Raw genomic sequence first — 53,326 nt, 5'->3', positions numbered from 1 at the left:
TAAGGGGAGGGCTAGGGTGGGGTTCTATATTCTGATCGCAAATCATTTAAGATTGCTATATCAACGAAGATGTTATTATTCAAAGATATTGTTGCTTTAACAGAAGACATAGAAGCAACCCATTTTGAAACCAAAGAAATCATTAAACTATCTAAAGGACAAGTAGGAACAGTCGTAATGGAATTTGACGGCAGTGCCTTTGAGGTAGAATTTTCTCATCAAGATGGCACAACTTATGCAATGGAGACAATTCCCGCCACAATGTTAATGCTTTTACATTATGATTAAAGTGTTGGTGTCGCCTTGCCACAATTTTAATGTCTGCTTATGCCCAAAAAGATTCGAGAACTCAAAAGCCTACTGCTAAAAGCAGGGTTCACTTATCGTTCGGCAAAAGGCAGTCATACCAGATGGGTTCATCATGAGCTACCTAATGAACCAATTACCATTGCTGGAAATGATGGCGATGATGCGAAACTGTATTTAGAGAGAGAAGTTAACCGAAAACTCGGAATATTGAAAGCCATTAAAGAAGAGGACTCGGAATTATGAAATTACCTTATATAATTGTTATTCAATGGTCTGATGAAGATAACTGCTACCTAGTGCATTTACCTGATTTTCCATCCCAGCAGTTCCACACTCACGGAGATACCTACGAGGAAGCTTTGAAGAATGCAGTAGAGGTATTAGAGCTTTTAGTTGAAGAATATCAGATAGATGGTAAATCTCTCCCCAAACCTAAAAATATAGCAGAAAACCTTCTGTTTGCTTGAACATAGGTTGGAAGCGATCGCGCCTCATTAAATTATCTAAAGGACAAGTAGGAACGTGGATACGAATATTTTGCTGCGGTTTGCCGATCGATCCAAATACTATCTCTGAACAATAAAAGTCGATCGGACATTTCTCTCAAATCCGATCACCCTTAAACCAACTCTACATAACACGCACTCCTTAATGCAAAATCTACGAGGGCGATCGCTCTTTTTTAATAAGTAACCCAAGGTAAATAATACGATATTTTCTAATTGTATCAGTAATTCTGGATTAATTTCACCAATTTTACTTCGCAATCTTGTTTTATCTAAGACTCGCATTTGATGACACAATGCAACGGAATCTTGAGCTAATCCTCCCTCACTGCCGGGAATAAAAACACAGGAAGGAAGAGAGGCACGGCGCAGATTATTTGTGAGAGGAATACTGATAACAGTAGTCGTGTACCTCGAAATAGTATCGTTCTGAAAAATAATTGTGGGACGTACACCAGCCTGTTCGGAACCTTGTGTGGGATCGAAGTTGGCAATCCAGATTTCACCTCGTCTGATTGTCATACTAAATCTTCATGTTTTAGGAGTTCTGCATATTCACTAATGCCGAGTTCTGCAAGTTGTTGGTCTTCTTCGGCAAATTCGCTGTAAAGTGCTGCTAAGTTAGTTTCATCAATGGCTGTAATAGTAACTAATCTGGCACGGAATTTTAGAAAGGCAATAAATTCAAATACTTGTTTGAGTTGTTCTTGATCGAGCTTTTCTAACTCTTTTTGGATTAAATGTTTCATAGCAGTTATTCTTATTGTCAAGCTTTCTAAATTATAGAATATATGTGATGTGAAGCATACCTTACCATAATACTCACCTCATCAGAGGCGATCGCCTACCTCTTTGAATATAGCTGAATCCAAGAGGGCGATCGCGGAGGATTGTCCCTACCAATGCGATCGCACCCAATGACTGTAGGGGCGGGTTCGCCTGAATATTTGACACCCCTCAACAAATTATAAAAACCCGCCCCAACCCCACCAACAAATTAACAATTAATTCAATTTAATGGTTATTCAGTGATAGTTATTCGGGATTATTCGTTGGATGGGGGCGGGTTTATTAAGGTTATCGGTAGGTGACATAATTGATCGGTGGGGGCGGGTTTATTAAGGTTATCGGTAGGTGACATAATTGATCGGTGAACCCGCCCCTACAAATTTTATTCAATATCGCCCTTAAACCAACTCTACATCACAGTAACTGGAAATGGGGCCATCACGTGATCCACCATCCAGACCAAAATTTGTGAAATTTGCAATAGAATTTAAGTCGCGACTGCCACTTCTAGCTGAAACGTCTACAAATGAACCTGATGTCCTACAGTCCCCAAAAGCATTTGGCTTGTTTCGTATCCCAAAACTTATTGTGCCACTTGAAGATGAAACGGGAATGATTTTGGTTTGTGTTCCACTACTTGTATCAAGTTCTACGAGAAAATTGTCTATGTCATTTTGTGGATCGCAGTATGTTAGTGTGTATTGTGCCGTTTGTCCGTAGGGGATGCGATCAGGTATCAAATCTACTTTAATGTTTGAACCTCCTCCTGGCAAACAAGTTGGTGGTGGTTCAGGCGTTACAGGAGTAGTCGCAGGTTTATCGCAAAAGTCAAATGGAAAATTATACTTTTTAGTAAGAAACTTTCGGATCTGAGGCAACAAGTCTTCTTTAGAAACTGTCGGCTCCTTCGGCTCCTTTTCCCGAACTGAATCAAGGAGCATAGCACCAGAATAGTTGATCTGGTTTATTGTTGTAGAACTCTTAACTACCCGTCCAAACAAATCACTAATCGCACTCAAACCTAAATCCATATCACTACCCGTAAGCAATATACAACTGTACTTAACGACTTTAAGTGAAATAGCCACTACCTCCAGTCCTGCGGCAGCAATTTCAAGGGGAGGCAATACTAAACCACCAACTGCTGACGCAAGAGCAGCTGTATCAATCACTTGACCCAGTTTGTTAACTTTTTTACAGAAATCATCAAGCGACTGACAATCTTTCGCAAAATCTGGTTGACCAACAGTCGGAGGAGTAACTGGTGGAGGAGTAACTGGTGGCTCAGGAGTTGGCTCAATTGGCAGGGGAAAAGTTACAGTGTCAATAATCTGACCATCTTTGATCCCCGATATAACACCTTCCTCTTGGTTTCCATTTTCAGCGTTCTGGCGAGACTCAACTCGTACAGTTTCATTAGATCCTTCAAGAGTAATATCCGCACTTGTACCATCTCGATTGAAAAGCGTTGTACTACCACGAACACCAGTTGTAGGATTGGGTACAAATATAACTGATTCTACGAAACGTCCGTCAGCATCATCTTGAAAAACAATTGTATATTTGCTACCATCACTCGCCGGAAATTCCATCTGAAATCTATTTTCAGATAGCTTTGTTACTTCTGGTAAATCAATTGTTGCTACATCTTCAGGACGCTCTCCTTCCACATCATAAGGTCTGAAACGACCTTTTAAATCCTCTGGTGTCACTCCTAAAACAGTACCTAACAAAGTCCCTGTTGCAGCTACTTTAATATCTACAGCCGAACCACCAGAAGGCTGCACTTTCGACTCCAAAATAACATCAGATTCCCGAAGATTTGTACTAAGTCCGATGAAATCAATTGTTCTTTGAAAGTCAGTAATTAAATCAAAAGTCGGAGAGCCTAAAGCCGCCTCATAGCGCAGAAAAAACACATCTTGACCCGCACCACCAGTCAAAGTATCATTGCCAAAATCGCCGATTACTAAGTCATCCCCATCTTCCCCATTGACAATATCGTTACCGCGACCACCTCGCAAAAAGTCGTTACCGCCTCCACCGAAAATTACGTCATCACCCCTATTTCCGTTGACACCATCAGCACTTTCACCACCCTGCAAAGTGTCTGCACCATCACCGCCAAGAAGACCGTTTTGGCCCGCACCGCCACTCAGAAAGTCGTTTCCCGGGCCGCCGTAGAACAAATCAGCACCACCGAGGCCCTCAATTCTGTCATCCCCTTCATCGCCATAGACGATATCCGCAGATTCCGAACCCGTAATCGAATCCGCACCGCCTAAACCCCGCAAACCGCCTACAAGAGTATCAAGCAAGCCGAGGGGAATCGTGAATGTGTCGCTTCCCTCGGTTAAAATGTAAGCACTACCATCGCTCGAAAGTGAGCCCCCGCCGACTTGAGAACTTGATCGCCTGATATTCGCAGTAGAACTGGGGAGAAATTCGTTTCCTGTGTTAGCATTTAAGAGGTCTTGCGTGACAGAGCTTTCTAGCGTATCGTTGCCCCCAGGGTTGAGGATACTCTGGACATTCTGAGCATTCGATACCGTTTCTTGAGTCGGGGCTTTTTTGAAGGAACAGCCGCAATCCTCTTGACTTTCTGCACTGCTACCATTCAGTAAGTCATTGTTCTTTTCTAACAAAGCTACATTGTCAGGCATTGTGTCTCACTTTCACTCAGATAAATTTGTGACTACTATACCTGACCTTGATTGCATTTGTCTTGACCAAAAAAGCCCGAAAAAGCCTAAAAAAGCCCGAAGTTTTACACAATTTTATTTTTCCTTGACTCAACATAAGCTCCCCAAGGAGGATCGCCCGTTGCAAGCCGTCCCTGACGAAAACGAACTGCTGAAATTGGTCGATTGCCTGATCTTCGAGAAAACGGGCAAACATCTCAACACGCTACAACAGCTAGTGTTTCAGGGAATGTATGATGGCAAAACCTACGAAGCGATCGCCCAGGACACCCGCTACACTACCAAATACGTCCGAGAAGTCGGCTACAAGCTACTCAAAACTCTCTCGGTAGTTATGGATGAAGATATGCAAAAAGGCAATCTCAAAGCTGCTTGCGATCGCAGAAATATTAGCAATAACTCAAACTTCGGTAGAGATTATATTCAATATATTCAATCCGTTGAATACGTCCACACTCTCAACCTCAACCCCAGTCTTTCATCGCCTAGCAACTCTGACAACAATCAACCCACTGAATCCAGATTCAAAACTCAGATCGAACGCCTCGAAATTGATGTTGCTGATGTCGTTTGCAAATTGCACAATCAAGGTATCCAACCATGCCAAATTGCTCAATTGCTTGGTCTTCCCGATGGGGTGATCGAAACAATATTGCGTGAATTATCTTGACACTCTCGCCGTTAACCTTTCAGGTTTAACGGGAGTCCTCTTTTTGCATTACAGATAGATAAAATACTTCTTTTCACAGATTTAAGCGGATTACGCAGATTAACACAGATTAAAATCCGTGAAATCCGTGAAATCCTCTTAAATCCGTGATCATTATTTACCGTAGACGTTTTTCATCTTCTCTACGTCTGCGATCGCGCCATTCAGCCACCGTTAAATAAATGACACCTCCGGTAAAAATTATCAACATTGAGAAAGCCAATAATACCAAAATCTCAACCAGGGTTAACTCTTGTAAAACTTCCATAGGTTAATTGAAACAGTGCAGTTTTTATCTATTTTAATTCAATTTGTAGAGGGAATCATGATTTGATTCACCCTACAACAATCTAGCAAAAGTATTAATCTGTGAAACTGGGTAACAGTAGTTTACACCGCAGGTAACTCATCTAAAATGGTAAACCGAACATGATTAATTGCTAAGCTTCCCAGAGAGACTTTTTCGCGGTCAACATCAACCCCTTGACTGGTCAATCGTTGAAAACGAATACCCTTGCCAATTTCAATATGATACCAAGCTAATCCCATAAAAAATCGCAGAGGATAGGGCCCGCCTTCTTGAATATCATCGGGGTTAGATTCCATCGGAACCCAACCAAAACCAGGGATATAAAATTCTAACCAAACATGATTATATTCCGGTTGTAAAGGCACTCCTCGACGGTCAGGAAATTGCGGGCATTTATAACGTCCAATAGTTCGACAAGCGATGCCATTTAATCGGGCTAAAGCTAATAAAACCCCCACATATTCCCCACAGGAACCAATTCCTCGCTGCAAAACTACATCGGGATTTTCAATTTTAGAAGTCAGACTATAGGATAACTGATCATAGACATAATTACGAATACCTAAAAGTTTTCGGAGAAAATTAGTTTCATTGCGAATTGCTGTTTTTGCCGCTGCTTGGACAACTGCCGTATTCATAGCCAAATGATCATCATCTATAAAATACTTTTCGGGAAAATCCGAGGAAAGTTTAGGTAAATTTTCTACTTGACGGGGATGGATTTGATATTTAATACTCCGAACTTCTAACAATGCTTTCCAACCAAAAATCAAACGTTCCGTCGAAGTCAAAGGATTAAATTGAAATACCGCGACTCTTTCCCCATCTTCAAATTCCTCTCGAAAAGGAATTCCAATCGCCGAAACCTCTAAAACTTTCTGGCGATTTGTATTAGAAGGTAGGGCAATTCGCCATTCTAAATTTTCGATATGAACCGCATCTAAGGGTTCTAATTCCTCCACATAGGACATTTCAATCAAATAGCCATTAGATGTGGCGTAGTTTTCCTGTTGATTAAAATGAAAAGAGAGGGGATGGATAAAAGTACGATTGCGTTTTGCTAATTCAAATTGCTCATAGGAACTGGGATTATCTCGGATATAAAGTTCACTGCCAGCATAGGCTACATAGAGAACTTCTTCTTGGGTTTCTGGGTCAGTATAAAAGGTTAAACCAGTAGGAGATTCAAAGGGAGTTAACACACTAAATCGAGTTTCTCCTGTGGCTTTTTCCAAACAATAAACCGTCTGTTCTTCTCGATCGCAAACCCATAATTCTTCATTTCTAATCGTGAGGTTTTCTAGTCCAATCCCTGGGGCGGAAAAGCGGGTAATTTCTCGTTTGGTATTTTGACTATAAACTAGAATAGAAGCAATGCGATCGCAAGCAAAATAAAGAGTCGATTCATAAACCGCAATTCCAGTAGCTACATCTGGTAACAGCATAAACAATTGAGGTTCAAGATTAATAATAGAATTACCTTGAACAACCTGGGGACAAAAATAGACTTCATTGCCGCGAGTAAACCAAAGATTATCCTGCCAAATTGCCAAACCCGTCACATCTCTAAAAGCTAAAGTTAAATCAGGATTAACAACCGTGGCATTATCTGTTTTGGGGTCAATTTGCAGTAAAAATCCCCGGGAGGTATCAATCGCCAATAGGGTATTTCCTAACCACGTTAAGCCATATAAAGCTGAAACCCCAATGGGCCGAATTGTCCGAGGTTTAAAACCGCTATTTTTTCCAAAAGTCAATGAGTTAAGATTCATAGAAATTGTCATTATAGTTGAAACCAGGATATTTATTGATCGAATCAGGTCAAAGTTCAGACTTAAGATAGGCAACAACACCTAAATTTTCCTAAAATCTGATTCAGACTCAAACATTTAAGATTAAGCACAGATTTTGACAAATTTTGCAGGAACATTAGATACAATAGTGATGTCGATAAATGCTACTATCTCTGCCCATCGGTAAGCGTGATTAATTATGGCTATGCCAATGTTTTTCCTCCACCGTGCAACCCTTGGACTAACGTTATTGTTGCAAATCGTGGTTGCTAATAGTTTGATTGTGACTGCCGCCCATTCAGCCTCCTTACCTCAGAATCTGGGGGATGAACAGAATCAGGTTAATTTTGGGGATCGGGAACGGGTTCAGCAACCTGAACAATCGGGCCAAAGCAGTGATTCACCGTTTACCAACTGGAATGCCTTTACACCACCCGAACGGGGAGTACCCGGGCGTCGAGAAGGGGGCGGAACTCGGGGCATAGGTTGTCCTAGTTCGATGACTGCTTTAATTCCAGAGTCTACAATGGGTCGCACCGCATCAGGTCAACCCGCATTTTTTCTTTATATTTCAGGGACAGTCGATCAAAAGATATTAGAATTTGAGATTGCAGATGAAGGGGATAAAACCCTTTACAAAACCACATTTCCCATCAGCACCGATCGCCCTGGAATAGTAGGAATTCAGTGGTCTGAGAATGCTAAATCCGTAACTTTACAAGACAATAAAAATTATCGTTGGTATATAGCACTTAAATGTAACAGTAGTGATGCTTCTAATGATCTTCTCGTGAGTGGCTGGATTAATTCCGTTGCTTTAAGTCCCAATCAAAAACTTGAATTAGGACAAACAACCGATCCCTTAGAACGTTTAAAAATCTATGCCAACCAAGGACTTTGGCATGAAACAATATCAACTTTAGCAACCTTAAAATTGAATGATTCTGAAAATTCATCTCTTAACAATCAGTGGAACGATCTATTAAAATCTATTGGCTTTGATCCGGATCAAAAACAAACTCAGATTGATAAAGAAAAAGCTCAATCTATCCTCGATGCTCCTATTCTGAAAATTCAAACCAATTAGTAATCCCCGTAAATGGAAGTAGACAGTCATTGTAACCGAAAAAAGTTTGATTTTATTGTTTTAATGATTGACGGTTGACTGATTACTGATTACTGTTAACTGATAACTGATAAAAAAATAGGCATTCTATGGGTAGGAGTGAAAATTTTACAAAATTTTGTCACGGTGGTCTGATAGTTACCAGTACCCTATTGCTGGTTGTTTCCCTATTTTCTCGTCAAGGCCTTTCTCAAGAATCTCCAACCCTAATCTCCTCTGTCATAGAAACCCCCGAATCCCTGACCCCCGAGCACGAGATTCCAGTTGTAAAATCAATCCCATTCCTTTCTCCTTCACCTGTAACACCCTCAGAACTTGCTGATATTCCTCCAATTCCTCCTCTACAAACCCTGAACTTTGCGGATTTCTCAGGAAAAGGGGTTTCAGGAGAATCTTGTGATTTTGGGAATTGTCCCACTTTGGCCCAAGCCACACCAATTAATATTCCCCCCCAGGTTCCCCAGCCCGATCCTAACAGAGATCGCTTTTTACCCCGACCTCCTATCCCCCCGAAACCCGAACCCCCGCCAAATCCTGAATTAACCCCCACTCCTACCCCCGCCCCTACCCCGCCAACGGATGAAACCCCGATTCCGGTTCAACAGATTAACGTTACTGGTAGCACTATTCTTACCTCAGAGGAAATAAAAACCTTAGTTAACCCTCTGGAAAATACTTCTGTCACCCTAACTAAACTGCGAGAAATCGCCGATAAAATCACAGCCATTTATTTGGAACGGGGTTATATTACCTCCAGAGCAATTGTTCCCGAACAAACCATTAATAATGGCATTGTCGAGATTCAGGTAATTGAAGGAACCCTAGAAAATATCGAAGTGGAAGGAATCAAACGCCTCCATCCCTCCTATATCACCAGTCGGATTAATTTAGGTGCGGCTAAACCCCTGAGTACCGCCGCCTTAGAAGACCAATTGCGACTATTAAGAATTAACCCCTTATTTGAAACCGTAGAAGCCAGTTTAAGGGCTGGAACCCAAGAAGGTCAGAGTATTTTAATTGTGCGGGTCGTAGAAGCACCGCCCTTTGGGGTTAGTTTGAATGTGGATAACTATTCTCCACCGAGTATTGGTTCTGAACGCATGGGGATAAGTGTCCGTCATCTCAATCTTACAGGTCGCGGGGACTTCCTGGGACTGTCTTATAATACCACTCGCCTGATTGCGAATGGGGATTCAGATATTATTGATGCTTTGTATAGTATTCCGATTAACCCCATGAACGGAACCATACAACTGAGAGTTCAACCTTACCAAAATCGGATTACTCAAAAGCCCTTCGACGCCCTGAATATTGAAGGGAAATCTCAACGTTACGAAATTAGCTATCGTCAGCCACTGATCCGTAACCCAATCTCGGAATTTGCCCTCTCTTTTGGCTTTGCTTACCAAGATAGTCAAACCTTTTTAGACAATAACGGAGAACCCTTTGCCTCCGGGCCAGATAGTAAGGGATATACTCGCACCAGTGTGCTGAAATTTGGACAGGACTATCTGATTCGAGACACAGAAGGGGCTTGGGCTTTGCGATCGCAATTTAACCTCGGTTTAGATATCCTCGGCGCCACCGATGTCAGTACCCCCAATGCGGCGTTTTTCAGTTGGTTAGGTCAAGTCCAACGGGTACAACGTTTAGGGGAAAATAATCTTCTAATTGCCCAAGGGGATATTCAATTATCGGCCGATCCGTTATTTCCCTCACAACAATTTGTTATCGGAGGTGCTTTATCCCTGAGAGGTTATCGTCAAAATGTCCGGGCTGGGGATAATGGCTTTCGGATTTCCTTTGAAGATCGAATTACCTTAGATCGAAATCAAGACTCCGAACCCGTATTTCAACTGGCTCCATTTCTCGATTTTGGTGGGGTTTGGAACCATGATCGCAACCCCAACCAAATTATCGGTAAAACCTTTTTAGCGGGTGCAGGACTAGGATTAATTTGGCAACCTGTTAACGGCTTAAATCTTCGCCTAGACTATGGAATTCCCTTAATTAGTATTAGCGATCGGGGTAATAATATTCAAGACGATGGGATTTATTTTAGTGTGACTTATACACCTTAAGCTACTTTCTCAATTGATTAAATTCTGCGACCGTATTTCCCTTGTCTTGATATTCTTCCTGAATCATTTCAAAAACATAAATTAATTCAGATAAAGCTGCTTCTGAACTTTTTCCCCAAGCATGACAACCAGAAATGGCTGGGACGTAAGCGACAAATGTTCCATTATCATCAGGACGGGTAACAATCGTATAGTCTCGTAAAATTTTCATGGCTATCTAATCACGCACATAATATCCAGAATTAGTTAATTCAATCCTATCTAAATCTAGGTATTTTGGCTACTGCAATTAATCCCAATCTCCTCGTTTCTAGGTTCTACCTAGAAATGATATTAATGGAGGCTCCGCCTCCTTTTATTTGAGGCAGAGCCTCAAAGTTGGCATTCCAATGCAGAGCATTGGAACGAGATCATTATTACTCTTATTGATTAATTTGAGAGGCAAATTGAGGACAAAAATGTTTAGTAGCTAAGACCAAACGAAAACTGACAAGGCGAAGATTAGCTCTGTATGTTGCTGAACCTTCATCTTGTTGAGACAGTTTTTCAGATTCAGATTTAATAATATCTTGGTAAGATTGACCTGATTGAAAAGCAGCACAAAACTTTTTGGCTTCATTAACTTCTCCATCTGGTGAATTTTTAATTGTGCTTAATAGAAGACTTTTTAACAAAGGTTCTTCCTGGGAATTAGCTAACTTTTTATAGTTTTGAATAAAAGATTGTTCTACTGATAAGTTATTCAAAATTTGAGCAGGATTTTGAATAGTAGAATTTAATCTTCCACACATATAAGTTGGAATTCGCATATTTTGATCGAGAGAATTGATCCAAAAGCAACCCTCAACTTCTTGAGCTTTAATGTCTAAAATTGAAAAAAAGAAAGTATTAAATAATGTCAATGGTAGAATAAACTTTGACATTATTTCATTGATTTTCATGTTTATATATCCTTAAAATATCAATACCAAATTATTATCTCCAGTCTACAAAAACGGGTGGTATTTTTATATCGCTTTCTCTGCGACCTCCTAAATCTGTGTCTTTCAAAACAGGTTTTCTAAATTCACGTCTTTGGTTGGGAGCCAAATAAGCTTCTACATCTAATGTTTCAGTTGTAATCACATCTCCTGTTGATTTATCCTCAAATTGTAAGGTTATCTGACTAACCTGAATAGTTTCATTTGTTGTATTAGTAATTGTACCTATTATAAAAGGAAATTCTGATCTTTCCCTAATTATTTTTGTATTAGTTAAAGCAATGCCTTTAATAATAGCCGGAGGCTCTAACTCTGCTTTTAATTCAGGGATACAGATTCCATCTAAATTAATAACTCGGTCTGCATGATCAACAATAAAACAACCAGGATTTTCCTGTGCTATAGCAACATTTTGCTGATCAGAAGTTACTAAAATAGTAATCGTTGATACACCCAAAAGTGAAATCAAGCTAATTCCTACAACTTGATTGAAACCGTTAAATTGATTAAGCATACGTTCTCCTTCTGTTTGAAATTTAGCTAGATAGAAACCCGAACATTTTCAATGCCTATAGTTTCTATCTAGCTAAGTTCAAACTTGTGTTAAAATTAGCTAGTTTGAATTAAAACTATTCAGATATTGGATAGCGGGGTTAAATCAAAACTTAAAACTATTTATTTGGGCTAATTAGCTCAGATGAATAATTACTACACATCATTTTAACTAGGTATTATTATAGGATAATTTGTGATTCTGTACAGTCGGAAAAAGTCGGATTAAGTCGGGAATTTTATATTTTTTTCAGATTTGAGAAAGTCGGAAAAAATCGGAAAAGGTCGGAGAAAGTGGTTGAGGTCGGAAAAAGTCGGGTACAATAGAGACAAAACTAACATCTAACACAGGGTATGGACGTGCAAGAAGTCCTCAGACTAGCGGATCACTTGGTTTTTACCAAGACGGGAAAGCGCCTGGATGATCTTCAAGAAGCGATATTAAGGGGGAGTTTAGAGAACGAAAAATACTCAAAAGTGGCGGATGCGTTTCACTGTTCTGAGGGTCATGTCAAGGATATTGCTTCTGATTTATGGAAAATTCTCTCCGATGCTTTAGGCGAAGAAGTGAGAAAATATAATTTACGTTCGACTCTGAATCGGCAAAAATCTTCTAATTTCCTAAATTTTGCTAAAGATTCTGTACAAATTAATCATATTAATGTTTGTCATAAACCTCCTTTATCCTCAGATGATTCTGCTACACCTAAAAACAATAAAAATGAACCTTTATTAAGAGTTAATTTAGATGATGCACCGGATGTTTATGAATTTTTTGGACGAACAGAAGAACTGGAAACTTTAACAGATTGGATACTCGAACAACGCTGTCGAGTGGTGATGCTTTTGGGGATGAGTGGAATCGGAAAAACAGCATTAGCGGTTAAATTAGTTCAAGAGATTCAAGAAAATTTTGATGCGGTAATTTGGCAAAGTTTGGAGGCTCAACCCGCTTTAAATGAATTATTAATAAATTTACTGCAATTTTTATTAGACCAACCAGCAAATCAACTTCCAGTAACTTTGAATGAACAATTGAGTGAATTAATGAAGGTATTGCGATCGCAACGTTGCTTAATTATTTTAGATGATTTTCAAACTTTATTTAATTCAGGTCAATTAGCTGGAAATTATCGACCCAATTTTGAGAATTATCGGTTATTTATTAAAAAAATCAGTCAATTAAATCACCAAAGCTGCGTAATACTCAATAGTTGGGAATTACCAAAAGATTTAATTGAATCAAGAGGGAAAAATACAGCGATACATTATTTATTGCTTTCTGGTTTAGGAGAATCAGCAAAAGATTTGTTAAAAGCTCAGGGATTATCAAATATTGAAAACTGGAATACTTTACTTGATTATTATGGAGGAAACCCATATTTTTTAAATAGTATTTCTACGGTTATTAAAAATTTATTTGGAGGTAAAGTTTCTGATTTTTTAGACTATGAAACTTTATTTCTAGGAGAGGATTTAACGGAAAGTTTGACCCAACAATTTAATCGTTTATCGGAATTAGAACAAAAAATTATTATTCATTTAGGACAAAACCCTAACAGGATTATGCTATCAGAGTTTCAATCTAATCTGAAAATATCTCATTCAGATGTATTAAAAGCCTTAGCTTCTTTAGGACAAAGGTGTTGGATTGAAAGATTACAATTAGAAAGTCGCATCTATTTTACCCTTCAACCGATGCTGAAATATTATATAGCGAGTCTAAATGAATTGTAAAAAATAGGGGTCAATATTTTGAAATATTATCAGGGGAAAATATCCTACCCCAATTCACCCTAAACTTAGAACAAATTTGATCAACCCCGTTGTTGCGCTTAAGCGCAATCAGAAACCTATAATCAAAACAATTAACCTCAATAATTTTCTCGTTTCTAGGTTCTACCTAGAAATGCCGTTGATGGAGGCTCCGCCTCCTGTTATTATTTGAGGCAGAGCCTCAAAATTGGCATTCCAATGCAGAGCATTGGAACGAGGGGAAATTATTCTGAAATATGGAGGTACGCCCAAAAAACCCGGTTTCTTCAAAAAACTAGGTTTTTAATCCTCTGCGGAAAAATTTGCAAAAATTAACATTTAACGGGGTTAGTTTTGATCAAGGAATTTTTAGGGTAAATAATCAGTAAAATTGCTTAGTCCTTTAGGCCAAAAATTCCTGAATTACGATGGGATACCAGAGTCAATGATCACTGTTTAACTGATGACTGATTAGGGTAAAGGGTTTTATGGGGGTAACTTTTGGACATTTCAACCCAACCTAGTTTTGATTTTTTTGCTTATTGTAACTATTTTTATAAAAAAGTAATATAAAAATTAAAAATATTACTTTGAGGCTTAAAATTGATTCTGATTTGATATAGTTAAAATTAATCTTTAATCCGCGATAAATCTTGAATTTATAGCCATATCCATTAAAATCACCCCTTTCCTTTCTGGGGTAGTTAGACAATAATGGCTGTATCAAACCAAGAAAACCACTGCCAACAGTCAACAGTTTTTAATCAAAACCGATAAGGAGAAACAATCGTGAAATTAGCAGTCTACGGTAAAGGCGGAATCGGTAAATCAACCACAAGCTGTAACATTTCTGCCGCTTTAGCCAAACGGGGTAAAAAAGTCCTGCAAATTGGATGCGATCCCAAACACGACAGCACCTTTACCCTCACGGGATTTTTAATTCCCACGATTATTGATACCTTGCAGGAAAAAGACTTTCATTACGAAGATATTTGGCCAGAAGATGTGATTTACAAAGGTTATGCCGGGGTAGATTGCGTTGAAGCGGGTGGCCCTCCGGCGGGTGCAGGATGTGGCGGTTACGTCGTGGGAGAAACCGTTAAACTTCTGAAAGAACTCAACGCCTTTGACGAATACGATATCATCCTGTTTGATGTCTTAGGGGACGTGGTTTGTGGTGGTTTTGCTGCCCCCCTCAACTATGCCGACTATTGCGTAATTGTCACCGATAACGGTTTTGATGCCCTATTTGCAGCTAACCGCATCGCCGCTTCGGTACGCGAAAAAGCCCGGACTCACCCCCTACGGTTAGCGGGTTTAATTGGCAACCGCACCTCCAAACGGGATTTGATTGAAAAATATATTGAAACCGTCCCCATGCCCGTTTTAGAAGTGTTGCCCTTAATCGAAGATATTCGGGTTTCTCGCGTTAAGGGAAAAACCCTATTTGAGATGGCCGAAACCGATCCGTCCCTCAACTATGTCTGTGATTATTACCTAAATATTGCCGATCAACTATTATCCCAACCCGAAGGAGTCGTCCCTCAAGACACCCCAGATCGGGAATTATTCTCGTTGTTATCAGATTTTTATCTAAATCCAACTCAACCCCTTGTTCAAAGTCACGATCCTGAGCTAGACCTGATGATGGTTTAATATGTCTAGCTATCTCAGGATGAGGATATAGAGGTTATGGCTTTCTTCAAAGACTTTTCCACCGCACTTAAAGATAAGTGGTTGCAATATTACCAGGCCAATCGGGAATGGCTGGTGCTGCAAATGGATTTGAATTCAATCCCGACCCCAGATGGCGGTCGAAGACCTGCCTCATCCCTCATTTTAGGAACGATCAACGCCCTTGACCCCGAGGCAGCCCAATTGATGTTGCCCTTTTCCAAGCTCAATCCCGATCCCGAAAAACTGATTGAGGTGTTAGGGCTGAATTTTGACCCGGATTTGGCGTTGGGGGGTAGGTCTACATCGGAACAGCCTACAAAGGTTGTGGTTCAAGCCCCGACTTCTGTTCCCGTTGCCCCGGGTTACTCTCCCTCACCAGAAATACCTACTTCCGTAGCTCAGGCTGTCCCTGGATATCATCCTCCGGCACCTCCAGAAACATTGAGTTTAGAGGCGGAGATCACCCCGGCACAAAAACTCAATGTTGCGGGTGCTGTGGCGGCTGTAGCGGGCGCTACTGCGGTTGTGGGTGTGGCTGCGGTGATGGAGAAAACCCAGGATGACTTCAATCTCGAAGATGATGACTTGGGCATGGGGGATCTGGGTTTAGATATCGACACAGAGACCGCTAACATAGCCGAGGAAGACTTTGAGCTTGGGTTGGAGGATGAATCAGAATCTCTGGGGACTGATGACCTAGACATGGATTTGGAGTCCGATGATTTGGATATGAGTTTGGAGTCCGATGAACTTGAGTCCGATGATTTGGATATGAGTTTGGAGTCCGATGAACTTGAGTCCGATGATTTGGATATGAGTTTGGAGTCCGATGAACTTGAGTCCGATGATTTGGATATGAGTTTGGAGTCCGATGAACTTGAGTCCGATGATTTGGATATGAGTTTAGAATCCGATGAACTTGAGTCCGATGATTTGGATATGAGTTTAGAATCCGATGAACTTGAGTCCGATGATTTGGATATGAGTTTAGAATCCGATGAACTTGAGTCCGATGATTTGGATATGAGTTTGGAGTCCGATGAACTTGAGTCCGATGATTTGGATTTTGGGCTAGAGTCGGAAACAACATCGGCGGAATTGGACATCAATACCGACTCTGATGTCTGGGGAGATGATGTTCAGACCGAACTGGGCGAAGAAAATGGTTTAACCGATGAACTCGATCTCAGTTTAGATGCCTCCGATGATCTGGGTTTAGATGGGATGGACGATTTTGGGTTAGAAGCGGACGAACTCGGTTCAGAAGGTTTAGGAGGGTTGGAATTAGGAGATACGGATTCCGGTCTGGATGATGATCTCGGTGATTTCGGGTTAGAAGATAGTTCCTCCGATGGCTTAGGTCTTGATGCTGGTGGAGATTTAGATGATTTGGGATTAGGAGATGATGATTTAGGGGAGTTTAATCTCGACGATATGGGGGATTTAACCACGGGAGATATGGATGATATCGATATCGAAGGGTTAACTGGTTCTTCAGATGATGATGAAATTTCTCTGTCGGATTTTAAATAATTTCCCGACCTAGTTTCCTAATCCTTAATCGGGTTTGGACTTTGAATCTGCACGATTCAAAGTCATAGATAGTCTTGTCAAATTTTGATTAACAAACATCCGATTAAGAGGAAAAAATTATGACCGTTGCTCAACCACAACCGGAAGGTTTAACTTTTGAGTGTGAAACCGGAAATTATCACACCTTTTGTCCGATTAGTTGTGTCGCTTGGTTATACCAAAAAATTGAAGATAGTTTCTTTTTAGTCATTGGGACAAAAACCTGCGGCTATTTTCTGCAAAATGCCATGGGGGTGATGATTTTTGCTGAACCCCGTTATGCGATGGCAGAATTAGAAGAAGGGGATATTTCCGCTAAACTGAATGATTATGATGAATTAAAGCGGTTGTGTTTACAAATTAAACGCGATCGCAACCCCAGTGTGATTATTTGGATCGGCACTTGTACCACTGAAATTATTAAAACGGATTTGGAAGGGTTAGCGCCGAAATTAGAATCTGAACTGGGTATTCCGATTGTGGTTGCCCGGGCTAATGGGTTAGATTATGCCTTTACTCAAGGGGAAGATACTGTATTAGCAGCAATGGCAGCCCGTTGTCCTGATAAAGCTCCGGTGGCAGAAACGGAAAAAAATGAACGAAATGCGATTCAAAAATTACTGAATTTTGGCAAACAAAAAGAAGATGTTGCTCAAGAAGAATCGGAATATGCTAATCATCCGCCCTTAGTTTTATTTGGTTCTTTACCTGATCCTGTTGTTACTAATTTAACCTTAGAATTGAAGAAGCAAGGGATTAAAGTTTCCGGGTGGTTACCTGCAAAACGTTATACAGAATTACCTGTATTAGAAGAAGGGTATTATGTAGCAGGAGTTAATCCATTTTTATCTCGAACTGCTACAACATTAATGCGGCGTCGTAAGTGTAAATTAATTGGTGCGCCCTTCCCGATTGGCCCCGATGGAACCCGGGCTTGGATTGAAAAAATCTGTTCTGTTTTTAATATTGAACCCAAGGGTTTAGATGAACGGGAAGCACAAATTTGGGCGAGTATGGAAGATTATCTTCAAATTGTTCGGGGGAAATCTGTGTTTTTCATGGGGGATAATTTATTAGAGGTTTCTTTGGCACGGTTTTTAATTCGTTGCGGGATGACTTGCCCAGAAATTGGTATTCCTTATATGGATAAACGGTATCAGGATGCGGAGTTAAGACTATTAGAAAAAACCTGTCATGAGATGGGTGTTCCTTTACCTACTATTGTGGAAAAACCGGATAATTACAATCAAATTCAACGAATTTATCAGTTAAAACCGGATTTAGTGATCACCGGAATGGCTCACGCTAACCCATTGGAAGCCCGGGGTATTAATACTAAATGGTCGGTGGAATTCACCTTTGCCCAAATGCACGGGTTCACGAATGCACGGGATATTCTGGAGTTAGTAACTCGGCCGTTACGTCGAAATAACAGTCTCAAGGATTTGGGTTGGGATAAGTTAGTTAAGGAAGATGCGAAGGTTTAATCATTTCTTTCCTTTTAGGGAATAAATGATTATAATTAAAAGGGTGATCGAATGCGATCGCCCTCTTTGCTATAATCCTCAGTAATCGGTGCATCAAATAGAAGGAAAATTTTCGTCTCCTCAGAGCAAATATCCAGATCGTTGTGGTAATTAACGAATAAAATAATATCGTTAAACCGTTGGGGATCAATATTTTAGGAAAATCACCCCAAAAAACCCCACAAAACTTTCAATTCCCTTAAGATTGTTTATGAAATCGTTAAGTTCACAGAAAAGTTAACCCTTTGCTATGACAATGGAAATACTATATAGAGTTTTATTGGATTATGATCGTTAACTCATCAGTTGATGATCCTATCTGGAGGATTTAAGTCTTATGTCTCCCCAAGCTAACCTCCTGACTTTCCTTCAGGTCGTCCCTGTTTGTCACTATGACGCTTCCCTGGAAACCTTGGGATTTATTTTTTCCCAGGGAAATTGTGAACAGGTGGTGATTGTCAACTCCCAATATCAGCCCCTAGGAATGATTTCGTTGCGTCGTTTCCTTCCCTATCTGCTGAATCAGATTCCTGTTTCCCCACCGAGTCAGACTCAACCGTCCCTCGGAGAAATTTTTCAAGCCATCATTGAGCCTGTGATTGGTATTCCCTCCCATTTAAACCTACAAGAATTCTGGCTCTATTTACAATATCAGAATTCCCAGACTGGGGCGGATCAGACTCAAACTCAAAGTATATCCTTAGCTTTAGTGAATCAGACGGGGGAATTTATCGGATTAATTGATAGTTTACAGGTGTTAGACCATTTGGTAAAGCATTCCCAACCGTTCCCCCCCGTTGAGTCACCGAAAGCGTCACCCCTTCAAACTTTCGACTGGAAGACAGAAAACTCACTCGAATTAAGTTTTTTATCCCCAGACAATTCTACTTTTTCAAATCATTTAATTGAGTTTTTAAGTGAACTACCTATTCCCTTAATGATTCAACAGAATGATGGCACGATCATAAGTCAAAATTTAGCTTGGCGATCGCTAATTGGGCGAGGAGCAGAAGTCGTACAGGAAGTCGCAGAAGCAGTAACCCGTTGGACTGAAACCCCTGAACTATTTTCTGAGCAGGAAAACGGGCTGAATTCCCCTTTAGAAACTACTGGAAACTTGGGATTTTTATCTAACCCCTTAACCCATGTTGCTGAACCTTTAGCCTCAAATTCAGCCTCCTTAGAAATGCCCCAATGGTGTCAATTTGGGAACAAACCAGATACTTATATTTGCATTTGTCCTGTTACTCAAAATCAGGAGCGGGTATGGCAATTTACCCGTCAACGGTTGAACCCAGAATCAGAAATCGCATTATGTTTAGAAGAAAAGACTAATGACCTGTGGTTAGTGTTAGCTCAAGATATTACAGAACAGCATCGAGTTGCCCAGGAACTCACTGCTAAAAATACCGATTTAATTCAACTAAATCGCATCAAAGATGAGTTTATGGCTTGTATTAGTCATGAACTAAAAACTCCTTTAACGGCAATTTTAGGTCTATCGAGTTTATTAAAAGATCAAGTCTTAGGGGAACTCAATGAAAGACAAACCCGTTATGCCCAACTAATTCATAAAAGTGGTCGTCACCTGATGTTAGTGGTGAATGATATTCTGGATTTAACCCGCATAGAAACCGGACAATTAGAGTTAGTTCCTGAACCTTTACATATTCATACCGTTTGTCAAGCTGCCTTTGATTTAGCAATTCAACATTACCAAAGCCAGGATAAATCGGATATTAAACTACAAGCAGAAATCCTAGCCCAAGTTAAACGTCGATTTCACTTAGAGATTGAACCCGGTTTAGAAACCTTCGTCGCGGACGAACTTCGCTTACGACAAATGTTAGTCAATTTGTTGTGTAATGCCCTAAAATTTGCCCCCGATGGCAGTGATTTTGGTTTACAAGTTAGTCGTTGGGAAAATTGGGTAGCTTTTACTATTTGGGATCAAGGAATTGGGATTCCTGATGATAAACAACATCTGATTTTTCAAAAATTTCAACAGTTAGAAAGTCCCCTAACCCGTGAATTTGAAGGAACAGGACTAGGGTTAGTATTAACCCAACATTTAGCGCGACTACATGGGGGAGATGTCAGCTTTATTTCTAAACCCAATCAAGGCAGTAAATTTACGCTATTATTACCACCAAATCCCCCCCGTCACAATTGGGAATTAAGACATAAAATAGGTAGTCAAGACTCTCAATTTTCGACTTCTACTCCTGTAGTTTCCTCGGAAAAATCTCGGTTAGTATTAATTGTAGAAACCGTTCCCCAATTTATTCAAAACCTGAGCGAACAACTGACTGATTTAGGGTATAGAGTCGTGGTAGCCCGTTCAGGAACAGAAGCGGTTGAAAAAGCTCGTTGTTTACAACCTAGGGCGATTTTATTGAATCCTTTAATTCCTTTATTATCTGGTTGGGATGTTTTAACCCTACTCAAAACCGATCTAAAAACCCATCAAATTCCCGTGATTGTTACCGCCACGTTAGGAGATAAACAACGGGCAAAGATGAATCATTGTGATGGATTTCTCCGCCTTCCGGTTCAAGGGTTAGAGTTAGAAAAAATGTTGGCAGAATTACTCCCAGAAGTTCCATATTCTGTGCCACAACAGTTAATTATTCTTTGGCTGAGTTTATCGGGAAATCCTCAAAATTTAGTCTCAACGGGAGCTTGGGAAAATAAAAACTATATTTATCATTCAGCCTTATTTTTATCTCGATTTTCCCATTGCCGAATTTTAGAAGTAGATGATATTAGTCAAGCCTCCATCATGGCTCAAATTTGGCATCCTAATGTCATGGTTTTAGAGCGAGATAGTTCGATACAAAATCCATCCTATGTTTTACGGGAAATTAGTCAACAAGAAAGTTTAGCCCGTTTGCCCATTGTCACCCTAGACCCCCTGACCACTCAGGTTGCTAATCAAGTTGAAAATTTATCAATTTTTCCTTGTTTAGCTAATTCCCCAGAAGACCAACTCAACTCTCAAAGTTTTCCTTTATCTATCAGTTCAGCTTTATTAGAAGTCGTTCAAATTGCGACCCGTTTAAGTTGGAAACCTAGTATTTTAGTGGTCGATTCTTCTGTTTTACATGAAGAACAATTCGGTCATTTATTAGATTCTGAAGACCCTAATATAAACCCAGAGTTTAATTCTGAATTAATATTAGGGTCTGACAACAACTCCCCCTGTAATTTTGAGAAAAATCCAGCCCGTCTTGATCGGATCAATGATACTAATTTTAAGATCGATCAAGCCCTAGTTCAATATATTGAAATTGCTGGATTTCAAGGAATTATGGGGAAAAATTGGGAAGAAATTATTCGGAAAATTCAATGTAAAAGTTTGGATTTAATATTAATTTGTTTTCGAGGTCAATCCTTTGCTAATATCGTTGAAGCCTTGTCAACTTTGGAAAAAATAGAATCAAAAATCCCCATAATTATTTTAGCACAATCAGATATTAATATCTTGAATCAGACCCTCAGTAAAAAACAAGGAAATAAACCATCTTCTACCGTTGAATTAGAGGAGCATATTTGGAAAAAAATGGCTATTTATTTGCAACGCTTTACTTCTAGTTTTCCCCTTAAAGTCTTACCCTTTAATTTATCCGTAGATTCTTTGTTGGAGGAAATTAAAGTTTTACTAACTCACCCTAAACCCTATAAATGAATTCGGCAAAACGTAAATGGTTGATAGATTCCATAATATTTAATCAATTCTTAAAATTTCTAAAAGTCGAATGATTTTATACTGGACTTAAATAGAGTTATATGATTTTACAATAAAACAGGAAAAAACTATGCACTGGTTTTCATCTTTTACCTTAACAATAGCCTCTGTATTATTAACAAATCTCCCCGGAATTGCCGCAGAATCAATTCTTGTCCCGTTGGGAAAAACAAGCATTTCTATCTCCATTGATTCCTTAGAAAATTATGCCCAAAAAGGCACAATTAATTCCCAAGAATCCTTGGCGACCTATCTACAACTATTAAATCCCGAACAAAAACAAACCCTAATCCGACTATTGAAAATTCGTTATACTAATCAATATATTTCTATTCAACCTTTTTTTAATTCTCCTTTAATCTTAGCCTTTTTAAGCTATTTGGGAAATATTATTCAAACCCAATCTGGTGATAATGGAGTAGAAGCAATTCAGACTAGCTTAATTGAGGTTGCTAATATCCCCAATGGTTTTACCATTATAGATGTGATGCGTCGGTTTCCTAGTCCAGAAATTCGTTTAGATGTTGAACAAATATTAGACATTTTAACTCGGATTTTTACTTTAGTTCAGCAAACTCAGACCGTCACAAAATCTTTAGAAGTCTTATCAAATATCGAAGCTAAACAAGCTGATTTTATCGATTTTAGTCAAAAACAAGATTTACGGAAACCAGGAATATTTAAGAGTATTAAAAAAACCATAACAGTCAATAATCCCGAAAACAATCGGAACTTCGAGGTTGATATTTATTTACCCGATACTTCAACTTCTTCAGATCAAATCTATCCTGTAATTGTTATTTCCCATGGGTTAGCTTCTGATCGTTCTCGCTTTGAAAGTTTAGCTCGACACCTTAACTCCTATGGGTTTGCTGTGGCGGTTCCCCAACATCCAGGTAGTGATTATCAACAATTTCAATCCTTACTTAAAGGGGAAGTAAAAGACCTATTTGAACCCGAACAATTTATTGATCGACCCCAGGATATAACCGCCTTACTGAATCATCTTGAAAAACTCAATCCCAGTGATTTCAATAATCAATTAGATTTAAAAAATGTGGGCGTAATTGGTCATTCTTTAGGAGGATATACGGCTTTGGTTTTAGCAGGAGCTACCCTTGATTTTACCCAATTAAAAACCATCTGTAAACAGTCAGATATTCCCTTGAATCCTTCGGTTTTTCTTCAGTGTCGAGCTTTAGAACTTCCTGATAATAACTATAAACTCAAAGATTCAAGAGTCAAAGCTATTTTTGTATTAAATCCAGTGAATAGTATTATTTTGGGAAAATCGGGTTTAAGTGAAATCAAAATTCCCGTTTTTATCACAGCAAGTACCGGAGATTTTCTCACTCCTGCATTATCAGAACAGTTGCAAGCTTTTACTTGGTTAACCACCCCCAATAAATATTTAATGATGCAAAATCATGCAACTCATTTTTACGATATTACTTCAGAAAATACCTCTGAACTCTCTAAACTCCATGAATTTGTTCCTCCCACCTCTAAAATTAGTCGAGAGTATATTAAAGCCCTAAGTACGGCATTCTTTAACACCTATTTAACTCAAAATGCTCAATATAAACCCTATCTGAACGCGGCTTATATTCAAACTATTAGCGATCGGGCCTATCCTTTGAGTTTAATTCAATCCCTAACTCCCAATCAATTAACTAATGCCATTAAGGGGATAACTTCCGATAAAAATTAATCAATTAAATCTCAAAAAGGTTGACATAATTTGATTTTTAATGGTATTATAAATAATGATCAAATAATTCTCCTTTAATTTTATGTTAAAACCTATTAAAAATCTCCATGACTATCAACCAAATAAAAACAATAAAAGGATTCAGTCTCTCTCGACTCGACTGATTAAAATTGGCTTAGGAATACTATCGGGTTTAATCGCCACAACCTCCTCAGCAATAGCCGCCGAACAAATTGCAGTTCGGTATAGTATTGGTACGATCTTGATTTCCATTAAAGACTTAGCCACATTTGCCCAACAGGGAGAAATCTCGCCAATTCTATCAATTCCTGAAACAATTCTTAGCCCTGAAGATGTAGAAAAACTGCGTCAACTTTTAGTTACTCCCATGACAGCCAGCCCTTGGAGTATTCAACAATTTAATGACACCCCTACGGGGACTGTAATTCTAACTCGCTTTGGCAATTTTATTCAAACCGATAATGGTGAAAATGGTTTAAATTCTTTAAAAACGGCTATTAATCAAGCCTCTAAACTTCCTGGTGGTTTAACTTTACTCGGTATTTTAGAAAATTTTCCGGGTAAAAGAATAGAAATCGACCTTAATTTTGGTCGGCAAGTAATTCAAGATTTATCTCAAATTATTTATGAAGATCAATCTATTATTAATTGGATTAGAGAACAGGCTAAAGCTGAAATCAATAATCCAGCCCTGCAAAATCGGCCAATTAATTTGAGAAATCCTGGTACAACTGAATGGAAAAAAGAATCCTTGACCTTTCAAAATCCTCGACGAAATCAGCCTTCTCCCGTTGATATTTATATCCCCCAAATTTCAACTCCAGCCCCTGTAATTGTGATTTCCCATGGTTTAGGTTCCGACCGAACAACCTTCAAATATTTAGCGGAACATTTAGCCTCCCATGGCTATTTTGTTGCGGTTCCAGAACATTTAGAAACCAGTGCTGATGGCTTGGCTAATTTCTTACAGGGAAACGCTCAACCTCCTGGTGCAGACGCATTTGTTGATCGTCCTTTAGATATTACTTATGTACTTAATTTATTAGAAGAAAAGGCAAAAAAATCCGCATTTTCTAGCGATTTACTCTTAGATAATGTGGGGGTTATCGGTCAATCCTATGGCGGTTATACGGCTTTAGCGGTGGGGGGAGCGACCTTTAATACCAACAGAATTAATCAAGAGTGTGCTAAGGTTGCAGACCAACAACTTACTCTAAATATTTCGGTTTTACTGCAATGTCAAGCCACTTCTATTGCTAATAAAGGTTATGATCTTCAGGATAAACGGGTGAAAGCGGTGATTGCTGTGAATCCAATTACCAGTGTGGTATTTGGACAAGAAGGCATGAGTCAAATTAAAATTCCCGTGTTAATGATTGGAGGAAGTGATGATTATGTAGCCCCGGCTGTTAGTGAACAAATTTATCCCTTTTCTTGGTTAACTAGCCCTAACAAATACTTAATGTTATTAGAGAAAGGAACCCATTTTTCCTTCTTAGCATCTGGGGAATCTGTAATTCCTGTCCCGGCTCAAATTATCGGCCCAAATCCCGAATTAGCCTTTCCCTTTTTAAAAGCAATCAGTTTAGTTTTTTTTAATAGTTATATTCGAGGTCAAGCCGAATATTTACCCTATTTGAATGCTGGTTATATCCAGAGAGTTGAAACCTCTCCTTTTAGTTTGACAATTGTTAATTCTTTAACCCAGGAAAATATTCAAGAAGCAATTCATAAAGTTCGTAAATAGTATAAAAATCGTGTAATCAACTGACATTAACCTATTATTAAACTTCAACATGATTCAGCCTATTTACAATCCACCTTTCGCCCTAAAAAATGGTTTTTTAATGACTATTTATGCAGCATTAAGAGCTAGTCGCAGTTGGGAAAAAAGTATTGACTTACCAGAACCTCCCTATCAAGAAACGGTTTTTTTAGGAGCCGCAGGTGTTCCGATTTATGGGATTGTGGCAATTCCTGAAAACCCAAGAGGAACAATTATTTCCACCTATGGAATTACTGGCACTTTAGACAATCAATGGTTTTTAAGACTTTGGGGAAGAAAAGCCTTTGCTGCGGGTTACGCTGTGGTTTTATTTGATTGGAGAGCCCATGGAAAAACCGCAGAATTATCTCCAACTTTAACCTCCGATGGTTTATATGAAGGGGAAGATTTTGTTAGAATTGCGGCTCAATCTAAATTAATGGGTTGTCCGGCTCCTTTTTGGTTTACGGGTTATTCTTTAGGGGGACAATTAGCATTATGGGGGGTTAAAACGGCTCAAACTGTCAATCAATGGGGAACAGATTTAGACCTAAAAGATTCCGATATTGCTGGAGGTGCAGTAATTTGTCCTAGTTTAGATTCAACTCGTTCCTTATCTTATTTAGTCCAACATTCCTGGGGAAAATATTTAGAAAGAGCTATTACGAAAGAACTCAAAAAATTAGCCAGAAACCTTTATCAACATCATCCCAATGATATTGATCCAGATGCGATTAAACGGGCAAATTCAATCTGGGGATTTGATAATGAATTAGTGATTGGACGCTTAGGATTTAAGAGTGTGGAAGCCTATTATGAAGCCAGTAGTGGGTTACAGTTAATTCCTAAACTTAGGAAACCCACGTTAATTTTATATGCCGAGGATGATCCTCTATTTGATCCAACTATTATTCCCGATTTAAAAGCAGCTAGTCATCAGAATCCAGCCATTAATTTAGTATCAACAAATTATGGGGGTCATGTCGGTTATATTAGTAGTAAAATTTGCCAAAATCAATTTGATGACCCTGACCGATGGTGGGCTTGGAATCGGATTTTGGATTGGCTTGATCAACAGGAGAAATCAAAAGATAAGTGATAATACCAAAATTGATTGGGTTAATATTATTATGAAATAAATAGGCTAAAATTAAAATACTTTAGGAGGCAACCTCAATGGTACAAACCCCATCTAAAATTATCACTGTAGCCGAGTTTCTGAAACAACCTGAAACGAAACCAGCCAGCGAATATATTGAAGGTAAAATTATCCAAAAACCCATGCCACAAGGAAAACATAGTACAATTCAAACTGAACTTTCAACCGCAATCAATTCTGTTCTCAAACCGCAGCGAATTGCCAGAGCTTTTTCAGAACTGCGCTGTACTTTTGAGGAACGTTCAATTGTTCCCGATGTTTCCGTTTTTACTTGGGATAGAATTCCTCGTGATCATAATGGTGCTATTGCCAATAGTTTTCTAATGGCACCGGACTGGATGATTGAAATTTTATCGCCGGATCAAAGTCCAACAAAAGTGATTAAAAAAATTCTCTATTGTCTGAATTATCAAACTCAAATGGCTTGGTTAATTGATCCCGAAGAACAATCTATCTTTGTTTATCACTCCCAACAACAAACAGAAGTCTTTGAACAACCGGAATCACCAATATCTGTTCCCCCATTTGCCACGGATATTAAACTAACGGTTGGCGAGTTATTTGCTTGGCTTTTAGAATAAAAAAGATTATAGATTGTTAATAAATATTCAAAAATATGCCAATTAACCCTAGGAATACTCTACAATTCAACCAGGTAAATTGCAGCCAGGAGAATTAGACTCTAAAAACAATTGTCATCAATTGTTGACGATTGGCGAACCCAAAAAGCAGCTAATGGGGAAAACTAGGAACCTGAACTGTTCAGCAACAGCTATATTAATATATTGAACAATCTTGACCGTGCATACCGATTAAGATGACTAACCACCAATACTCAAAAGTTTAACGGAAACAACTATGGGAAAACCGACCGGATTCTTAGAATATCTGCGGGAGTTACCGTCTGAACTCGCCCCCCTTGACCGGGTTCATAACTGGGATGAGTTTCATCTGCCGATGGAGGACGACAAACTGCGTACCCAAGCCGCCCGTTGTATGGACTGCGGCACCCCGTTTTGTCATACGGGAAGTATTATTAGTGGCATGGCCAGTGGTTGTCCGATCAATAATCTGATCCCGGAATGGAATGATTTAATTTATCGGGGACTGTGGAAAGAGGCCCTAGACCGTCTGCACAAAACCAATAATTTCCCCGAATTTACGGGTCGGGTTTGTCCGGCACCTTGCGAGGGTTCCTGCGTTTTGGGCATTCATAACCCTCCGGTGACGATTAAAAATATTGAATGTTCGATTATTGATAAGGGTTGGGAGGAGGGTTGGATAACTCCTGAACCTCCGGCCAAACGCACCGGGAAAAAAGTCGCGGTGATTGGTTCTGGCCCGGCGGGATTATCGGCGGCGGCCCAACTGAATAAAGCGGGTCATTGGGTGACGGTTTTTGAACGGGCTGATCGTCCAGGGGGCCTGTTAATGTATGGTATCCCGAACATGAAGCTGGATAAGGAACAGGTGGTATTGCGGCGTCTGAAGGTCTTAGAAGACGAGGGCGTTAAGTTTATTTGCAATACGGAAGTGGGTAAGGACTTTCCCGCCGAAAATCTGTTAAAAGAGTTTGATACGGTACTTTTATGTACTGGAGCTACTAAACCCCGGGATTTACCCATTGAAGGGCGCGACCTCAAAGGGATTCATTTTGCCATGGAGTTCCTCACTGCCAATACTCAAGCTGTTTTAAATAAGCAACCCGGCAGTGATTTTATCTCCGCAGAAGGCAAGGATATTGTGATTATTGGCGGGGGAGATACGGGGACGGATTGTGTCGGGACGTCTATTCGTCACGGTTGCAATACGGTGGTGCAGTTGGAAATTATGCCCCAACCGCCCTCGGAACGGGCTGCTAATAATCCTTGGCCGGAGTGGCCGAAGGTTTATAAAATGGATTATGGCCAGGAGGAAGCCGCAGCTAAATTTGGCTCTGATCCTCGTGTTTATCTAACTACTGCAACTAAGTTTGAAGGGGATGAAAATGGGAATGTAAAAGCGATTCATACCGTTGAGGTGGAATGGGCGAAAAATGAGCAGGGCCAGTTTATTCCTAAGCCGATTCCCGGTACGGAAAAGGTGACTCCCACCCAATTAGTGTTACTAGCAATGGGGTTTTTGGGGCCAGAACAACCGTTATTAGACAGTTTGGATTTAGAACGGGATGCCCGCAGTAATGTTAAAGCCGAACATGGCAAGTATGCTACCAGTATTCCTGGGGTATTTGCGGCGGGGGATTGTCGTCGGGGTCAAAGCCTTGTGGTTTGGGCGTTTAATGAAGGTCGTGGCGCCGCCCGGGAATGTGATTTATATTTGATGGGACAGACGGATTTGCCTTAATTTGTTGTTAGAAATCTCTCCTGTTTTCCACCTAGATTAGATCCACCAAAGCCCCCCTTAATTAAGCGGGGGCTGTTTCATGCTTGGTTGTAAATTGTATGACCTAACCCCCCCAGATTATTCGGCGGTTGAAACCGCGTCTACACAGACAAAACCCGCCGTCGCGGGTTGTGAGCCGTTGGATTTCTCATCTGTCCGCGAAGGCGGACATCGTTTGTATAGTCGCGAATTTCATTCGCCGGATACTTCTTCTTATTTCATGTTATCATAAAATCACTTCTATATAATAATAAAAAAACCGAGTGTCACAAAACCTTATATGAAATCTTCTCGATTCCAAAAACTGATCGACTATCTGCGTCCCCATAAAAAACCTACAATATTAGGAGTTGTGGCGTTATTTCTTGTTAATGCTTTAGGGGTTTATATTCCAATTTTAATTCGGGATATTATTAATGAACTTCAAGTAGCGATTAACTTTGATACTGTACAAACTCAAGTGTTTTGGATTTTTATTTTAGCCTCGATTATGTGGTTTATTCGGATGATCTCCCGCACTCTAATTTTTGGGGTCGGTCGTCAAGTTGAATTTGATTTAAAACAAAAGATTTTTAATCATTTATTAACCCTAGAATCTTCCTATTTTTCGGAAAGTACCGTTGGAGACTTAATTAATCGTGCTACCAGTGATGTTGATAATATCCGCCGTTTATTAGGTTTTGCGGTTTTGAGTATTGCAAATACCATCTTTGCCTATGGGTTAACCCTTCCAGTGATGTTAGCCATTAACTTCCGCTTGACTTTATTATCCATTTCTGTTTATCCCTTCATGTTGATTTTAGTGCAGGTTTTTAGTACGAAACTCAGAGATCAACAAATGAAAGTTCAGGAAAAATTATCAAATATTAGCGATCTGATTCAAGAGGATATGAGTGGAATTTCTTTAATTAAGATTTACGCTCAGGAAGAAAATGAACGCCGAGCCTTTGCTCAGAATAACCAACAGTTATTTGATGCCAACTTAGATTTAGCTAAAACCCGAAATATTTTGTTCCCTATTTTAGGTGGAATTGCCAGTTTAAGTTTTTTGATTTTATTAGGAATTGGGGATGAATTTATTGCCAATGGAGAACTAAGTATTGGTGATTTTGTAGCATTAATTTTATATGTGGAACGTTTAGTATTTCCCACGGCTTTATTAGGATTTACGATTACAGCCTATCAACGAGGAGAAGTGAGTATTGATCGAATTGAAGCAATTTTAAGTGTTGAACCTCAGATTAAAGATCCCTTAGAACCCTTACCTTTGCCAACTCCGGTTCAAGGATGGTTAAGTGCATTTAATCTGAGTTATACCTACCCCAGAAGCAAAATTCCGGCCCTGAATAATGTTAATTTTATGATTAAACCAGGGGAAACTGTTGCCATTGTTGGCCAGATTGGTTCGGGAAAATCAACTTTAGCTAATGCTATTCCTCGGTTATTAGATATTAAAATAGATCAATTATTTGTAGATGGTCAGGATATTACTCAATTAAAGTTATTAGATTTAAGAAGTGCGATCGCTTATGTTCCTCAAGAGAGTTTTTTGTTTAGTACCAATATTAAAAATAATATTGCTTATGGTGACCCAATAGCAGAACAATCGGAAATTGAAATAGTAGCTAAAATTGCTAAGATTCATGAGGAAATTTTGAATTTTCCTAAACAATATGAAACCCTAGTCGGAGAACGGGGAATTACCCTATCCGGTGGACAACGACAACGAACCGCCCTAGCTAGAGCTTTATTAGTAGATGCACCAATTTTGATTTTGGATGATGCTCTTTCGAGTGTGGATAATCAAACCGCTACGGAAATTTTACAGAATTTAAAAGTCGGAATCCAAAGAAAAACCGTTGTTTTTATCTCCCATCAAATGTCTGCGGCGGCTATGGCAGATCGGATTTTGGTGATGGAAAAAGGTAGCATTATTCAAACCGGAACCCATAGTGAATTAGTCGCCACCAAAGGACTCTATCAAACCCTATGGAATCAACACAAATTAGAGGAATTATTGGTTTAATTCGGGTAAGTTAGGGAGGGAATAAATTTTAGAGACAAAACCCCTAAAATAAAACATTATAACCTCGGTACAGATCGATCTATATTTATTATGATCAGATGACCTTGTTCTGTTTTAGAAAAATTCGACATAATACAGAAAGCACAATATTCTGTCATGCTCCTAAAAATCCATGAACCCCGTTGATTATCTTCGCATTAGTTTAATTGACCGTTGCAACTTTCGGTGTCAATATTGTATGCCCGAAGGCACGGAAATTAATTATATTCTACAACAGAATTTATTAACTTTGGATGAACTCCTAACCCTGTTACAAGAGGTATTTATCCCGGTTGGATTTACTCGATTTCGCTTAACTGGAGGTGAACCTTTATTGCGTCCTGGGGTGGTGGAATTGGTGCAGCAAATTAATGCTTTTCCTGAAACAAAAGATGTGGCAATGACAACAAATGGTTTTTTATTAGCAGAAATGGCAGAGGATTTATATAATGCTGGACTGCGACGGATTAATATTAGTTTAGATTCCCTAGATTCTGATATTTTTGATCAAATTATCGGCAACCGAGGGCGCAGTCGTTGGCAACAGGTTTGGGCAGGAATACAAGCAGCCTATCAAGTGGGTTTTAATCCCTTAAAATTAAATGTCGTGGTCATTCCTGGGGTGAATGATCATGAAGTTTTGGATTTAGCAAAATTAACAATAGAACGACAATGGCACGTTAGATTTATTGAATTTATGCCCATTGGAAATAACGATTTATTTGCCGATCGCGGTTGGATTTCTTCAGAACAATTACGCCAACAAATTCGCGAAAAATGGGGTTTAGAAGCCTCACAGGTGAAGGGAAACGGCCCTGCGGATGTATTTCAAATACCGGGAGCGCAGGGAACATTAGGATTTATTAGTCAGATGTCTGAATGTTTTTGCGATCGCTGTAACCGCATGAGATTCTCCGCCGATGGTTGGTTACGACCTTGTTTATTAAATGAAACCGGACAAATCGACTTAAAAACTCCTCTGCGTCAGGGTGCGACGTTTGAGGAGTTAAGAGAAAAGGTAAGTAACCTATTAGGAATTAAACCCGATATTAATTTTAAACAACGGGACTCTGGTACAACAGGAAATTATGCCCGTACCATGTCCCAAATTGGCGGATAGCAACCTGATTGATTATAACAAGTAGGTGGGGTACGTTATTTTTAATCATTGATAACGCCCCACATAAAATAGAACGGTGAGGAACTCTTAGGCTTGACGAGAATAAAATTCAACCACTAACAGTTCATTAATTTGTAAAGCCACCCATTCCCGTTCAATGACGCTATTTACCTTTGCAGTTAATTGTTCTTTGTCCAACTCCAGATGACCAGGAATATTGGCTAAACCGGGATATTGTAAATTGGCTTTCACCAGTTCACGGGATTTTTCGGTATTTCTAACACCAATTAATTCCCCAGGTCTGCATTGATAGCTAGGAATATTGACACGACTACCATTAACGGTAACATGACCATGGCTGACTAACTGACGAGCCGCTGGAATTGTGGGGGCCATTCCTAAACGGAAAATGGTATTATCCAAACGCATTTCCAAGGTTTGCAGCAACACTTGTCCGGTGGAACCGGAAGCGCGGCGAGCTTTACGGACATAACGCAATAACTGACGCTCGGAAACGCCGTAGTTATAGCGCAGTTTTTGTTTTTCTTCTAACCGAACCGCGTATTCTGAACGTTTACGACGGGCTTGGCCATGTTGTCCAGGGGGATAGGCCTTTCTGGGTGTCTTCCGAGTTAATCCAGGCAAATCGCCCAAACGACGAACAATTCTCAGACGGGGGCCTCTATATCGAGCCATCTAACTTTTTCTCCGCATAAAATTTTTTGCACCAATCTTTTATTATAGTATGTATCCAATAAATATTTCATAGCTTGTCTCGCGCTTCTAAAGAAACCGTGTTTCTTCATCAAATCTCGGTTAGGATGCAGAAACCCGCGCAGAAAAACGGTTTCTCGGTACTTGAACGAGGGCGATCGCTACTCTATCCAACGAAAACCTTTTTCTACTTTCAGCTTGCTATCAAAACTCACTGTTTCTGTACAACCTGCTTGACGGGCGATCGCTCCAATTAAATAATCAGAAAAATCGGCAATGATTGCTTGATGAATATTTTACTTAGATCGCGTGTACCAGAATTGCCCGTATCTCTGCAATCTCAGCCACTTGCAGAGTCCGAAGAATTGCATCTCGTAGGCGCTGTCTAGCGTAGCATATATCGCCCTTCAAGTCATTGAGGGCTCTTCGCCAGAATCCATATCCTCAAATCCTAACCAGAAAAGCAAAGCATCTTCGACTTGTGCTAACTGCTCTGAGTTTAATTCGCCCAGTTTCCTCAATAGCTTCGCGTGAGGAATTGTGATGATATTCTGAACATCGAACACTCCGGGCTTCAGGAATCTGGCTTTGACATCTACCTCAAAGCGTGAACCTCTTGGGCTTGTAGTATGAGGTATTAGAGTCGCTAACGCTCGATCCTGGTTGAGAACCTGGATACTAACCACTAAGCATGGTCTAACTTTTGCCACATAGCCCAGATCGACAAGCCAGACTTCGCCACGATCAGGACTATTCATAATCAATTTCTTGTTGATCTAATGCTAAGAATAATTCTTCAGCATTTAAGATAAAGTCTTCATCTGTCAATGGTGGAAAGTCAAAATGGACGAGCCGCCTCAAGATTTCTAGCCCAATCTCAACTTGCTCTGCGTCAGCCAACCTATCAAAATTATTAAGAATCTCTTGAGCTAAAGCCGTCATAGTTTTTCACTCCTCTAATGAGTAAAGCATTGTGACTAAACTCCTTGATTTATTTATTTTACTGCAAACCCCAAAAGCGCGATCGCGTCCTGACTATAATATAATAATCAACATGATTAAATAGCCGATCAACCGTTGGATGCAGAAATCCTCACAAAATTATGATAGAAACTAAAATTTTAGAGGCTATTAAACAGATGCCGAATGTAGAACGTTTAAAGATTATTGAGTTTACATTGCGGCTGGTGCGCGAAGAAATGGAAAAACCCGAAAAACTCAGTTTAAGAGATGCGGCTGAAATGATGCGTCCTTACTATGCAGAAGGAAGCGATTTGACTGAGTTTGTTGATAGGTCGCATGGGGATTTTTACGAGTATCAAGACTATGCTTAGAGGTCAGATTTGGCTTTATCGGGCCGATCCCACCGTTGGTGATGAAATTGGTAAAACTCGCCCTTGTGTAATTGTCAGTAATGACGAAATTGGTGTTCTCCGGTTAAAGGTTATTGTACCGATTACCGGATGGAATGATGTGTTTGCTAAAATTCCTTGGATGGTGAGAATTGAACCTACATCAGAAAACGGCTTAAGCAAGTTGTCAGTAGCAGATGCGTTTCAGGTGCGTTCTGTTTCCGAACAAAGACTGATCAAGCAAGTGGGAACTGTTTCTGAGGAAACTATACAGGAACTTGGTCTGGCTTTAGCTGTTGTTTTAAACATTTAAGGTCATATCGCGTCTCTAATTTTGCTCTGACTCTAATCCCAAAGAGATTTAGTTTTCAGCAATGTATCTAGCTTTTCATTTTCGACTAATGACTAACCCATGATATCATTGTGCAAAACTTGAAATGGCTATGAATCCTTCTATTGTGATGTTTTCTGGATTAAAAAAAGCACTTCTGACCCACCTCCCAGGACACCACCGTTGGTTATCCGTAGTGGCGACGGTGAGTTTGTTTCCGTTGTTTGTTTCCGTTGCTCCGGCTGAGGCTTTTCCTTCCTTTGTCTTAATTCGGCGACAGGACTATAGAAACTGCACTCAACAGTTAGTTACGGCGGGGCTATCGGTAGAGTTGGCAACACAAGGCTGCGGAATGGCATCTCGGCCTAGGAATATGGGATATTGTGTCACCCAAATGCAGAGAAATGTGGCCGCTCTACCCGTAGAAAAAATATTATCCGGTTGTCTACAGGTTCGACGTCCCGATGAATTAGCTAATTGTGTAGTTAATATTAACAGAAATACCAGTGCATCTGATCCGTTAAATGTTCTGGATAGTTGTCGTCGGAGTGTATTACCGGAAACCTTTTCCAATTGTGTTGTTGGGATGAACCAAGCTAGTACAAATTTAGGAGTTGATCAACTCTTAAAAACCTGTTTAAATCCTCCTGAAAATGTTGTGAAATTAGAGCAGGAAAAATCCATTGATTTGCAACTCAATACACCCAATCAGTAATTAAAAAACCCTGCAAAGACGCGCCGTGGCAGATACGCGCCGTGGCTCGTCTCTACAGGATAGGATATTTAGAACAGGATTACATCATCAGGATTTAGGGTTGTTATGCCCGTAACTCCTTCTAACTTAGCCAGAATTCGAGAATCATTTCCAGTTAAATTATTGCCATTGCCATCATAAATTAAGTAGGTATCCTTACCACTATCAAAGGCAAATAAACCTGGGCTATTTCCCGATAGAACATTGGTTGAAAGATTGGTTTGTACCGTCAGCAGAATATTACCAGTACCCGCAATTAAACTGGTGGATAAACCAATTTGATCGCCCCCAACCTGACCGAAACTATCAAAATTGTTAATAGAATCATATAAACTACTACCAATTTGAGCATTAATTCCCGTCCCCACCGCATTAAACCCGATACCGCCCCCATCCAGGGAGTCCGTATAAATAAACAGGTCTTTTTCTCCAACACTCCCAATTAAACTATCCCGTCCTAAACCGCCCTGAAGTGTATTATTGCCAATTCCACCCTGTAACAGATCGTTTCCACTTCCTCCCGATAAACTATCATTTCCAGCATCCCCTCGCAGGGTGTCATTGCCACCCAGACCGCTCAGGGTATCATCTCCACCCTGACCATTAAGGTTATCGCTAAAACTACCTCCGGTGAATGAGTTGGGGTTATTATCAGCAACGGTTAAGAGGTCAATTGTAATATTGGCCGTAGCTGTTCCACCTTGACCATCACTAATAATATAGTTGAAGGTATCTGGCCCGGTCGCATTTCCCAAACGGGTGTACTGAACTAGGGAACCCGCTTGAGTTACTAACCCCTGGGCGGTCGCCGGATTATCTACCGAGGTCAAGGTGAGAACTCCTCCATCGGGGTCACTATCATTATCCAGGGGAGAAATAGCGAATTGGATACTATTGTTCGTGAAAATTTGGCCGTCATTAACCGCAATCGGAGGATCATTAATCTCCGTGATACTAATAGTTAAGGTTTGACTCACCGCCGGATTTTGACCATCACTGACACTATAGAGGAAGACCCCCGCCGCCCCGCTAATATTGGGTTTGGGAACAAATTCTAACTGAGTAATTTCAGCACTGGTTAAGGTTTGACCAATAATAATCGAGTTAGTTTGACCCGTAATTCTGACGATTCCTTTATTACTATCGGGAATACTATTAACAGTAATAATTAACGGATCATTATCGGGATCAATCGGAGCCACAATCCCTAAATTAGTGATTACATCTTCATTAATATTAACCGTTGTATTCCCTGGAACAATCGGAGGACGATTTAGGCCAGCAAAATCATTCACATCAAGGGTTGTAACCCCATTCACATTATCTAATTTAGCTAAAATTCGAGAATCATTCCCTGTTAAATTATTGCCATTTCCATCATAAATTAGGTAAGTGCTACTACCATCATTAAAGGCAAATAGACCCGGATTTGTACCGGGAATCACGTCCCCTGTAATATTAGTTTGTACGGCTGTTCCAATACTTGCAAAAGAGGCAATTACCGTTGTAGCAAAACTAATTCGATCTCCAACCGGAGCCCCTAACCCTTCAAAGTCGGTAATTGTATCATATAAATTACTACCAATTCGGGATTTAACCTCAGTATTAGAACCAGCATTAAACCCAGACCCTCCGCCATCATCAGCGTTATCATAGCGGAATTGGTCATTTCCAGCATTTCCCGTCATGCTATCGGGGGCTAAACCACCGTTTAGGGTATCGTCTCCAATACCACCCTGTAACAAATCCGTTCCACTTCCTCCCAGGAGTAAATCATTCCCTGCATCTCCTCGGAGGGAATCTTTCCCATCCAGACCGCTTAGGGTATCATCTCCTCCTAGACCATTGAGGTTATCGCCAAAACTGCCTCCGGCGACTGAATTGGGGTTATTATCAGCAACGGGTAAAAGGTTAATCGTAATGGTGGAATTACTGGTACCTCCCTTCCCATCACTAATACTGTAGTTGAAACTATCTGGCCCGGTCGCATTTCCTAAACGGGTGTACTGAACTAACGAACCCGCTTGAGTTACTAAACCCTGGGCTGTGGCGGGATTATCCACCGAGGTCAAGGTGAGAATATCTCCATCGGGGTCAGTATCATTATCTAAAGGAGAAATGGGGAATTGGATGCTATTGTTGGCAAAAATTGGGCCGTCGGGAACCGCCACCGGAGGTTGATTTAGAGCAATTACCGTAATGGTACTAGCTGCGGTATTACTATTGTTAGTTCCATCATTCACCTTCACCTCTACTGTCCGGGTAGTGGTATTCGGAGGATTGGCCGTATTGTTATAGATAATTTGTCCGATCGCCGTTTGATAAGCACTAATCGCAGCATTCCCGGTTAGGGTCAAAACGCCTGTGTTGCTGTTATAACTACTGGCTGTAATCCCCGTAGGTAACACACCATTAACCGATAAACTTTCCACACTGCCATTCAGGGGGTTAGTTAAGGTGATGGTAGCTGACTCGGCGTTGGGATTATCAGGATCGGTAATCACAATATTAGTGGCATTGGCGATCGCAATGGCTGGCTGTCCCTGGGAAAAGGTTACTTGAGTATTATTTCCCGCTTGACTACCATTTAAGTCTAGGGTTGGGGGTTGATTGGGATTAACAGTAATATTGACCGTCGCGCTACTGGTGCCGCCATTTCCATCACTAATAGTATAGAGGAAACTAGCTGGCCCGGTATGGTTAGGGGCGGGAGTAAATAGAACATTAGTATTATTTAAAGTCACTGTTCCATTAAACGGATCACTCACTTGAGTAATAGTTAACGGATCATTATCGGGATCGGTATCATTGGCTAATAGGGTTGAAGATGCGATCGTCAAGAGTACATTTTGCGTCCCCACCACACTATCATTGACCGCATTCGGTGGCTGGTTGGGTTGATTAATCGCAATCGTGCTGGAGGCTTGTTGAGGGCCACCACTACCCGTATTTCCTTGATCCGTTGTTACCACTTGCAGGGTTGCTGAGGTGGTAAAGGATGCGGGTGGGGTAAAGGTTAAACCATTGAGGGCGGTATTAATATTATCAACTTGACCAACTAAGGTAATAGTTGTGGTTCCATCCCCAGAAATTGCGACATTATCCGGGGTTGTACCCAAGGTTAGGATTCCGGTACTAGCGGTTAAAGTAACCTGTACAGGATTAACGCCAGCATCAGGATCACTAATAGAAATTTGATTCCCAGCAGCTTGACTAAATAAAATCGGTTGGCTACCGTTGGCATTTTGTGACCCGGGAACCGTATTTACAGGAGGATCATTAACCGCATCCACTGTAATCGTGCTAATCGGAATATTACTACTATCTTGGCGATCGGTAACAACAACATTAATTACCCGATTTTGAGTATTGGGATTTCGGGAACTATTGCTATAAACCAGTTGAGAAAGTGCCGTTTCATAACTGGCAATTGGGGCAGTTCCAGTTAGGAGAATAATTCCCGTTGCTGGGTCATAATTTCCGGCGGTAATACCACTGGGCAAGCTTCCCAGGATAGATAACCCTTCAATTTCACCATCAGGAATATTGGTTAAAGTAATAGTAGCAGAGGTAAGATCGGTATCATCAGTATCAATAATACTGACACTTCCAGTAATCGCAATGGGAGTTGTTCCTTCAACAAAAACCGTACTGTAATTATTCCCGGGTTGGGAACTGCTGAGATCCAAAATAGGAGGAACATTAACCGATACTACATTAACTGTAACGGTTGCGGTTCCTGTTGCTCCGTTATCATCTCGGATTTTATATTCAAAACTATCAAAACCGGAAAAGTTTTGATCAGGAATATAAGTAATTGATCTTGCACTTCGATTTAAGCTGGCTGTCCCATTGGCAGGTTCTGTAATTCCAGTGATGGTGAGCAGCCCAACTCCCGTATCATTAGCAGTGATGGTACTATTGGGAATCTGCAACAGAGTATTCTGTAAACCCGATACTGTGTCATTCTCCATCGCTAAAATTGCCGGAGTTGGAGGTTCAACAGGCGGAGGTGTGGGTTGAGATGGAGTTGGCGGTGGTGGTGTAGTCGGTGAGGTAGTAGGTGGGGTAGTGGTTGGCGGGGTTGGTGGGGTAGTGGTTGGCGGAGTTGGTGAGGTTGTTGGTGTCGGAGTTGGTGAGGTTGTTGGTGTCGGAGTTGGTGAGGTTGTTGGTGTCGGAGTTGGTGAGGTTGTTGGTGTCGGAGTTGGTGAGGTTGTTGGTGTCGGTGGAGTTGTTGGTGTGGGAGTTGGTGAGGTTGTGGGTGTCGGTGGAGTTGTCGGAGGAAGGGGAATAATAGGATCAAGAATAAAACTATCTTCTGTTAAAATACTGGCATTAACTCCCTGTAAGACGGCTAAAAATTCACCTGTATTTTTATCTTTAATAATTGTATTACTGGAATTAGAGGCTTGACCTTGGGAAATTTGCAGATCTTGAAATGTCAGTCCTCCAGATAACCCAATTTTATCGTTTGTCGTAAAATCCGTAACAATATCCGCTAATTCAACGCTAGTGCCGCCTGTGGTTCCGGTAATAAAGCTACCGCCATTAGGTGCTTGAGTAATCACATAACCAAGAACAAAAATATCATCTCCCGCGCCCCCTGTGAGGGTATCTAATCCAGCTTCCCCGGCTAATAAATCATTCCCAGCATCACCGGAAAGGATATCTCGACCTTTACCCCCATTGAGAATATCTTCCCCTGCTCCTCCATATAAACCATCGGCCCCATTATCCCCATTTATAACATCATTTCCCCCATTCCCAAACAGTTGATCATTATCATCACCGCCAGAAAGGGTATCATTTCCTAAATCTCCATACAGGATATCTGCTCCTTGACCGCCGACTAAACTATCATCATCTCCGCCGCCAAAAAGTTGATCATTTCCAGCCCCTCCATTCAAGAAATCCTGACCGGAATTACCATATAAAATATCGTCTCCATCTCCCCCAGTCACAGTATCGTTACCGATATCACCCGATACCGTATCATTGCCTTTATCGCCATAGAGGAGGTCATCTTCCCCCCCGCCTCCGATACTATCATTGCCTTGGCCACCATACAAACTATCGGCTCCGGCTCCACCATTCAATGTATCATTATCTCTATCCCCAAAAGCCAGATCATTCCCGGCATCCCCAAAGATTAAATCATCTCCTTGACCTCCGCGTAGACAATCATCCTCTGAGCCTCCGATAATGGCATCATTGCCTTCATTACCATTAATTTGATCCTGTCCAGCATCTCCTTGGAGGAGGTCATTCCCTCCTAATCCAAAGATACTGTCATTCCCTGCTAATCCAGAAATCGTGTCATTTTGACTACTACCAATAATGGTGTCATCTGCCTCTGTCCCTGTCCCCGCACCCTGAATCCGAATTGGTTCGAGTTTGGGGCTGGGGGTAGGTGTGGGACTGGGGGTAGGTGTGGGACTGGTGGTAGGCGTGGGAATGGGGGTTGATGTAGGACTAGGAGTAGCTGTGGGATTAGGTGTAGTTGTGGGACTAGGTGTGGCTATGGGACTGGGAGTGGCTGTGGGTGCAGGGGTTTCCGGGCTAAATCCATCGGGAGTAAAAATCAAACTTCCGGCTGGCCCGGTTTTAACAGTTCCGGTTGTTTGACCATTCAGGGTTTGAAATTGACCAGTTTCTGTTTCAGCTAAATAAACAGGTGTATTAGTTTCAATAGATATTGCTTGTACAACAGGTGTATCGGGTACAAATACGACCCCCCCGGTTGCACCGGGTAAGGTAGTTCCGATGCCATTAGAAAGGGGAACAAAAGACTGAACATTTGCTGGAAAAGTCTCAAATCTTCCTTGAATTCCTGATGAAAAAATTAATACTGAATTTCCCGTATTGTACAGGCTATTACTAGGAGAAATTCTTAAGGATAAATTGGCGGGAATTGTATTGATAATAGAACTTGTCATAATCAGAATCCTTTGCTGGGAATAGGGATATTAATGTTAAATTTGTAGTAAGCCCTTTAGGGCTATCTGAAGACAGCCCTAAAGGGCTTACTACAAAATGCCTAGATAATCACAAAATCACTAGGCCCAATTAAGGTACTAATATTATTTGTTTGTGGATCAAGGGATGGTAAAATTCCTAAATCAAAAGCAGGTAAACTATCATCACTTAAATTCGGATCATAGCCCATAACATAAGCACCCGAAAAACCGGCATAAGACAAGTTATTTCGGTAGACAAAGAAAGCGGCAGTATCACCCGATCCATTTTGATTTTTCAAGGCAGCATTCACCGCTTGAACATTATCAAAGGTATCTTGGAAAATGATCACCTGTTTATTACTAATATTATCTCCCCCCGAACCCAGGTTAGAAACAATAATCCCCTGTAGGGGAACCACTGTTCCTTCTGCGGTGGTGAAACCGGGGAAACCTAAAGAATTAAATAGGAATCGATCATCACCATTAACATTAAATTCGGTGATCACATCAACACCTTCGGTGGGGGCTAAATAATAGTAGGAATTATTCCCCAAATTTCCAATTAAACTATCCGCACCCCCGCCCCCGGCTAAGGTATCATCATCTTCACCCCCAAACAGGGTATCGTTGCCCTCATCGCCAAAGACTAAATCATTGCCAATTCCTCCAAATACCGTATCCAAGCCATCTCCAGCAAAAATACTATCGTCTCCAAGATCACCGATAATCGAATCATTTCCAGCAGCACCAAAGACAGAATCATCTCCAATCCCGCCGAAGATTGTATCGGCACCGTCCCCACCATTTGCGAAATCATCTCCATCACCGCCGATAATAGAATCATTCCCGGTTCCACCAAATACGGTATCATTGCTTTCCCCGGCATCAATGCTATCGTTACCTGGGCCACCGAGAACTAAGTCTCGACCGACTCCGGCAAAGATTAAGTCGTCTCCATCCTCTCCATAGAGGGAATCATCTCCGGCATTCCCGGTTAGAGAATCATTACCACTTCCCCCTAACAGGGTATCGTTCCCAATCCCACTAATCAGGATGTCATCGTTATTACCACCGGAGAGTAAATTACTATCATCTCCGGCAATTAGGGTATCATTTCCATCTTCCCCTAACAGGGTATTGCGACCCGCCCCGCCATCGAGAGAATCATTGCCTTGACCGCCAAAGAGAGAATCATTGCCGACTTGACCGAGGAGCGTATCATTTCCTTCTTCTCCTTGCAGGACATCATTTCCTTCTCCCCCTTCAAGGGAATCGTTTCCCGTCCCCCCTTCGATAATATCTCGGTTGCCAGCACCGATGAGGGTATCATTCCCGGCAAATCCCCTGATATTTTCACTGAAACCAGTACCAATAATCAGGTCATCTCCATCGGTACCGGTGATGATGTCATCGACAATGGTGATACTAAAAGAATTTTGGGCTGTAGTTCCAATATTATCGGTCAGGAGAAATAGAAATTGATCTCCTCCTGATACATTGCGAGCGTTAAATTGGATGGAACCCGTATCAATATTTTGTTGAGTAAAGGCACCCCCGGTATTAATTCTTTGGGGTGTAGACCCGACAATTTGTAAGTTCCCTAAGTTGGGTTCTTGGGTGATGCGGTAAAAAATTTCATTGGGGGGATTATCCGGGTCTACCGCAAACAGATTGACGGGAGTGATATTTTTCTGATCATTTTGTAAAACAATAATTCCATTATTGACTAATAATGTCGGGGAAATATTAACAGTAATGAAGACTTGAGCCGTGGACGTTAAGCCATAACTGTTTTGAATGGTATAGGGAAAGGTTGATGGCCCTGTAAAGCCCGGGTTGGGTGTGAAGGTAATATTTCCCCCAGCCGTAATTGATGCACTGCCATTGGCGATTGTTCCGACACTCACTAAGGTGAGTTGACTTCCCTGGGGATCGGTATCATTTTTTAGTACGTTAAATGTCACCGAACCATCGGGAGGCCGTTTTACCGCATCATTTTGGGCGATGGGTGGCTGTAGGGCGGGAGTCGTGGGTGTTGGTGGTGTTGTCGGTGTGGGAGTTGTTGGGGTGGGAGTTGTCGGTGTTGGTGGGGTTGTTGGTGTGGGAGTTGTTGGTGTTGGTGGAGTTGTTGGTGTGGGAGTTGTCGGTGTTGGTGGGGTTGTTGGTGTGGGAGTTGTTGGTGTTGGTGGGGTTGTTGGTGTGGGAGTTGTTGGTGTTGGGACTGGAATCGGAATAATTGTACCGGAAATTGGAGTAAAACTATCTGCGGTGATGGTATTACTATCCACACCAATTAGAACTGCAATATAGCTTCCAGCACTACCGTTTCTAATAATAGTATTCCCGGCGTTTTCACTACTTTGGCTAATAAATAAGTCACTAAATTGTAAACCTCCAGCTAAACCAATGCGATCGCCGGGTTCAAAATCATTAACAATTTGAGCATCTCCTAAATTTGCACCGCCACTTTCGCTAGTCATCACAAAGGTATCATTTCCTGAGCCTCCGGTCAGGGTATCGACACCTATACCCCCAAATAGGAAATCATCCCCGGTTTCCCCGGAAAGTTGGTCATCGCCTTCGCCCCCAAATACGACATCGTTACCAATACCGCCAAAGATTGTATCGTTTCCTTGGTTTCCATAGAGGTTATCGGCGCCGTCATTGCCAAAAATCAGGTCTTCTTCTCCACCACCATAGATGGTATCGTTGCCTGCATCGCCCCAAAGGACATCACTGCCTTTATCCCCAAAAATAAGATCATTGCCCTCGCCGCCCCGAACACTATCTGCTCCTTGGCCTCCATAAAGGCTATCATTGCCTAAACCGCCAATAACGGTATCATTACCCAGTTGTCCAAACCCGGTATCATCTCCAGCACTGGCATCGAGGACATCATTATCCTTACCGCCATTAAGTTCATCGTTCCCTTCACCTCCGGTGAGGGTATCATTGCCTTCATTTCCGTAGAGGGTATCATTGTCTTCATCCCCTCGCAGTTCGTCATTTCCTGCTAAACCAAAGATGGTATCGTTTCCGGCTAAACCATTAATAACATCATTTCCAGAGGAACCTGTAATATAGTCGCTGGTTTCTGTGCCTTTACCAATACCTTCAATAATAATAGGTTGATTCCCCGCCAATACTTCAATAAAAACTTGAGCCGGGGCGGTTCCATTGGTAACAGTATAACTAAAACTATCTACTCCAAAGAATTTGGGGTCGGGAGTGTAGGTAAAAATTCCTCCCCCATTAAATACTAGGGTTCCGTTTGCTGTTGAACTAAACTGATTAACGGTGATACTGGTTCCACTTCCACCCTTAACCGTATCGTTTTCCAAAACATTAAAAAATGTCGCCTGTCCTAAATTAGTTTGAAAAAAGTCATTATTGGCAACTGGGGCTGGACTTGTCCCACCATTATTATTAGAAGAGGTGGGGGTCGGAGGAGTGGTGGGGGATGCTGTTGGGGTCGGAGGAGTCGTTGGGGCTGTGGTCGGGGTCGGAGGAGTCGTTGGGGCTGTTGTTGGGGTAGGTGCTGGGCGATTTTGAGGCACAAAAATGACTGTTCCGTTAGCACCAGGAAGGGTTTCCCCCACTAGCCCAGTAAAACTTTGAAATACACCCGGTATTTCCGTCGGAAATATTAATAGCACTTCCTGAGTATTAATTACTCTGGCACTAACGGTATTAATTACTGCACTTGTCATTTTTTTGTCTCCTCATGAATGAACCCACTCGATCAAATCTACCTTTAACACCCCGACCCAGGATTAATTTATATTATTCCCAGAATAACTGATGATAATAACATCAATCCCCGGGAATTTATTGAATTAATTTCTTGATTTTGAAAACAACATAAATAACCTCATTTTTTATATTATAATTAAGGTTGAATTTAACTTTTTTGGTTGCCTTTTTGAAAGACAATTATCTGAAAGTTTGGTCAAAACTATTCCCTATATTATCTGGGTTTGAAGATAGCGCTCAAGGGCTGACTACATGAACTAGGGGTAAAAGGGGGCCGAATTGTTCTTGACCATTAACGGCTAAATCACTGTGACAGAGAATTAAGCGATCGCTCACCCGACTTAACAAATCTACAATAATACGGTGCAATCGTTGTAGATCAGCCGACCTTGTATTTGCTTCTGTCCCTGAATACTCCGGTTGTTCCTTGAGAAATAGAGGCGCTCCCCAGAGAATACTCGCTCCTCCACTCAACCACAAGGGAGATCCCACATCTAGCCAAAAGTGCCAAGCATGGGAAGCTCGACTAGCTCGATATTGAAAAATTGTTCCCAAGGTTACGGCCGGAGGTTTAACCCCCAAACTGGATACCGGATAAGGGTTAGCAGAAATCACTCCCTGTCGTAATAACTGAATAAACTGGCCGACTTGTTCCGAGATGATCCCATCGGTTTTCGCCTGTAAACGATTCTGCACCTCCCAATAGTGGAGTGCCGTTTCCATTAACTCGCGTAGTGCAGAGAGTTGATCGTTTCTCAAGCTGCGACCCGTGCCATTACCCAGAAAAAATTGCTGAATCCCTCGATCTAATAACACTACTGGACTGGCTAATAACTGGTTTTGATAGTCTTCCCGTTGAACTTCCAGCCAGTGCAAAATCTGATTATAGGCGACCGTCGCCTGATATCCCAACCGATCCCAACGGGGAAAAGCATTCACGGTCAGTAACCGAGGATTATCTAAGTCAGGCACAAAACAATGATCAGCTAATAACCCCGCCCGTACTGGGTCGATGGAGAAGCAGGGGGAAAGAGTGTCATGGGTGTAGCGGCTCAGGGTAACGAGCATTTCGGCGATCGCATCTCGATGCACCAGATGACCATTCCCCGGATAGACCAATACCATTAAGGTTAATAAGCCTCGAACTAGGGAAGAACTGATTAGGGGACGTTGTTCCTGCATCGACTCAACGGCTATTCCTGCATGGTTTAAAATTTCTCGCAGGGTATAACGGGCGATCGCATCTAAACCAGGGCCAATTAGGGCAATTTCATCGGGCCGTACCTGGCCAGTTTTAACCCCGGCGATAATCTGTTCGGCGGTTTGTCGGAGCAAATCGGCCCGTGATACCGTTTGAATTGATTGAATCTGAGTAGAAAATAACAGGGAGTCGGGAAAAGCGATGGCATTCTCCAACACCAAATCTAAAATCGGTTCGGCCAATTGTTTCCCTAAACCCCTGGGTTGGTCTAAGGTTTCTGTACGACATCGCTTTTGTAAATCCAAGAAGGCGATCGGGTCGGCCCCTAACCCCAAACGTACAGCCCCATTGGAATTGTAGGTAAATGCAGCCATTTTTCCCTGCTCCAGAAAGAACTCAAACAAGTGACGGGCTAGGACGGGATATTCGTCCACGTCGTCGGCTAAAACTACCGGATATCGACGCAGTAGGTGTTTTTGATAGGTGGGATGATGCAGCAGGTGTTGACCATAGAGATCGGCAATCATCCCATAGGTGAGTAACCCCCGCTCTAAGCACCATTCCCGCCATTGTTGTAGCCATTCTCCTATCTGTTTGTAGGGGGTTTCGATGTCGCCCGTGGGCAGAAATCCCTTTTCTAAAATCTGGGGAATAGCCTCTATTGAGGTAACACTCAGGGCCGCTAGTTGCAGAATATCCAGAATTTGGCGCACCATCCGGTTAAGGCTAATCCCTGGACGTCTGAGGGGACTGATTTCCAGATCATGACTCCAAAGCCGGAGGGCAAGTTCCTGTTCGGTTTCGGGGCGTAAGCGCAGGGGAAATTGGGCTTTTAACCCTAACTTTTCGACTAATAGGGGCCAAAACAAAATTACTTCGTCTTGAAAAAACCCTAAAGGGGTTGTGGAATAAAAGGAATATTGTCCCTGGGGGGTAGTAGTTAAACGGTTAACCAGGGCAATGCGATTATCACCATTGGCGGCAAAAATTAAGGTCGTGGTGGCGACAGACTCAGGGTTTAACCTGGGTTTGCGTGGAGGTTGTGGGGGGTGGGGAAGGGTTCCCAGTAGGGGTGTCCACTCACAAAATAATTCGATCAGGCGAGTGGTTTTGCCACTTTGGGAACTTCCGGTAATCCAGAGAGCAGGAGACAGCACGGCAATCGGTCTAAAATTTGTTAATATACCGATCAACTAAACCTACTCAAACCTACTTAAAGGCTGAAAGTTCAGTCATTCGTAGTGGGTCAAGCACCACAGGGTTAAACGGCAAACCCTTTATTCCCTGGTCAACGACATCAGGAATTACTTTTCGAGTGATATTAAATGACCCATTAACATCGGCATTTAATAACCTACCCTTGGCTGTTTTATACAAGCCTCTAGCTATTCTATGTCCCTGAAATCTTGGTCTTTTTTCACCATATTTAGGTAGAGCATCCCCATCTACAGCACTGGCAACAGATGTGTAAGATTCTTCTGTAATCACTACCCGGATTCCTTTCAGTTGGGCTTTATAGGTCAACATTTCGATTAACCGATAATGGGGAATGTTTACAAATTGTTGATTATTCCTTTTACCTAAGTTAATTGATTGTTTCCAGGTAGCATTATGCCCAATTACTAGGATTCCGATTTGATGTTGTGTACACCAATCTATGACTCTTTTGCTGGCTGTATGTAGATAATTTTCTACTCTACAGTTGCGTTTATGAGTCAGATTTTTTAATCTTTGAGATTGGGTTTGATTATGCTTGAGTTTTAGCTGGGATTGTAAAGAAGAACGTTGTTTATTGTAAAAGGTATTAATCGCTTTTAAGGGTCTGCCTTTAATCAAAAGAGGTCTAACACCTATTTGATTGGTAGTTACAGCCATTAAATTATTAACTCCTAAGTCTATACCTGCTATTTCTTGATAATTGGTTGTCTCCTCTGCTTTTTCATAAACGATTTCGATGACATAACAACTACTTTTCGGTACTATCCTCGCCTCGATTATTGACCTTTGTGATGTGGGAATTTTTATTTCACTCATCGAGAGGTGACAAATTCCTTTTTTCAAGGCTTTTTTCGAGATTGATTCGTGAGGATAAGGGAGAATATTGCGCCCTTTGGTTTTATGTTTATATCTAGGTATTTTAGGTTGACCTAAGAAGTTTTCGGGATGTTTTTGCCAGACTTTTACAGCTTGAAAATAACTTGTCCAGGCTGAATCTAATCGGCGGATGATTTGCTTGCTAACTTTTGTGGGTAAGGCTTTGTAGTCTGGGGTTTGTGATAGGAGATGGTAAAGTTGGTTAAAGTTTAATTTCTGGTAGTGTTGAAAGAAGTGTTGACGATAATGATAATTCGCTAGGTTAAACAAATTTTTCGACAAAAAGGCTTTCTGGTCAAGGTCTGACCAGAGGGGATGGTTTTTTGTGACGAGATGACGTTCAACTAGCTTCATGTTGTGATTATACTGTGAACAGGGTTTTCAGAAAACCCCCCTCGCCAAAATTGCTCATTATTGGCATTTAGCTATCAAAATGACTAATATTGAGCAGAATTAGTTAGATTTTTGGCAGTTGCATTTACCCCCGTACATTGTACCGATGTTCCACCAGAACATCTTTAATTAATATTCACTCCACTGATTCTTAAGGGGTCTAAACCATGGCCGCTGCTGATTCTAATGTATTTAAACAATTCTTTGGCAATGCTAATCAATGGTTTCGTGATACACCGGAACGGGCTTTAGATCAAGCTTATGATGCAGCCTTGAAGATTCGTTCCCTTGAGAATGAGCATTTTCAAGGTGAAAAAATATCTCCAGAATCCCATCCTGAATATAGCGATCGCGTCCTTTCTTATTTTAATTCTGAACTAAAAAAATATCTCAAAATTATTCAGAATCGCTTAATGGTATTTAATGCCAGCCGTTCGGTTTTGGGATGGTCGGAACAAATCAATCCCTCATCGGGTATTAACCTGGAATTAGAGCAAAAAGTTACCTCGAATGGATCATTACCTCACGGGAAAATAGTTGAGGCTATTTGTGAAAAACTCGATTATATTGATGCGGTAGTTACTCGTTATCAAGCCCCAGAATCCTCGGATTTTTCTCTAAATTTAACCCCAAATTCTCCCGAAAAATCTGTATCACTAAATCCTACAGGAAACCCCCCAAATTCAACTCCAAATTATATCTCTGAAAACAAGAATTTTTTGAATAGTAACCGGAATCCTAGTTCCAGAAAAACGATGAAACCGGGTTTGAGGAACAATAATTCGACTCGGGTTTTACCCCGTTCTTTATTGAGAACATTAGGTCGAATTAAACAGGAACTCAGACCCGGATCGGAGTCGGAAATTATTGCGAGTTATAAGCAAACTCAAGCTAAAACCGTAATTTCTATCCGATTTATTCTGTTGTTGATTTTGATTCCTTTATTGACTCAACAACTGGCTAAAAATTTCTTGGTCGGGCCGATTATAGATGGAATATTTACAAATAAAGAACAAACACCTATTTTTATCAATATCGATCTGGAGGAGGAAGCCTTTATCGAATTAAAACAATATGAAGAACGTCTTAGATTTAAGGCATTGATTAGTCAAGCACCTGCCTTAAATTCAGAGGAATTAGATGAAAAACTCAAGGAAAAAGCTAAAGAAATAGCCGAACAATATAAGGGAGATAGTAGTAGCGCGATCAAGAATGTTTTCGCAGATATTATCTCGGTTTTTATGTTCGCTTTTATTTTAGTTTCCAACCGCAGTGAGGTAGAGATTCTCAAATCATTTATGGGGGATTTAATTTATGGATTGAGTGATAGTGCGAAAGCTTTTATTATTATTTTGTCTACGGATATGTTTGTGGGGTTTCACTCTCCCCACGGTTGGGAGGTGATTTTAGAAAGTACCGCCCGACATTTCGGACTTCCTGAAAATCGGGACTTCAATTTTTTGTTTATTGCGACCTTTCCAGTTATCTTAGATGCGGTGTTTAAATATTGGATTTTCCGTTATCTCAACCGCAGTTCTCCTTCTGCTGTTTCTACTTATAAAACGATGAATGAATAAATTAATGTGAAAAAAATAGAAGAAATTCGTCATCAACTCCAATCGGGTCAATTTGACTTTAGCCGTCATGCTTTTAGGCGTGCCGTAGAGCGGAATATTTGTGAATTTGAATCAATGGATTAACTATTCCCAAAGGAGATAAAATGTCTCAATGTCATGTTTGTGGCGCAACAGAATTTCACACAGAACAAGTCAGTGAGATTTTCCAAATTAATGGAAAATTCTATCTGGTAGAAAAAATTCCTGCTCAGGTCTGTTCTAGGTGCGGTGAAGTTACATTTAGTCGGGAAACGACGGAAAATATTAGAAAGATGTTACATGGAGAATCACAACCTATTAAATCTATTAATTTGGATGTATTTGCCTACCAATAGCTTCTTTTATTCCATTTCTTTAGGTTGGTTTTCTTGAGGTAATAATGCTTTTAAAGCTTTGACTTCCTCCTGTAAGAATTTAACCTGTTCCAATAATTGTTGATTACTCTCGGTTAAAACTTTGGTTTGACTACTTAAATAGGGGTCACTTTCCCACCAATTAATCCCAATTTCCCTAGCTTTATCGACGGAAGCAATTAACAAACGAATTCTAATATTCAGGAGTTCGGTGGAACCCACGGAAACGGAAATATCCCCAGCGATGACAATTCCTTTATCTAAAACCCTTTCTAAAATATCAGCTAAACTCGACCCTTGGGTCGATGTGGGAACACCGCGTTGTATATTTGAGGGACGTTGCTGTGAGTTCATGGTTGAATTAATTCTCCTTGTTTCTGCACCGCAAAGAAACGATTATCCTGCTGTTTCAGATGACCTTGTTTTAATAAAGAGCGCAATACATTAGTCGTTTGGACTCGATTTAATCCTAACGCTACTTCAATTTCTGAAACCCTGGCGCTGGTGGTTTTCTGTAAATATTGATAAACTTGTTCTTCAATTTCTAAGGAGTTATTTTCGGTTAATTGGGTTTCTGATGGGGGTAAAAAACTGTTAGTTGATGTGTCACCATCGGTTAATACGGTTTTGATCACTTTTTCTAATTTATTCTGAGCTTCTGTTAGGGATAGGTTGGTACGGGATAATAAAATATCGGCACAAACTTTAATAAAATCCTGATTATTTTCCTGAATAGAAATATCATGTTCATGACAGATTTTGGCAATAATCAATCCGGGTCTTAATCCCGATGCTTTATCAATATGGGGTCGGGCAGCTTTACCATTTTGAACGGGTTTAATTTCTTTTTTTTGGGTGGTTATTTCTAAATAAATTTTGACTATTTCAATAATGTTTTTGGCATCTTCGGGGGAAATTCCGATTTTTTGAATTAAAATTTCCTGCTGGGTTTCGTCATCTGGTTCGGGCATATCAATAGTAATTAACCGATCTAATAACGCATCTTGAGTCCCATAAACTCCACAATATTCTTCGGGGTTTGAGGTAAAAATAGCTCTAAAATGGGGGTTAACTCGAATATATTCTGAACGGCTATTATTCGGAGGCAGCACTAATAATTTTTCTTCTAAAGCAGAAAGTAAAACGTTATTCACTTCTGGACGGGAACGGTTAAACTCATCATAAACCAGGGTAAAGCCTTCTTTACACGCCAAGGTCAGACGAGAATCAATCCAATTTTGTCGTAATTCATCTTCTAATTTAACAACACTATGAATAAAGTTATCAATAACTTTCTTGCGAGTATAGCCTAGTTGGTTGCCAATTAAATCGGAGGATTTGAGTTCATCATCCCCAAAAATTAAAACGATGGGACGGTTTAATAAATCGGCTAAGTGCATCGCCAGGGTGGTTTTTCCGGTTCCGGCTGGCCCCCGTAAGTGCAGAGAAAAGCCACTCTGAAGATACCTCAAGGCTCTAATTGTAAGTTGTTCAATGGCTGGAGTATTAACAAAGCCTTTAGGACGAGCTTGAAGCACGGTAGTCATATTTTTAATGGCGTTATTTAGCTAAAATACTGCCGAGTTAGGGATTAGCGGCAGGTTTAATTTAATGTTGTATCAGGGAACCGAGAATGGAGGATAAACCTACAAACCTAGGATTTCTTAACAGGAATATAAACGCGATGGAATAGAGCGTTGCGGGGTAATCGCTTTTCGCGGTTTTCGGTGGGAACTCCCCCAAACTGTCTGTTGAAGTTTGAGGTGATAGTCTTGTAGTTCGGCGCGAAATACCCCTAAATCCTCGAATAACTTCTGAACAGCGTCTTTTCTTTCCGTCCGACTCTGTTGGAGTTGTTGTTGTAATTGTGCGGCCATTTGCTGGTGCAGAATATCTAACTCCCCTAAATATTCTTCGACTTCCCGATATAGGGTTTGACGAAAAATAGCTAAGTCCTCAAGTAAAGTTTCCCTAGCTTCTAGGCGCTGTTTCTGATAATTGCTAACAGATCCGTTACCCGATATTCTAGGTCTTCCCGAAATTCAGATAATTGCTGATGCAGTTGGGCTGCGACCTGTGAGCGTTCTTCGATGGTTTGCTGCAAAAACTCACCCACTTCCTGGGATAATTGCTGGATAAAGTTTTCCAGTTGTTCTCGCTGTTGCTGGGCTACCCACAAACGCTCGGTGCTGATGTTTGTTAATAATTCTTGGGTTTGTTGTTGTACACCCGTGACAAACCCCTGTCGAGATTCTTGATCATCTAAAGCCTGATTTTGGCGCTCTTGTTGCCAGAGGGATAGGGTGGTTTGAACTTGCTGTTGCCGTTCTTGAACTCCCTGTTGGCGTCCGATACGATCCTGTTGCCACTTGTCTTTTAAAGCCATAATTTTTTTGAAACCCTCGTGTCAGTGGGTTGTGCATTTCTGGGCATTGGGTATGGGCAGTGAA

42 protein-coding genes are annotated in these 53,326 nt (G+C 40.9%); 23 read left to right on the top strand and 19 right to left on the bottom strand.

Going from position 1 to position 53,326, the window contains the following annotated elements; translation table 11 throughout:
• Nucleotides 1–69 precede the first annotated feature (69 nt).
• The 3 genes from AC559H_RS08715 to AC559H_RS08705 are packed head-to-tail and all read left to right on the top strand — an operon-like array spanning nt 70 to nt 776.
• Entirely contained in the window at nt 70–288 is a 219-nt protein-coding gene (locus tag AC559H_RS08715; RefSeq protein WP_026794322.1) for a DUF4926 domain-containing protein, read from the top strand.
• Nucleotides 289–327: 39 nt separating this feature from the next.
• On the top strand, nt 328–552 hold the full coding sequence (locus AC559H_RS08710) for a type II toxin-antitoxin system HicA family toxin (protein ID WP_026789158.1): 225 nt from the start codon (nt 328–330) through the stop codon (nt 550–552).
• Nucleotides 549–776: a type II toxin-antitoxin system HicB family antitoxin gene (locus AC559H_RS08705; RefSeq protein WP_026789159.1), complete on the top strand. Its 228-nt coding sequence runs from the start codon at nt 549–551 to the stop codon at nt 774–776. Before AC559H_RS08710 ends, AC559H_RS08705 begins: the two co-directional genes overlap by 4 nt.
• Before the next feature lie 99 nt (nt 777–875).
• On the opposite strand, the gene AC559H_RS08700 is transcribed toward AC559H_RS08705, so the two are convergent.
• The 3 genes from AC559H_RS08700 to AC559H_RS08690 all read right to left on the bottom strand — a co-directional run bounded on the left by AC559H_RS08700 (nt 876) and on the right by AC559H_RS08690 (nt 4,267).
• A complete protein-coding gene (locus AC559H_RS08700) occupies nt 876–1,337 on the bottom strand; it encodes a type II toxin-antitoxin system PemK/MazF family toxin (RefSeq protein ID WP_081693654.1) in 462 nt (153 codons plus the stop codon).
• Entirely contained in the window at nt 1,334–1,564 is a 231-nt protein-coding gene (locus AC559H_RS08695; protein ID WP_036832888.1) for a hypothetical protein, read from the bottom strand. Before AC559H_RS08695 ends, AC559H_RS08700 begins: the two co-directional genes overlap by 4 nt.
• A 438-nt stretch (nt 1,565–2,002) precedes the next feature.
• A complete protein-coding gene (locus tag AC559H_RS08690) occupies nt 2,003–4,267 on the bottom strand; it encodes a calcium-binding protein (protein WP_026794320.1) in 2,265 nt (754 codons plus the stop codon).
• Nucleotides 4,268–4,427: 160 nt separating this feature from the next.
• Here AC559H_RS08690 and AC559H_RS08685 point away from each other — a divergent pair, with 160 nt between their 5' ends.
• Nucleotides 4,428–4,976, top strand: a complete 549-nt coding sequence (locus tag AC559H_RS08685) for a helix-turn-helix domain-containing protein (protein ID WP_237745583.1) — start codon at nt 4,428–4,430, stop codon at nt 4,974–4,976.
• A 157-nt stretch (nt 4,977–5,133) separates the two neighbouring features.
• On the opposite strand, the gene AC559H_RS08680 is transcribed toward AC559H_RS08685, so the two are convergent.
• Complete coding sequence (locus AC559H_RS08680; RefSeq protein WP_162832330.1) at nt 5,134–5,283, bottom strand: hypothetical protein; 150 nt, start codon at nt 5,281–5,283, stop codon at nt 5,134–5,136.
• Nucleotides 5,284–5,405: 122 nt separating this feature from the next.
• Complete coding sequence (locus AC559H_RS08675; RefSeq protein ID WP_148292207.1) at nt 5,406–7,109, bottom strand: transglutaminase-like domain-containing protein; 1,704 nt, start codon at nt 7,107–7,109, stop codon at nt 5,406–5,408.
• A gap of 208 nt (nt 7,110–7,317) precedes the next feature.
• On the opposite strand from AC559H_RS08675, the gene AC559H_RS08670 reads away from it, so the two are divergent.
• Both AC559H_RS08670 and AC559H_RS08665 read left to right on the top strand, forming a co-directional pair.
• Complete coding sequence (locus AC559H_RS08670) at nt 7,318–8,205, top strand: DUF928 domain-containing protein (protein WP_051340011.1); 888 nt, start codon at nt 7,318–7,320, stop codon at nt 8,203–8,205.
• Nucleotides 8,206–8,333: 128 nt separating this feature from the next.
• Nucleotides 8,334–10,325, top strand: coding sequence for a ShlB/FhaC/HecB family hemolysin secretion/activation protein (locus AC559H_RS08665; RefSeq protein ID WP_052349320.1), 1,992 nt, complete (start codon nt 8,334–8,336; stop codon nt 10,323–10,325).
• Between the two features lies 1 nt (nt 10,326).
• Here the strand turns inward: AC559H_RS08665 and AC559H_RS08660 are convergent, their stop codons facing one another.
• The 3 genes from AC559H_RS08660 to AC559H_RS08650 form a co-directional block, all read right to left on the bottom strand.
• The gene (locus tag AC559H_RS08660) at nt 10,327–10,536 is read right to left on the bottom strand and encodes a type II toxin-antitoxin system HicB family antitoxin (protein WP_026789164.1); all 210 of its coding nucleotides are present in this window, start codon (nt 10,534–10,536) and stop codon (nt 10,327–10,329) included.
• Nucleotides 10,537–10,747: 211 nt separating this feature from the next.
• Complete coding sequence (locus AC559H_RS08655; protein ID WP_026789165.1) at nt 10,748–11,266, bottom strand: hypothetical protein; 519 nt, start codon at nt 11,264–11,266, stop codon at nt 10,748–10,750.
• Nucleotides 11,267–11,300: 34 nt separating this feature from the next.
• On the bottom strand, nt 11,301–11,819 hold the full coding sequence (locus AC559H_RS08650; protein ID WP_026794317.1) for an FxLYD domain-containing protein: 519 nt from the start codon (nt 11,817–11,819) through the stop codon (nt 11,301–11,303).
• Nucleotides 11,820–12,211: 392 nt separating this feature from the next.
• Between AC559H_RS08650 and AC559H_RS08645 the strand changes: the two genes are divergently transcribed.
• The 12 genes from AC559H_RS08645 (at nt 12,212) to moaA (ending at nt 32,358) form a co-directional block, all read left to right on the top strand.
• Entirely contained in the window at nt 12,212–13,594 is a 1,383-nt protein-coding gene (locus AC559H_RS08645) for a helix-turn-helix domain-containing protein (protein ID WP_026794316.1), read from the top strand.
• An 807-nt stretch (nt 13,595–14,401) separates the two neighbouring features.
• On the top strand, nt 14,402–15,268 hold the full coding sequence (gene bchL / locus AC559H_RS08640; protein ID WP_026794315.1) for a ferredoxin:protochlorophyllide reductase (ATP-dependent) iron-sulfur ATP-binding protein: 867 nt from the start codon (nt 14,402–14,404) through the stop codon (nt 15,266–15,268).
• Nucleotides 15,269–15,304: 36 nt separating this feature from the next.
• Nucleotides 15,305–16,822, top strand: coding sequence for a DUF5331 domain-containing protein (locus AC559H_RS08635; RefSeq protein ID WP_026798483.1), 1,518 nt, complete (start codon nt 15,305–15,307; stop codon nt 16,820–16,822).
• 119 nt (nt 16,823–16,941) lie between these two features.
• The gene (locus tag AC559H_RS08630) at nt 16,942–18,348 is read left to right on the top strand and encodes a ferredoxin:protochlorophyllide reductase (ATP-dependent) subunit N (protein ID WP_026794313.1); all 1,407 of its coding nucleotides are present in this window, start codon (nt 16,942–16,944) and stop codon (nt 18,346–18,348) included.
• Between the two features lie 376 nt (nt 18,349–18,724).
• Nucleotides 18,725–22,075, top strand: coding sequence for a hybrid sensor histidine kinase/response regulator (locus AC559H_RS08625; RefSeq protein ID WP_026794312.1), 3,351 nt, complete (start codon nt 18,725–18,727; stop codon nt 22,073–22,075).
• Between the two features lie 130 nt (nt 22,076–22,205).
• Nucleotides 22,206–23,846, top strand: coding sequence for an alpha/beta hydrolase (locus AC559H_RS08620; protein WP_026794311.1), 1,641 nt, complete (start codon nt 22,206–22,208; stop codon nt 23,844–23,846).
• 82 nt (nt 23,847–23,928) lie between these two features.
• Complete coding sequence (locus tag AC559H_RS08615; protein ID WP_051319650.1) at nt 23,929–25,614, top strand: alpha/beta hydrolase; 1,686 nt, start codon at nt 23,929–23,931, stop codon at nt 25,612–25,614.
• Nucleotides 25,615–25,663: 49 nt separating this feature from the next.
• A complete protein-coding gene (locus AC559H_RS08610; protein WP_026794309.1) occupies nt 25,664–26,731 on the top strand; it encodes a YheT family hydrolase in 1,068 nt (355 codons plus the stop codon).
• A gap of 77 nt (nt 26,732–26,808) precedes the next feature.
• Nucleotides 26,809–27,372, top strand: a complete 564-nt coding sequence (locus AC559H_RS08605) for a Uma2 family endonuclease (protein ID WP_026794308.1) — start codon at nt 26,809–26,811, stop codon at nt 27,370–27,372.
• A 277-nt stretch (nt 27,373–27,649) separates the two neighbouring features.
• The gene (gene gltD / locus AC559H_RS08600) at nt 27,650–29,134 is read left to right on the top strand and encodes a glutamate synthase small subunit (protein ID WP_026794307.1); all 1,485 of its coding nucleotides are present in this window, start codon (nt 27,650–27,652) and stop codon (nt 29,132–29,134) included.
• Between the two features lie 319 nt (nt 29,135–29,453).
• Complete coding sequence (locus AC559H_RS08595) at nt 29,454–31,199, top strand: ABC transporter ATP-binding protein (protein WP_026794306.1); 1,746 nt, start codon at nt 29,454–29,456, stop codon at nt 31,197–31,199.
• Between the two features lie 172 nt (nt 31,200–31,371).
• Nucleotides 31,372–32,358, top strand: a complete 987-nt coding sequence (gene moaA, locus AC559H_RS08590; protein WP_026794305.1) for a GTP 3',8-cyclase MoaA — start codon at nt 31,372–31,374, stop codon at nt 32,356–32,358.
• An 87-nt stretch (nt 32,359–32,445) separates the two neighbouring features.
• Here the strand turns inward: moaA and rpsD are convergent, their stop codons facing one another.
• From rpsD to AC559H_RS08575, 3 genes are all read right to left on the bottom strand, one after another.
• Complete coding sequence (gene rpsD, locus AC559H_RS08585; protein ID WP_026789179.1) at nt 32,446–33,054, bottom strand: 30S ribosomal protein S4; 609 nt, start codon at nt 33,052–33,054, stop codon at nt 32,446–32,448.
• A gap of 425 nt (nt 33,055–33,479) precedes the next feature.
• Nucleotides 33,480–33,830 (bottom strand): type II toxin-antitoxin system PemK/MazF family toxin, encoded by a 351-nt coding sequence (locus AC559H_RS08580; protein ID WP_026794304.1) that lies wholly within the window; start codon nt 33,828–33,830, stop codon nt 33,480–33,482.
• Complete coding sequence (locus AC559H_RS08575) at nt 33,823–34,014, bottom strand: hypothetical protein (RefSeq protein ID WP_026794303.1); 192 nt, start codon at nt 34,012–34,014, stop codon at nt 33,823–33,825. The genes AC559H_RS08580 and AC559H_RS08575 overlap by 8 nt, the downstream gene beginning before the upstream one ends.
• A gap of 161 nt (nt 34,015–34,175) precedes the next feature.
• Here AC559H_RS08575 and AC559H_RS08570 point away from each other — a divergent pair, with 161 nt between their 5' ends.
• From AC559H_RS08570 to AC559H_RS08560, 3 genes are all read left to right on the top strand, one after another.
• Complete coding sequence (locus AC559H_RS08570; protein ID WP_026794302.1) at nt 34,176–34,406, top strand: hypothetical protein; 231 nt, start codon at nt 34,176–34,178, stop codon at nt 34,404–34,406.
• Nucleotides 34,399–34,737 (top strand): type II toxin-antitoxin system PemK/MazF family toxin, encoded by a 339-nt coding sequence (locus tag AC559H_RS08565; protein ID WP_026794301.1) that lies wholly within the window; start codon nt 34,399–34,401, stop codon nt 34,735–34,737. The genes AC559H_RS08570 and AC559H_RS08565 overlap by 8 nt, the downstream gene beginning before the upstream one ends.
• A gap of 130 nt (nt 34,738–34,867) precedes the next feature.
• Nucleotides 34,868–35,470: a hypothetical protein gene (locus tag AC559H_RS08560; RefSeq protein ID WP_148292356.1), complete on the top strand. Its 603-nt coding sequence runs from the start codon at nt 34,868–34,870 to the stop codon at nt 35,468–35,470.
• Between the two features lie 68 nt (nt 35,471–35,538).
• On the opposite strand, the gene AC559H_RS08555 is transcribed toward AC559H_RS08560, so the two are convergent.
• The 4 genes from AC559H_RS08555 to AC559H_RS08540 all read right to left on the bottom strand — a co-directional run bounded on the left by AC559H_RS08555 (nt 35,539) and on the right by AC559H_RS08540 (nt 48,868).
• Nucleotides 35,539–41,445 (bottom strand): beta strand repeat-containing protein, encoded by a 5,907-nt coding sequence (locus AC559H_RS08555; RefSeq protein WP_052349585.1) that lies wholly within the window; start codon nt 41,443–41,445, stop codon nt 35,539–35,541.
• 101 nt (nt 41,446–41,546) lie between these two features.
• Nucleotides 41,547–45,176 (bottom strand): Ig-like domain-containing protein, encoded by a 3,630-nt coding sequence (locus AC559H_RS08550; RefSeq protein WP_026794300.1) that lies wholly within the window; start codon nt 45,174–45,176, stop codon nt 41,547–41,549.
• Nucleotides 45,177–45,456: 280 nt separating this feature from the next.
• Nucleotides 45,457–47,577, bottom strand: a complete 2,121-nt coding sequence (locus AC559H_RS08545) for a recombinase family protein (protein ID WP_414093000.1) — start codon at nt 47,575–47,577, stop codon at nt 45,457–45,459.
• A gap of 52 nt (nt 47,578–47,629) precedes the next feature.
• Entirely contained in the window at nt 47,630–48,868 is a 1,239-nt protein-coding gene (locus tag AC559H_RS08540) for an RNA-guided endonuclease InsQ/TnpB family protein (RefSeq protein WP_026789185.1), read from the bottom strand.
• Nucleotides 48,869–49,074: 206 nt separating this feature from the next.
• Between AC559H_RS08540 and AC559H_RS08535 the strand changes: the two genes are divergently transcribed.
• Entirely contained in the window at nt 49,075–50,484 is a 1,410-nt protein-coding gene (locus AC559H_RS08535) for a proton extrusion protein PcxA (RefSeq protein WP_026794298.1), read from the top strand.
• 143 nt (nt 50,485–50,627) lie between these two features.
• Nucleotides 50,628–50,858, top strand: coding sequence for a YgiT-type zinc finger protein (locus AC559H_RS08530; RefSeq protein WP_026789187.1), 231 nt, complete (start codon nt 50,628–50,630; stop codon nt 50,856–50,858).
• A gap of 6 nt (nt 50,859–50,864) precedes the next feature.
• Here AC559H_RS08530 and AC559H_RS08525 read toward each other — a convergent pair whose 3' ends face one another.
• The 4 genes from AC559H_RS08525 to gvpC form a co-directional block, all read right to left on the bottom strand.
• Nucleotides 50,865–51,230 carry a gas vesicle protein gene (locus AC559H_RS08525; RefSeq protein WP_026789188.1) on the bottom strand — a complete coding sequence of 122 codons (366 nt, stop codon included), beginning with the start codon at nt 51,228–51,230 and terminating at the stop codon, nt 50,865–50,867.
• Nucleotides 51,227–52,423 carry a gas vesicle protein GvpN gene (gene gvpN / locus AC559H_RS08520; RefSeq protein ID WP_026794297.1) on the bottom strand — a complete coding sequence of 399 codons (1,197 nt, stop codon included), beginning with the start codon at nt 52,421–52,423 and terminating at the stop codon, nt 51,227–51,229. Before gvpN ends, AC559H_RS08525 begins: the two co-directional genes overlap by 4 nt.
• 117 nt (nt 52,424–52,540) lie before the next feature.
• Nucleotides 52,541–52,753 (bottom strand): hypothetical protein, encoded by a 213-nt coding sequence (locus tag AC559H_RS08515; RefSeq protein ID WP_026798482.1) that lies wholly within the window; start codon nt 52,751–52,753, stop codon nt 52,541–52,543.
• A gap of 101 nt (nt 52,754–52,854) precedes the next feature.
• Nucleotides 52,855–53,262 carry a gas vesicle protein GvpC gene (gene gvpC / locus AC559H_RS08510; RefSeq protein ID WP_026798481.1) on the bottom strand — a complete coding sequence of 136 codons (408 nt, stop codon included), beginning with the start codon at nt 53,260–53,262 and terminating at the stop codon, nt 52,855–52,857.
• Nucleotides 53,263–53,326 lie beyond the last annotated feature (64 nt).

The organism is Planktothrix prolifica NIVA-CYA 540 (assembly GCF_963864145.1).
Classification (GTDB): Bacteria; Cyanobacteriota; Cyanobacteriia; order Cyanobacteriales; family Microcoleaceae; genus Planktothrix; species Planktothrix agardhii.
Note: the sequence above shows the minus strand (reverse complement) of the source record. Positions and strands in the feature narration are given on the sequence as shown.

Coding starts and splice junctions, on each gene's coding strand:
- AC559H_RS08565 (WP_026794301.1), top strand. CDS start 34,399: ATGCTTAGAGGTCAGATTTGGCTTTATCGGGCCGATCCCACCGTTGGT.
- AC559H_RS08605 (WP_026794308.1), top strand. CDS start 26,809: ATGGTACAAACCCCATCTAAAATTATCACTGTAGCCGAGTTTCTGAAA.
- AC559H_RS08660 (WP_026789164.1), bottom strand. CDS start 10,536: ATGAAAATTTTACGAGACTATACGATTGTTACCCGTCCTGATGATAAT.
- AC559H_RS08665 (WP_052349320.1), top strand. CDS start 8,334: ATGGGTAGGAGTGAAAATTTTACAAAATTTTGTCACGGTGGTCTGATA.
- AC559H_RS08570 (WP_026794302.1), top strand. CDS start 34,176: ATGATAGAAACTAAAATTTTAGAGGCTATTAAACAGATGCCGAATGTA.
- gltD (WP_026794307.1), top strand. CDS start 27,650: ATGGGAAAACCGACCGGATTCTTAGAATATCTGCGGGAGTTACCGTCT.
- AC559H_RS08560 (WP_148292356.1), top strand. CDS start 34,868: ATGAATCCTTCTATTGTGATGTTTTCTGGATTAAAAAAAGCACTTCTG.
- AC559H_RS08595 (WP_026794306.1), top strand. CDS start 29,454: ATGAAATCTTCTCGATTCCAAAAACTGATCGACTATCTGCGTCCCCAT.
- AC559H_RS08615 (WP_051319650.1), top strand. CDS start 23,929: ATGTTAAAACCTATTAAAAATCTCCATGACTATCAACCAAATAAAAAC.
- AC559H_RS08690 (WP_026794320.1), bottom strand. CDS start 4,267: ATGCCTGACAATGTAGCTTTGTTAGAAAAGAACAATGACTTACTGAAT.
- AC559H_RS08695 (WP_036832888.1), bottom strand. CDS start 1,564: ATGAAACATTTAATCCAAAAAGAGTTAGAAAAGCTCGATCAAGAACAA.
- AC559H_RS08670 (WP_051340011.1), top strand. CDS start 7,318: ATGGCTATGCCAATGTTTTTCCTCCACCGTGCAACCCTTGGACTAACG.
- AC559H_RS08530 (WP_026789187.1), top strand. CDS start 50,628: ATGTCTCAATGTCATGTTTGTGGCGCAACAGAATTTCACACAGAACAA.
- gvpC (WP_026798481.1), bottom strand. CDS start 53,262: ATGGCTTTAAAAGACAAGTGGCAACAGGATCGTATCGGACGCCAACAG.
- AC559H_RS08650 (WP_026794317.1), bottom strand. CDS start 11,819: ATGCTTAATCAATTTAACGGTTTCAATCAAGTTGTAGGAATTAGCTTG.
- AC559H_RS08715 (WP_026794322.1), top strand. CDS start 70: ATGTTATTATTCAAAGATATTGTTGCTTTAACAGAAGACATAGAAGCA.
- AC559H_RS08525 (WP_026789188.1), bottom strand. CDS start 51,230: ATGAACTCACAGCAACGTCCCTCAAATATACAACGCGGTGTTCCCACA.
- AC559H_RS08625 (WP_026794312.1), top strand. CDS start 18,725: ATGTCTCCCCAAGCTAACCTCCTGACTTTCCTTCAGGTCGTCCCTGTT.
- AC559H_RS08550 (WP_026794300.1), bottom strand. CDS start 45,176: ATGACAAGTGCAGTAATTAATACCGTTAGTGCCAGAGTAATTAATACT.
- AC559H_RS08535 (WP_026794298.1), top strand. CDS start 49,075: ATGGCCGCTGCTGATTCTAATGTATTTAAACAATTCTTTGGCAATGCT.
- AC559H_RS08610 (WP_026794309.1), top strand. CDS start 25,664: ATGATTCAGCCTATTTACAATCCACCTTTCGCCCTAAAAAATGGTTTT.
- moaA (WP_026794305.1), top strand. CDS start 31,372: ATGAACCCCGTTGATTATCTTCGCATTAGTTTAATTGACCGTTGCAAC.
- AC559H_RS08580 (WP_026794304.1), bottom strand. CDS start 33,830: ATGAATAGTCCTGATCGTGGCGAAGTCTGGCTTGTCGATCTGGGCTAT.
- AC559H_RS08710 (WP_026789158.1), top strand. CDS start 328: ATGCCCAAAAAGATTCGAGAACTCAAAAGCCTACTGCTAAAAGCAGGG.
- AC559H_RS08555 (WP_052349585.1), bottom strand. CDS start 41,445: ATGACAAGTTCTATTATCAATACAATTCCCGCCAATTTATCCTTAAGA.
- gvpN (WP_026794297.1), bottom strand. CDS start 52,423: ATGACTACCGTGCTTCAAGCTCGTCCTAAAGGCTTTGTTAATACTCCA.
- AC559H_RS08675 (WP_148292207.1), bottom strand. CDS start 7,109: ATGACAATTTCTATGAATCTTAACTCATTGACTTTTGGAAAAAATAGC.
- AC559H_RS08540 (WP_026789185.1), bottom strand. CDS start 48,868: ATGAAGCTAGTTGAACGTCATCTCGTCACAAAAAACCATCCCCTCTGG.
- AC559H_RS08645 (WP_026794316.1), top strand. CDS start 12,212: ATGGACGTGCAAGAAGTCCTCAGACTAGCGGATCACTTGGTTTTTACC.
- AC559H_RS08630 (WP_026794313.1), top strand. CDS start 16,942: ATGACCGTTGCTCAACCACAACCGGAAGGTTTAACTTTTGAGTGTGAA.
- AC559H_RS08700 (WP_081693654.1), bottom strand. CDS start 1,337: ATGACAATCAGACGAGGTGAAATCTGGATTGCCAACTTCGATCCCACA.
- AC559H_RS08620 (WP_026794311.1), top strand. CDS start 22,206: ATGCACTGGTTTTCATCTTTTACCTTAACAATAGCCTCTGTATTATTA.
- rpsD (WP_026789179.1), bottom strand. CDS start 33,054: ATGGCTCGATATAGAGGCCCCCGTCTGAGAATTGTTCGTCGTTTGGGC.
- AC559H_RS08680 (WP_162832330.1), bottom strand. CDS start 5,283: ATGGAAGTTTTACAAGAGTTAACCCTGGTTGAGATTTTGGTATTATTG.
- AC559H_RS08705 (WP_026789159.1), top strand. CDS start 549: ATGAAATTACCTTATATAATTGTTATTCAATGGTCTGATGAAGATAAC.
- AC559H_RS08655 (WP_026789165.1), bottom strand. CDS start 11,266: ATGAAAATCAATGAAATAATGTCAAAGTTTATTCTACCATTGACATTA.
- AC559H_RS08635 (WP_026798483.1), top strand. CDS start 15,305: ATGGCTTTCTTCAAAGACTTTTCCACCGCACTTAAAGATAAGTGGTTG.
- AC559H_RS08515 (WP_026798482.1), bottom strand. CDS start 52,753: ATGGCCGCACAATTACAACAACAACTCCAACAGAGTCGGACGGAAAGA.
- AC559H_RS08575 (WP_026794303.1), bottom strand. CDS start 34,014: ATGACGGCTTTAGCTCAAGAGATTCTTAATAATTTTGATAGGTTGGCT.